This window comes from Vibrio intestinalis (assembly GCF_025195085.2).
GTDB classification, from domain to species: domain Bacteria; phylum Pseudomonadota; class Gammaproteobacteria; order Enterobacterales; family Vibrionaceae; genus Vibrio; species Vibrio intestinalis.
The window spans coordinates 1-57,671 of the sequence record NZ_JANAVY020000020.1 but is presented as its reverse complement, the minus strand read 5'-3'; the positions used below and the strand labels follow the sequence as shown (position 1 = coordinate 57,671).

At 44.1% G+C, this 57,671-nt stretch carries 59 protein-coding genes (1 of these 59 running past the window's edge); 39 read left to right on the top strand and 20 right to left on the bottom strand.

Features of this window, described 5'->3' with window-relative positions; all coding sequences use genetic code 11:
- Positions 1–139, top strand: the end of a protein-coding gene (locus MU515_RS18395) for an ATP-binding protein (protein ID WP_260261854.1). The gene continues 1,553 nt to the left of window position 1, outside the view; 139 of the gene's 1,692 nt are visible here — the last part of the coding sequence; the start codon falls outside the window, past its left edge; the stop codon is at positions 137–139.
- A 4-nt stretch (positions 140–143) separates the two neighbouring features.
- Here MU515_RS18395 and pabB read toward each other — a convergent pair whose 3' ends face one another.
- Complete coding sequence (gene pabB / locus MU515_RS18390) at positions 144–1,517, bottom strand: aminodeoxychorismate synthase component 1 (RefSeq protein WP_260261863.1); 1,374 nt, start codon at positions 1,515–1,517, stop codon at positions 144–146.
- Positions 1,518–1,689: 172 nt separating this feature from the next.
- Between pabB and MU515_RS18385 the strand changes: the two genes are divergently transcribed.
- Positions 1,690–3,210, top strand: a complete 1,521-nt coding sequence (locus MU515_RS18385; protein WP_260261853.1) for a fumarate hydratase — start codon at positions 1,690–1,692, stop codon at positions 3,208–3,210.
- 107 nt (positions 3,211–3,317) lie between these two features.
- The gene (locus MU515_RS18380; protein WP_260261852.1) at positions 3,318–3,503 is read left to right on the top strand and encodes a hypothetical protein; all 186 of its coding nucleotides are present in this window, start codon (positions 3,318–3,320) and stop codon (positions 3,501–3,503) included.
- A 65-nt stretch (positions 3,504–3,568) separates the two neighbouring features.
- On the opposite strand, the gene MU515_RS18375 is transcribed toward MU515_RS18380, so the two are convergent.
- On the bottom strand, positions 3,569–4,534 hold the full coding sequence (locus tag MU515_RS18375; RefSeq protein ID WP_260261851.1) for a sensor domain-containing diguanylate cyclase: 966 nt from the start codon (positions 4,532–4,534) through the stop codon (positions 3,569–3,571).
- The gene (locus MU515_RS18370; RefSeq protein ID WP_260261850.1) at positions 4,531–5,511 is read right to left on the bottom strand and encodes a response regulator; all 981 of its coding nucleotides are present in this window, start codon (positions 5,509–5,511) and stop codon (positions 4,531–4,533) included. The genes MU515_RS18375 and MU515_RS18370 overlap by 4 nt, the downstream gene beginning before the upstream one ends.
- Positions 5,512–5,762: 251 nt before the next feature.
- Here MU515_RS18370 and MU515_RS18365 point away from each other — a divergent pair, with 251 nt between their 5' ends.
- The 15 genes from MU515_RS18365 to MU515_RS18295 all read left to right on the top strand — a co-directional run bounded on the left by MU515_RS18365 (position 5,763) and on the right by MU515_RS18295 (position 21,055).
- Entirely contained in the window at positions 5,763–7,139 is a 1,377-nt protein-coding gene (locus MU515_RS18365) for a YcjX family GTP-binding protein (protein ID WP_260261849.1), read from the top strand.
- Positions 7,136–8,164: a YcjF family protein gene (locus tag MU515_RS18360; protein WP_260261848.1), complete on the top strand. Its 1,029-nt coding sequence runs from the start codon at positions 7,136–7,138 to the stop codon at positions 8,162–8,164. The genes MU515_RS18365 and MU515_RS18360 overlap by 4 nt, the downstream gene beginning before the upstream one ends.
- 101 nt (positions 8,165–8,265) lie before the next feature.
- Positions 8,266–9,810, top strand: a complete 1,545-nt coding sequence (tyrR, locus tag MU515_RS18355) for a transcriptional regulator TyrR (RefSeq protein ID WP_260261847.1) — start codon at positions 8,266–8,268, stop codon at positions 9,808–9,810.
- Positions 9,810–10,391 (top strand): ribosomal protein S5-alanine N-acetyltransferase, encoded by a 582-nt coding sequence (gene rimJ / locus MU515_RS18350; protein ID WP_260261846.1) that lies wholly within the window; start codon positions 9,810–9,812, stop codon positions 10,389–10,391. Before tyrR ends, rimJ begins: the two co-directional genes overlap by 1 nt.
- 2 nt (positions 10,392–10,393) lie before the next feature.
- Positions 10,394–10,981, top strand: coding sequence for an HD domain-containing protein (locus MU515_RS18345; protein ID WP_260261845.1), 588 nt, complete (start codon positions 10,394–10,396; stop codon positions 10,979–10,981).
- A 13-nt stretch (positions 10,982–10,994) separates the two neighbouring features.
- The gene (locus MU515_RS18340; RefSeq protein WP_260261844.1) at positions 10,995–11,468 is read left to right on the top strand and encodes a DUF2947 domain-containing protein; all 474 of its coding nucleotides are present in this window, start codon (positions 10,995–10,997) and stop codon (positions 11,466–11,468) included.
- A gap of 253 nt (positions 11,469–11,721) precedes the next feature.
- Positions 11,722–11,898, top strand: a complete 177-nt coding sequence (locus MU515_RS18335) for a hypothetical protein (RefSeq protein WP_260261843.1) — start codon at positions 11,722–11,724, stop codon at positions 11,896–11,898.
- 200 nt (positions 11,899–12,098) lie between these two features.
- Entirely contained in the window at positions 12,099–12,737 is a 639-nt protein-coding gene (locus tag MU515_RS18330) for a GTP cyclohydrolase II (RefSeq protein WP_279257693.1), read from the top strand.
- Between the two features lie 161 nt (positions 12,738–12,898).
- Positions 12,899–14,161 carry an imelysin family protein gene (locus MU515_RS18325; protein WP_260261841.1) on the top strand — a complete coding sequence of 421 codons (1,263 nt, stop codon included), beginning with the start codon at positions 12,899–12,901 and terminating at the stop codon, positions 14,159–14,161.
- Positions 14,162–14,316: 155 nt separating this feature from the next.
- Positions 14,317–15,744, top strand: coding sequence for a di-heme oxidoreductase family protein (locus tag MU515_RS18320; RefSeq protein ID WP_432816160.1), 1,428 nt, complete (start codon positions 14,317–14,319; stop codon positions 15,742–15,744).
- 9 nt (positions 15,745–15,753) lie between these two features.
- Positions 15,754–16,776, top strand: coding sequence for an imelysin family protein (locus MU515_RS18315; protein ID WP_260261839.1), 1,023 nt, complete (start codon positions 15,754–15,756; stop codon positions 16,774–16,776).
- On the top strand, positions 16,766–17,845 hold the full coding sequence (locus tag MU515_RS18310; protein ID WP_260261838.1) for a DUF1513 domain-containing protein: 1,080 nt from the start codon (positions 16,766–16,768) through the stop codon (positions 17,843–17,845). Before MU515_RS18315 ends, MU515_RS18310 begins: the two co-directional genes overlap by 11 nt.
- Positions 17,846–17,978: 133 nt before the next feature.
- Entirely contained in the window at positions 17,979–19,520 is a 1,542-nt protein-coding gene (locus MU515_RS18305) for a L,D-transpeptidase family protein (RefSeq protein ID WP_260261837.1), read from the top strand.
- A gap of 206 nt (positions 19,521–19,726) precedes the next feature.
- Entirely contained in the window at positions 19,727–20,269 is a 543-nt protein-coding gene (gene mepK, locus MU515_RS18300; protein WP_260261836.1) for a peptidoglycan L,D-endopeptidase MepK, read from the top strand.
- Between the two features lie 129 nt (positions 20,270–20,398).
- Positions 20,399–21,055 (top strand): MBL fold metallo-hydrolase, encoded by a 657-nt coding sequence (locus MU515_RS18295; protein WP_260261833.1) that lies wholly within the window; start codon positions 20,399–20,401, stop codon positions 21,053–21,055.
- 57 nt (positions 21,056–21,112) lie between these two features.
- Here MU515_RS18295 and MU515_RS18290 read toward each other — a convergent pair whose 3' ends face one another.
- Positions 21,113–21,778 (bottom strand): DUF2982 domain-containing protein, encoded by a 666-nt coding sequence (locus MU515_RS18290; RefSeq protein WP_260261832.1) that lies wholly within the window; start codon positions 21,776–21,778, stop codon positions 21,113–21,115.
- 217 nt (positions 21,779–21,995) lie between these two features.
- Between MU515_RS18290 and MU515_RS18285 the strand changes: the two genes are divergently transcribed.
- The 6 genes from MU515_RS18285 (at position 21,996) to MU515_RS18260 (ending at position 27,882) form a co-directional block, all read left to right on the top strand.
- The gene (locus tag MU515_RS18285; protein WP_260261831.1) at positions 21,996–22,367 is read left to right on the top strand and encodes a MarR family transcriptional regulator; all 372 of its coding nucleotides are present in this window, start codon (positions 21,996–21,998) and stop codon (positions 22,365–22,367) included.
- Positions 22,368–22,741: 374 nt separating this feature from the next.
- On the top strand, positions 22,742–23,830 hold the full coding sequence (locus tag MU515_RS18280; protein ID WP_260261830.1) for a TRAP transporter substrate-binding protein: 1,089 nt from the start codon (positions 22,742–22,744) through the stop codon (positions 23,828–23,830).
- A 133-nt stretch (positions 23,831–23,963) separates the two neighbouring features.
- Positions 23,964–24,497 (top strand): TRAP transporter small permease subunit, encoded by a 534-nt coding sequence (locus tag MU515_RS18275; RefSeq protein ID WP_260261829.1) that lies wholly within the window; start codon positions 23,964–23,966, stop codon positions 24,495–24,497.
- A gap of 9 nt (positions 24,498–24,506) precedes the next feature.
- On the top strand, positions 24,507–25,790 hold the full coding sequence (locus MU515_RS18270) for a TRAP transporter large permease (RefSeq protein ID WP_260261828.1): 1,284 nt from the start codon (positions 24,507–24,509) through the stop codon (positions 25,788–25,790).
- Positions 25,791–25,898: 108 nt separating this feature from the next.
- Positions 25,899–27,254, top strand: coding sequence for a cache domain-containing protein (locus MU515_RS18265; protein WP_260261827.1), 1,356 nt, complete (start codon positions 25,899–25,901; stop codon positions 27,252–27,254).
- Positions 27,247–27,882: a response regulator transcription factor gene (locus MU515_RS18260; protein ID WP_260261826.1), complete on the top strand. Its 636-nt coding sequence runs from the start codon at positions 27,247–27,249 to the stop codon at positions 27,880–27,882. The genes MU515_RS18265 and MU515_RS18260 overlap by 8 nt, the downstream gene beginning before the upstream one ends.
- Positions 27,883–28,086: 204 nt before the next feature.
- Here the strand turns inward: MU515_RS18260 and MU515_RS18255 are convergent, their stop codons facing one another.
- From MU515_RS18255 to MU515_RS18235, 5 genes are all read right to left on the bottom strand, one after another.
- On the bottom strand, positions 28,087–28,968 hold the full coding sequence (locus MU515_RS18255) for a DUF7916 family protein (protein ID WP_260261825.1): 882 nt from the start codon (positions 28,966–28,968) through the stop codon (positions 28,087–28,089).
- A 3-nt stretch (positions 28,969–28,971) separates the two neighbouring features.
- Positions 28,972–29,310, bottom strand: coding sequence for a PTS lactose/cellobiose transporter subunit IIA (locus MU515_RS18250; RefSeq protein ID WP_260261824.1), 339 nt, complete (start codon positions 29,308–29,310; stop codon positions 28,972–28,974).
- Entirely contained in the window at positions 29,294–30,637 is a 1,344-nt protein-coding gene (locus MU515_RS18245; protein ID WP_260261823.1) for a PTS sugar transporter subunit IIC, read from the bottom strand. Before MU515_RS18245 ends, MU515_RS18250 begins: the two co-directional genes overlap by 17 nt.
- A gap of 15 nt (positions 30,638–30,652) precedes the next feature.
- Entirely contained in the window at positions 30,653–30,961 is a 309-nt protein-coding gene (locus MU515_RS18240) for a PTS sugar transporter subunit IIB (protein ID WP_260261822.1), read from the bottom strand.
- A gap of 226 nt (positions 30,962–31,187) precedes the next feature.
- Positions 31,188–32,192, bottom strand: coding sequence for a LacI family DNA-binding transcriptional regulator (locus MU515_RS18235; RefSeq protein ID WP_260261821.1), 1,005 nt, complete (start codon positions 32,190–32,192; stop codon positions 31,188–31,190).
- Between the two features lie 209 nt (positions 32,193–32,401).
- Between MU515_RS18235 and MU515_RS18230 the strand changes: the two genes are divergently transcribed.
- The 4 genes from MU515_RS18230 (at position 32,402) to MU515_RS18215 (ending at position 35,283) form a co-directional block, all read left to right on the top strand.
- Positions 32,402–32,746, top strand: a complete 345-nt coding sequence (locus MU515_RS18230; RefSeq protein ID WP_285892496.1) for a DOPA 4,5-dioxygenase family protein — start codon at positions 32,402–32,404, stop codon at positions 32,744–32,746.
- Between the two features lie 99 nt (positions 32,747–32,845).
- Entirely contained in the window at positions 32,846–33,448 is a 603-nt protein-coding gene (locus tag MU515_RS18225; RefSeq protein WP_260261820.1) for a 2OG-Fe(II) oxygenase, read from the top strand.
- A gap of 135 nt (positions 33,449–33,583) precedes the next feature.
- The gene (locus tag MU515_RS18220) at positions 33,584–34,060 is read left to right on the top strand and encodes a Dps family protein (RefSeq protein WP_260261819.1); all 477 of its coding nucleotides are present in this window, start codon (positions 33,584–33,586) and stop codon (positions 34,058–34,060) included.
- Between the two features lie 350 nt (positions 34,061–34,410).
- On the top strand, positions 34,411–35,283 hold the full coding sequence (locus tag MU515_RS18215; protein WP_260261818.1) for a hypothetical protein: 873 nt from the start codon (positions 34,411–34,413) through the stop codon (positions 35,281–35,283).
- A 100-nt stretch (positions 35,284–35,383) separates the two neighbouring features.
- Here the strand turns inward: MU515_RS18215 and MU515_RS18210 are convergent, their stop codons facing one another.
- Positions 35,384–36,220, bottom strand: coding sequence for an alpha/beta fold hydrolase (locus tag MU515_RS18210; protein ID WP_260261817.1), 837 nt, complete (start codon positions 36,218–36,220; stop codon positions 35,384–35,386).
- Positions 36,221–36,297: 77 nt separating this feature from the next.
- Here MU515_RS18210 and MU515_RS18205 point away from each other — a divergent pair, with 77 nt between their 5' ends.
- Complete coding sequence (locus MU515_RS18205; protein WP_260261815.1) at positions 36,298–36,519, top strand: hypothetical protein; 222 nt, start codon at positions 36,298–36,300, stop codon at positions 36,517–36,519.
- A gap of 112 nt (positions 36,520–36,631) precedes the next feature.
- Here the strand turns inward: MU515_RS18205 and MU515_RS18200 are convergent, their stop codons facing one another.
- A complete protein-coding gene (locus MU515_RS18200) occupies positions 36,632–37,816 on the bottom strand; it encodes a DEAD/DEAH box helicase (RefSeq protein WP_260261813.1) in 1,185 nt (394 codons plus the stop codon).
- Between the two features lie 164 nt (positions 37,817–37,980).
- Between MU515_RS18200 and MU515_RS18195 the strand changes: the two genes are divergently transcribed.
- A complete protein-coding gene (locus MU515_RS18195) occupies positions 37,981–38,208 on the top strand; it encodes a hypothetical protein (RefSeq protein ID WP_260261812.1) in 228 nt (75 codons plus the stop codon).
- 423 nt (positions 38,209–38,631) lie between these two features.
- Positions 38,632–40,050, top strand: coding sequence for a basic amino acid/polyamine antiporter (locus MU515_RS18190; protein WP_260261811.1), 1,419 nt, complete (start codon positions 38,632–38,634; stop codon positions 40,048–40,050).
- A 35-nt stretch (positions 40,051–40,085) separates the two neighbouring features.
- Here MU515_RS18190 and rarD read toward each other — a convergent pair whose 3' ends face one another.
- Positions 40,086–40,973 carry an EamA family transporter RarD gene (rarD, locus tag MU515_RS18185; protein WP_260261810.1) on the bottom strand — a complete coding sequence of 296 codons (888 nt, stop codon included), beginning with the start codon at positions 40,971–40,973 and terminating at the stop codon, positions 40,086–40,088.
- 258 nt (positions 40,974–41,231) lie between these two features.
- Here rarD and MU515_RS18180 point away from each other — a divergent pair, with 258 nt between their 5' ends.
- A complete protein-coding gene (locus MU515_RS18180; RefSeq protein ID WP_260261809.1) occupies positions 41,232–41,591 on the top strand; it encodes a PilZ domain-containing protein in 360 nt (119 codons plus the stop codon).
- Between the two features lie 228 nt (positions 41,592–41,819).
- On the opposite strand, the gene rplY is transcribed toward MU515_RS18180, so the two are convergent.
- The gene (rplY, locus tag MU515_RS18175; RefSeq protein ID WP_260261808.1) at positions 41,820–42,098 is read right to left on the bottom strand and encodes a 50S ribosomal protein L25; all 279 of its coding nucleotides are present in this window, start codon (positions 42,096–42,098) and stop codon (positions 41,820–41,822) included.
- Positions 42,099–42,449: 351 nt separating this feature from the next.
- Here rplY and MU515_RS18170 point away from each other — a divergent pair, with 351 nt between their 5' ends.
- The gene (locus MU515_RS18170) at positions 42,450–43,178 is read left to right on the top strand and encodes a glycosyltransferase family 2 protein (protein ID WP_260261807.1); all 729 of its coding nucleotides are present in this window, start codon (positions 42,450–42,452) and stop codon (positions 43,176–43,178) included.
- An 18-nt stretch (positions 43,179–43,196) separates the two neighbouring features.
- Positions 43,197–44,471, top strand: a complete 1,275-nt coding sequence (locus MU515_RS18165; protein WP_260261806.1) for an LssY C-terminal domain-containing protein — start codon at positions 43,197–43,199, stop codon at positions 44,469–44,471.
- On the opposite strand, the gene MU515_RS18160 is transcribed toward MU515_RS18165, so the two are convergent.
- Positions 44,468–45,367: an AraC family transcriptional regulator gene (locus tag MU515_RS18160; RefSeq protein WP_260261805.1), complete on the bottom strand. Its 900-nt coding sequence runs from the start codon at positions 45,365–45,367 to the stop codon at positions 44,468–44,470. The genes MU515_RS18165 and MU515_RS18160 overlap by 4 nt on opposite strands.
- Positions 45,368–45,555: 188 nt before the next feature.
- Between MU515_RS18160 and MU515_RS18155 the strand changes: the two genes are divergently transcribed.
- Entirely contained in the window at positions 45,556–46,764 is a 1,209-nt protein-coding gene (locus MU515_RS18155) for a sugar efflux transporter (protein WP_260261804.1), read from the top strand.
- An 11-nt stretch (positions 46,765–46,775) separates the two neighbouring features.
- On the opposite strand, the gene MU515_RS18150 is transcribed toward MU515_RS18155, so the two are convergent.
- The 6 genes from MU515_RS18150 to radD all read right to left on the bottom strand — a co-directional run bounded on the left by MU515_RS18150 (position 46,776) and on the right by radD (position 52,939).
- Entirely contained in the window at positions 46,776–47,723 is a 948-nt protein-coding gene (locus MU515_RS18150) for a GGDEF domain-containing protein (RefSeq protein WP_260261803.1), read from the bottom strand.
- A 232-nt stretch (positions 47,724–47,955) separates the two neighbouring features.
- Positions 47,956–49,296: an ATP-binding protein gene (locus MU515_RS18145; RefSeq protein WP_260261802.1), complete on the bottom strand. Its 1,341-nt coding sequence runs from the start codon at positions 49,294–49,296 to the stop codon at positions 47,956–47,958.
- Positions 49,286–49,945, bottom strand: a complete 660-nt coding sequence (locus MU515_RS18140; protein WP_260261801.1) for a response regulator transcription factor — start codon at positions 49,943–49,945, stop codon at positions 49,286–49,288. Before MU515_RS18140 ends, MU515_RS18145 begins: the two co-directional genes overlap by 11 nt.
- A gap of 2 nt (positions 49,946–49,947) precedes the next feature.
- A complete protein-coding gene (locus tag MU515_RS18135) occupies positions 49,948–50,352 on the bottom strand; it encodes a PepSY domain-containing protein (protein WP_260261800.1) in 405 nt (134 codons plus the stop codon).
- Positions 50,353–50,429: 77 nt separating this feature from the next.
- The gene (locus MU515_RS18130; protein ID WP_260261799.1) at positions 50,430–51,080 is read right to left on the bottom strand and encodes a tetratricopeptide repeat protein; all 651 of its coding nucleotides are present in this window, start codon (positions 51,078–51,080) and stop codon (positions 50,430–50,432) included.
- A 119-nt stretch (positions 51,081–51,199) separates the two neighbouring features.
- Entirely contained in the window at positions 51,200–52,939 is a 1,740-nt protein-coding gene (gene radD, locus MU515_RS18125; protein ID WP_260261798.1) for a DNA repair helicase RadD, read from the bottom strand.
- Positions 52,940–53,012: 73 nt separating this feature from the next.
- On the opposite strand from radD, the gene rsuA reads away from it, so the two are divergent.
- From rsuA to MU515_RS18105, 4 genes are all read left to right on the top strand, one after another.
- A complete protein-coding gene (gene rsuA, locus MU515_RS18120; RefSeq protein ID WP_260261797.1) occupies positions 53,013–53,708 on the top strand; it encodes a 16S rRNA pseudouridine(516) synthase RsuA in 696 nt (231 codons plus the stop codon).
- A gap of 187 nt (positions 53,709–53,895) precedes the next feature.
- Positions 53,896–55,101, top strand: coding sequence for a Bcr/CflA family multidrug efflux MFS transporter (locus MU515_RS18115; protein WP_260261796.1), 1,206 nt, complete (start codon positions 53,896–53,898; stop codon positions 55,099–55,101).
- On the top strand, positions 55,101–55,760 hold the full coding sequence (locus MU515_RS18110; RefSeq protein ID WP_260261861.1) for a DUF2913 family protein: 660 nt from the start codon (positions 55,101–55,103) through the stop codon (positions 55,758–55,760). The genes MU515_RS18115 and MU515_RS18110 overlap by 1 nt, the downstream gene beginning before the upstream one ends.
- A gap of 651 nt (positions 55,761–56,411) precedes the next feature.
- Positions 56,412–57,503: a porin gene (locus tag MU515_RS18105; protein ID WP_260261795.1), complete on the top strand. Its 1,092-nt coding sequence runs from the start codon at positions 56,412–56,414 to the stop codon at positions 57,501–57,503.
- Positions 57,504–57,671 lie beyond the last annotated feature (168 nt).

Genomic DNA, 57,671 nt, shown 5'->3' with positions numbered 1-57,671 from the left:
CCAAAGACCGATTATTGCCCTGACGGCGGGGACAACCTTAGAAGAGCGAGAGCGCTGCATAGAAAGCGGTATGGACGATATTTTAACTAAGCCCTATACCGCTGTAGATCTGAAATCTATGATTCAAAAGTGGATGTAAGTATCTACGCTTTGTCTGCCAGTACAGGCAAAATGCGACATAGCTTATCGAGTGTTTCTTGGTATTCGGCATCACATTGACTATCGGCCACTAAACCACCGCCTGCCCATACGTGCAATTGCCCTTGCTCTGCAACCAGAGTGCGAATGGTAATGCTGGTATCCATTCGGCCATGTCGGCTGATATAACCAATGCTACCGCAGTAGGCGTTGCGGCGATGAGGCTCAAGCTCTTCGATAATCTCCATTGCTCTTACCTTTGGCGCGCCAGTAATTGAACCGCCGGGAAAGCTCGCTCGTAGCAGATCGACAGGGCGATATTGCTCGTCCAAAGTGGCTGTAATGGTGCTGACAAGGTGGTGCACCGCAGGGAAACTCTCTATATCAAACAGTTTAGGCACTTTGACTGAACCCGGCTTGGCAACGCGGCCGACATCGTTACGCAGTAAATCGACAATCATCAGGTTCTCTGCTTGATCTTTTTCTGCGTTCGCAAGCTCATTTGCCGATGCTAAATCTGCATCTTTATCTTCAAATCGAGGACGTGTCCCTTTGATTGGCTTGGTCTCTATTTCACCTTGGTTGACTTGTAAGAAGCGCTCAGGTGAGACACTCAAAATTGCCCCTTGTGGCGTGCGGATGAAGGCGGAAAAAGGCGCTTGGTTGAAACGCTCTAACTTATTGTAGGCGGCCCATTCACTGCCTTGATATTCTGCGGTAAAACGCTGAGCTAAGTTGATTTGATAGCAATCACCAGACAACAAGTATTGTTGCACTTGGTTAAATTTAGCTTGGTACTCAGCCTTACTCATGTTTGATGCCCAATCACACGCCAGTGAAAACGCTTGTCGGCTTGGGCTCGGTTGGTTAGTCAACCATTGCCATTGGTTTTCGACATCATTGCCCACGACAAATGCTTGTTGTAGTTTGTGGTCAACCACCACAGCCCACGAATAAATGCCCACCATCATATCGGCGCTTAACAGGTCATGTTTGGCAACGCTAGGCATGTGCTCGACCCGTCTACCGAGATCGTAAGCAAAGTAACCAAGTGCACCGCCAATGAACGGCAGTTCACCTTGGTAATCGATGCCAGTCAGATACTTCTGTTGTATACGCTCAATCAGAGTAAAAGGGTCATCACTGGACTGGTAATTCTCTTGTTCACTACGAACGGTAGTTTTGTCGCCTTGAGTAATTAAAGTCGCAATGGGTTTTGCTACTAAGATGTCGAAGCGGCTATCCACGTGTTGCTCTGATGCAGAGCGTAACAACATGGCCCAATCTTGCTGCTCAATCGGGGTAAAAAGCTCAAGGGCGAGGTGGTTTGTGTAGTTAATCTGCTTGATTTGCAAGCATTTTGGCTGACTGTTGTTCATTTGTTTAATTTGTGACAAAGAGATCGTTCGCTTCATGGCGTGTTGAGGAAAGCAAGAGTATCATATCCGTATCAAACCCCGCTACACCGAGATTTGGCTGATAATTGTAGTAACAGATTATCAAAAGCAAACGATTACCGCGGGACACACGGAAGCAAAAAAGAGGCAAGTAATGACAGTAATTCGCAAGCAAGATGTGATCAGCAGTGTTGCTGACGCACTTCAATACATTTCTTACTATCACCCGCTTGATTTCGTTCAAGCGCTTGAGAAAGCCCATCAACGTGAAGCTAGCCAAGCAGCGAAAGACGCTATTGCGCAGATTCTGATTAACTCTCGTATGTCCGCTGAAGGGCACCGACCAATCTGCCAAGATACCGGAATAGTGACCTGTTTCGTTAATGTCGGCATGGCCGTGCAATGGGATGACACTGACATGACCATTCAGCAAATGATCGATGAAGGTGTGCGTCAAGCCTATACCAACCCTGATAACCCGTTACGCGCTTCAGTGCTCATGGACCCAGCAGGTAAACGTGCAAACACCAAAGATAATACGCCAGCGGTAGTGCACATCAACATGGTGCCGGGCGATAAAGTTGAGATTCAAATCGCGGCAAAAGGCGGCGGTAGTGAAAACAAAACCAAGATGGTGATGTTAAACCCTTCTGATGATATTGCTGAATGGGTCGAGAAAACCGTACCTCTGATGGGTGCAGGTTGGTGTCCACCGGGCATGCTAGGTATCGGTATTGGTGGTACGGCTGAAAAAGCAGCGGTGCTGGCAAAAGAATCTTTGATGGAACACATCGATATCCATGAGTTAATCGAGCGTGGTCCACAAAATGCGGAAGAAGAGCTGCGTTTAGACATCTTCAATCGCGTAAACAAGTTGGGTATTGGTGCGCAAGGCCTTGGCGGCTTGACTACCGTTGTCGATGTTAAAATTAAATCAGCGCCAACTCATGCGGCGTCTAAGCCAGTGTGTATGATTCCAAACTGTGCGGCGACTCGTCACGTGCACTTCACCCTTGATGGCAGCGGCCCTGCTGAGCTGACACCACCTAAATTGGAAGATTGGCCAGATATTACTTGGGAAGCGGGCGAAAGCACTCGTCGCGTAAATCTTGATACGGTGACAGCAGAAGAAGCGCAAGAGTGGAAGACAGGTGAAACGCTACTGCTATCAGGCAAGATCTTAACTGGTCGTGATGCAGCGCATAAACGTATTCAAGGCATGCTTGAGTCAGGTGAAGGTTTACCAGAAGGTGTCGATCTTAAAGGTAAGTTTATTTACTACGTTGGCCCTGTCGATGCGGTAGGCGATGAAGTTGTTGGCCCAGCAGGCCCTACAACCTCTACGCGTATGGATAAGTTCACCGATATGATGCTAGAGCAAACAGGCATCATGGGCATGATTGGTAAAGCTGAGCGTGGCCCTGCAACGGTTGAATCGATCAAAAACCATAAAGCGGTTTACTTGATGGCAGTAGGCGGCGCTGCATACCTAGTGGCGAAAGCGATCAAGAAAGCGCGTGTGGTTGCGTTTGAAGATTTAGGTATGGAAGCAATCTACGAATTTGACGTAGAAGATATGCCAGTGACGGTTGCGGTTGACTCTCGTGGTGCAAACGCACACCAAATTGGTCCTGATACTTGGAAAGTAAAGATTCAAGAGATGGAAACCGAGTAACCTGTGACAAGGTATTGAAATATTTACCTCGCGATTGACAAAAGTGCAGCAAAAGCTGCACTTTTTATCTATATACTGATTAGAAAGGTTTTCATTGGGAGGGCGTAATGCCTAAGTTCATTCAAATTCTCCAAATTCTTATCGCTGCAGTGGTTGGCTTTTTTGTCGGCTACGATTTGATTCTGCACGGTATCAGCATTTTCAATCAAAAATATGTCGTTATCAGTTGTTCACTGTTGTTACTTCTAGAGATTGCGCTGTTCGTTATCTACAAGCTAATTGAAGATGATTAAGCGGTTTTCTATCGCTGAATAAACCTCAAAGCCCACAACGAATTGTGGGCTTCTTGTTTTCAGCGCTACTTGATGAGTGTGGCGTCAAAAACCGTCGAGCGATTACGGCCGGTTTGTTTAGAGAGGTACAAGGCTTTATCTGCATGCTCTAACCAAGTTAAATGACTGTTTTGATAAGTCGATATTTCGCATATCCCAAGGCTGACCGTGTATTTTACTGCGCACCCTTCATATTCAACGACTGATTTCTCAATCCGTTTACGCAGCCTCTCCGCAAAATAGAGCGCTTGGTTGGCACAAGTGCCGGGTAAAATAACCGTGTATTCCTCACCGCCATAACGGCCACTGATGTCTGAGGCTCTAGAGGCCTTTTTAAGCTCTTTCGCCGCTTGACGTATTACTTCATCGCCAACGGTATGACCGTAGTTATCGTTAATCTTTTTAAAGTGGTCGATGTCAAAAATTACCACAGAAGAGACGATACCGGAGACTTGGCATTTCTCGAACTCATGCAATAAACAGCTTTCCCAGTAGCGACGGTTAAACAGCTTAGTTAGGCCGTCAGTGCGGCTTAAGTCCGACAGCTTTTGGTTGGAATTCAGTAAGTGTAGTTTGTTGCGAGCGATGTCGGTAACATCATTGAGAATGATACTAACGTGGGTGACTTCGCCGTTCACCGAGGTCAAAGGTGTAAAATTAATGTTTTGATGCATTAACTCCATACCGTTAGAGAGCGGGCTGAAGTATTTAAACTTAAACAGGTATGGTCTGTCTTCCCAGCAGGAGAAACTGCGGCTTTTCAGTGCGAATACGCTGTCTATTTTACGGCGTAGCCATTTTTCAGGTAAGTCGGAGACGCGTTCAAACAGCGGTTGTCCGATTATTTTGTCTGCGCGAATTCCACTATAAGACTGCATGAAGGAGTTCCACGCGCACACGTTGAACTCACGATCAATTACAATGAGTCCTGCGTCTAACTCGCTTAAGATTTGCATTGCCCAGTGTAGATCGCCGATTTCGTTGGTATTCATATTAGCGTCTCCAAAATAGAGGCAATGGCCTTGAGTGATTCACTGTCCATCAGGAATATGGCATCGCAGGCAATATTCAAATCTTTACTATGGAAGACGAATTCGATGGTGAAGATGTCTTGCTCATAATTGGCTAAGAACTGGTTACTGCTCAGCGAGCCTTGCAGTAACTCTTTTTCTAAAACGATCGGCGGACGAAGTGAAAGGGCAATGTCTAATTGACGACTAAATGAGACCAAAAAGGAGGAAACAACAAGGTTTGATAGGTCTAAAATAATCTCGTTGATAGAGCTTTGTTGATCGTCGACGATTTTGCTGGGTAAATCAGCTAAGCCTTCACCATGAATACACACAAGAGCTTCACCGCTAATGCCATTGCCGACAAAGCGTTGGCTAATTGCCCGATAATCTGAATTGCTGACGATGTCTTGCATGGTCATCCGTAATTCAGACTGATGCAGCGAGGCCACGTTAGGTAAGGGCATTTCGATAAACCGACCAAGTTGTTCAGAGATTAATGCAGCGCTTGTTCCTAGCGCGACATTGCTCATTTCTTGGATATAACCAATAACATCGAGCGATTTTTCGATTTGAGCTTGAGGCCGAGGCATTTGAGCGGAAGGTACGAGGTAATCGTCTAAGATAACCGCCAACTCCATCGGAGCGAAGGGCTTATCTAAAAAGGCTTTCGCGCCTAGGCTCATACAGCGCTGTTTTGCTTCGCTCTGAATGTCGGCGGACACCACAATGATATTGGTGGGGTGGCTGCTCACAGGCAGGGCGGCCAACGTTTCGAATCCATCTAACACGGGCATGGTAAGGTCGAGAAACATTAGGTCGACAGGGTGTGCTTTAAGTAGGTCTAATGCTTCTTGGCCATTTTCTGCTTGATAAATGGTGAGATTTGAAGATAAATCAATATGTTTAATGATTGATTTTCTTGCGATCTTGGAGTCATCACAGACAACGATATTCATTGAATTAACATACTTATAGTCGTTGGTACACAAGCATGCTCGCAATTCCCTGTTGCTCTAGTTAAACGCTGCCCATTAGGTCTTAAGACGCAGGCTTTCTTAATCATCGGAATTTTACGGCATAATGGAAATATGAATGAAGGTGCGGCTAGCTATTCATTTTCGATTAAGGTTACTGAGGATATTATTCATACCAAAGGGCTAAGATGCTTAAATTAGACCGTAATCACTTTAATAATACGAGATATTGAATGAACAGAATTAAACAAGAAGTGAATGATTTCATCCATCGTAGTATGGACTCTCATGTGCGCATTGCGGTGACGGGGCTTTCTCGTGCCGGTAAAACCGCTTTCATTACTTCGCTGGTTAATCAGTTACTTCATACATCAACACACAGTCAGCTACCGCTGCTTGCTGCTGCACGTGATAAGCGCATTATCGGTGCTAAGCGAGAGCCTCAAACAAACATGATGGTACCGCGTTTTGCTTATGACGAAGCGATGGCGCAATTGCATGGCGAAACACCCGCATGGCCACAGCCCACTCGTGATGTTAGTGAAATTCGCTTGGCAGTTAAGTACAAACCGACCAAGAAAACCAAAAAGCTACTGGGCAGCCATTCCACTTTGCACCTCGATATCATCGATTATCCGGGCGAGTGGTTATTGGACTTGCCACTGCTTGATATGGATTTTTCGCAGTGGTGTGAGAGTCAATTTTCAGCCTTAAAAGGGCAACGCGCAGAGTTGGCTAAAGCTTGGCTAGAGCAGCTTGATACACTTGACCTCTCAGCCGAAGCGGACGAAAAACAGCTGCAAACATTGTCTGAGACATACACTGAGTATTTGCATGCGTGTAAGGATGCCGGTTTGCATTGGGTTCAACCGGGCAGATTTGTTTTACCGGGCGAGCTTGCGGGTGCACCGGTGCTGCAGTTTTTTCCATGCCGATTTGATAGTGAGAAAAAACCTCAATCAAACAGCAATTTAGCCTTGTTGAAAGCGCGCTATCAAGAGTATCAGCAGAAAGTGGTGAAAGCGTTTTATAAACATCACTTCTCAACCTTTGATCGACAGATTGTATTAGTAGATTGTTTACAGCCATTAAACGCAGGTCATGACTCGTTTCATGATATGCGAGCGGCGCTAGAGCAGATCATGCATAGCTTCCGCTACGGCCGTTCGGGAATATTAAGCCGTTTGTTTTCGCCCAAGATCGATAAGATTTTGTTTGCTGCCACAAAGGCCGATCATGTCACGCCCGATCAGCACACTAATTTGGTCTCGTTGCTTCAACAAATGGTGCATCCAGCGTGGCAAACCGCGTCTTTTGAGCATATTGATATGAGTTGTATGAGCATGGCATCAATTCAAGCGACTAAACCGGGCTATATCGCGCATGATGGTCAGTCGCAGCCTGCGCTACAGGGTACAACGTTAGATGAGCAAGCGATGACGGTCTTCCCTGGTGAGGTACCAAAAAAGTTACCTCAAGCGGTATATTGGCAACAGAATGGATTTGAATTTACCGCGTTTAGACCACTGCAAAGTGAACGTGATGATCCTTTGCCACATATTCGAATCGATAAAGCGCTCGAGTACTTAATTGGAGACAAACTTAAATGAGTCAGTACAAACAAAAACAGGTCTTCACCCAAGAGTTAGAAAACGAAGAAATGGCTCAACCAGAGCTAACGGCGCAAAAGCAGTTCGAGCAGCAAGACAAGTTTGTTCCGGCGGCAATTGAAGTGGAGCAAGAGCAGCCAGCTGAGCAACAGTTAGAACAGATTATTCGCCCAAGCAAAGGCCGTAAATGGCTAGGTGCAGGGCTACTGACTAGCTTTGCCGGTTTGGTTGCATGGCAAGCGATAGATACAGTGATTACTGCTATTCAGAGTGCTGATTGGCTTGCGCTGGGTTGGGCTGGCTTTGTCTCATTGCTTGCTGGTCTTGGGCTAAGTGCGATGGGTAAAGAGCTATGGAAACTAAAAACGTTACGCCATCACTTTAGTGTTCAAGAGCAGAGCGAAGCTTTATTGATGAGTGACAGCGTTGGTCAGGGTAAAGCGTTTTGTCAGTCGCTCGCCAAGCAGGGCGGCATTAAAGCTGAGTTACCAAGTTACGACCGATGGCTAAACTCGGTCAATGACTCTCACAGCGATGCTGAAGTGCTAGATATGTATGATGCGATGGTGGTTGTTGAACAAGACAAACTTGCTACTAAAATTGTCTCACAACATGCGACTGAATCAGCGGCCTTAGTGGCGATTAGCCCACTAGCAGTGGCTGACATGTTGTTGGTGGCTTGGCGCAATTTCAAAATGATCGATAACTTAGCGCAGGTATATGGCATTGAGCTTGGCTATTGGTCACGTTTAAAACTGTTCAAATCGACCTTGATTAATATGGCCGCTGCTGGAGCAAGCGAACTGGCAATTGATGCGGGTATGGATCTGATGTCGATGGACTTAGCGGGTAAAGTTTCTGCGAGAGCAGGGCAAGGCTTAGGCGTGGGTATTCTAACTGCGCGTTTAGGCTTGAAAGCAATGTCTTTGCTAAGGCCTATGCCTTGGCACAACGACCGCAAGGTCAGACTGTCTGCCATTCGTAAACAAATTGTAGCGAAAGTCGCGGCAATAAGCGTCAAATAGCACGAATGTGAAGCAAGTAATATCGCTTTGCTTGACGGGGATCTAGGCTTAGGGGAAACTACTGTCAACTTTTTCTGACACCTTAATCTTGGAGCATTTCAGTGCGTTTAGAAGTTTTTTGCGAAGATCGACTCGGCCTAACCCGCGAGTTGCTCGATATACTTGCTTCAAAAAGTATTGATTTACGCGGTATTGAAATCGATGTCTCGGGAATCATTTATCTTAACTGCCCAGATATTGATTTCGATACCTTCAGCGAGCTAATGGCCGAAATTCGCCGCATCGCTGGTGTAAAAGACGTGCGTAAAATCCAGTTTATGCCAATGGAAAGGCATAACACTGAACTGCTTTCTTTACTGAACAACCTTCCTGAACCTGTATTGGCGATTGACCTTAAAGGCAACGTCGATATGGCGAACCACGCTGCGCTGAGCCTTTTCAATCGAGAAGAGCAAGACGTGATCTCTTACCAAGTGAGTCAACTGATTCCGAGCTTTAACTTCAGCCAGTGGGCTGAAGGGAATATTACTCGTCAGCGTGAAAATATCGTTATCAATGGCTTAGATTACGTGATGGAAATTATGCCAGTTTACATCACGACTGAATCGAACGAGTCGATTCTAGCCAGTACGGTAATGATTATCCGTTCTACCCAAGAAAAGAGCTTGGCGACTGACTCTCTGCCCGTACACAACAATTTAGGTTTTGAGCACTTTGTTGGCGTGTCTAACCGCCACAAAGCGTTGATTAGCCAAGCGAAAAAGCTGTCAGATTTGGAACAGCCGCTGCTGATTCAAGGTGAGACAGGCACAGGTAAAGAGATGTTGGCCCGTGCGTGTCATAGCCGCTCAAACCGAGCGAGTGCACCTTTCCTCGTGTTGAGCTGTGCTTCTATGCCAGATGACGTCGCAGAGACAGAACTCTTTGGTCATGCTCCAGGCTCATTTAATCACCAAGAAGGCCATAAAGGCATTTTCGAACAAGCTAATGGTGGTACTGTTTTCTTAGATGAAATTGGCGAAATGAGCGCCCATCTACAGATTAAGCTGCTGCGTCTTTTGCAAGATGGTACGTTCCGCCGCGTTGGTGAAGAACACGAAGTTAAAGTGGATGTTCGTGTGATCGCCTCTACGCGTCACAATTTGGCCGATCTTGCTGAGTCAGGTATCTTCCGTGAAGACCTGTTCTATCGTTTGAATGTGCTTACTCTGAATATTCCATCGCTGCGTGACCGTGCGAATGATATTGCGCCGCTACTGGATTTGTTTGTTAGTAAATACATTAGTCAGCTTGGTATTGCTAAGCCTCGCCTCAACGAGGAACTCATTGACCAACTCTCTTCTTACAACTGGCCGGGCAATATGCGTCAGCTGGAAAACATGGTATTGAGAGCTTTAACCGAGCTTGAAAGCGATATTCTAACCATTGACCTGTTCCACTTACCTCAAGTTGAAACGGCGATGGGTAGTGGCGTTAGCTTAAATCTTGATGGTTCACTCGATGAGATCATGAAAGAGTATGAGTCTCAAGTTTTGGAGCGTCTTTATCAAAACTTCCCATCGAGCCGTAAACTGGCTAAGCGTTTGAATGTCTCGCATACTTCAGTAGCCAATAAGCTACGTGAATACGGGATTCGTAAAGTTTGATGTCTAAAGTCAGTACCCCTCAGCAAATGTACGAAGTGGATGGGGATATTATTGTTCGCACCGCTGAGCCAACGGATGCATCGCTGATATGTGCGTACTTCATTGAAAACCGCCGTCACCTGCAACCTTGGGAGCCAAAGCGCGAGCCGGAGTTTTTTAGTCAAGCAGGGTGGACGAAGCGACTGATAAAACTAAGCGAACTGCATAAAATGGGTTTGGGGTTCTATCTTTTGATTATTGATAGAGAATCGGGCGACATGCTTGGCACCATCTCTTTCAGTAACCTTGCTCGTTTTCCGTTTCATGCATGTAATGTTGGGTATTCACTTGCCAAAACAGCCCAAGGGCGAGGTGTTATGACCCGCTCGTTGACTCTGGCGACTCAATACATGTTTAAACAACAAAACATGCATAGAATTATGGCCAGTTACATGCCCCACAATCAAGCTAGTGAAGCGGTTCTAAAGCGTTTGGGTTTCGTTGAAGAAGGCTTTGCGAAAGATTACTTACTTATTAATGGGCAGTGGCAAGACCATAAGTTGACGTCACTGGTCAATCCCAACTGGCAACCTACGAGTTAAACATGGAACGATTAGAAAAACAGCTCAACTTGCTAATGGAATTAGACAAGCTGAAATCGGTTTTGCGCAGAACGCGTGTAAAAAGTGCTGAAAAACGCCTAGAGAACAGCGCAGAGCACAGTTGGCATGTGGCGCTAATGGCTATTCTTATGGAAGAGCATGCTAATGAGCCGGTTGATATTGCGCGCGTAGTTAAGATGCTATTGCTGCATGATATCGTTGAAATTGATGCAGGTGATACGTTTGTGTATGACCAAGTAGCTTCAAAGCAGCAAGAAGAAAAAGAACTCGCGGCCGCGCAGCGTTTATTTGGTTTGTTGCCTGAGTCTCAAGGCGATGAGCTGATGGCGATTTGGTTGGAGTTTGAAACCGCTCAAACCGCGGACGCAAGATTTGCTAAAGCGTTGGATAGAATTATTCCAATGCTACTTAACTATCATAATGACGGTCAAAGCTGGCGCGAGCACCAAGTGACAAAGCAACAAGCGTTGACCGTTAACCAAAAAATAGAACTTGGCTCTACCGTATTATGGGACAAAGCCAAACAAATGATACAAGATGCCAGCGATAAGGGCTGGTTGAAGTCGTAATCGAGGAACTTTGATGTCGTACTTACCTTTGGAACAATACCAAAGAAAATGGATTTTCACTCATCAGTCGATGCCTGTACCAGAGCAAGATCTTGCAGCGATCAAGCCAATGGATCAAGCGAGGGCGGCTCAGCTATGGAAAGAAAATATCAGTGCTCAAAGCCCTGATGCTGATCGTTTAAGCAGCAGTGATTGGCCTAGTAATGACAGCAACTGGCTACAAAGTGTTGATTGGATGGCTGCTTGGGAAGATGACGAGCAAGGTTTACCAGAAGAAGTGTTACAACACTTGGATTGGCAAGATGACGTAACTGTCTATTTTTGCTATGAAAAATACAACGTTATTGAAACCAAGTGGCTAATATTCAAAAAGCATTGGAAAAACTTCTTATTCTACGATGATGGCCCAATTCTAATTGGCCGTCGCCGTAACGAAGCGCTTTGGTTCGATTCCGAAGGACAAGTGAAGTTGGGCAAACGCGATTAAGTGAGTCTCAACTAAGTGATAAAATTGAGCGGCGAGTGGATGAAAATGATCCACTCGCCGTTTTTTTATCCAAAAGATCCAAAACTGGATCTTAATTGTTTTTGTAAATCAATGATATTTTGTGTGATTTTTGTCCCATAACTTAAACTAAAATATGCACGATCTGTCTCATTTGTTATCATATTTTCTTAGATGCTGCATACGGTATGTAAGCGAATTATACGTTTTAATGGATTGTTAGTAGGAAAGTGCTGTGGAATCGTTGTTAGTACAATTAAAGAAAGATTTTTATACGCATATCAGTTCGTTACAGGCGTATACTTTGCCGCAAACTAAACCAACATTGACGGTTTTGACCGATGAAGAGTTGCAAGAGCTTGAGCATGTTTGGGTTGAACTTTCAGTATGGCAACGTCAACAAGCCCACTAATCGCGCTGTAACTTTCTAGAAAATTTTTTGCCGCCCCAGTCTATGAGAATAGGCTGGGGCGGCGTCGTTTTTAAGCAAATATATGAGTTTAGATGCCAATAGACAGAATTTAACTTTAATTGTTATATTATAACAAATGTGATCTAACCATTGAATTCTGTAGTAATAGTCCTCATAGTTAGTCACGAAAGGCGTTTTAGATGAATGCGATAACAAGAAACGAGATTCAAGTGAGTATAAATATGGCGGAAGTACGAGCCAGAGTAGATTTTAAAGTCGGCATCAATAGCAGCATCGACGCGGAAATTCTTTCTTTTAAAGGCCTCAACACAGATAAAGAGCACGTCGCGGTGATCTTCAAACAAGCAGATCAAACCGATGCAGTACCTTTGGTTCGCATGCACTCGGAGTGTTTGACTGGTGACGTTTTCCATTCATCACGTTGTGATTGTGGAGAGCAGTTAGATGAAACCATCAATAAGATGGGTGATGCGGGTGGCATCATTCTCTACTTACGCCAAGAAGGCCGTGGTATTGGTCTATACAACAAAATCGATGCGTACCGTTTACAAAGCCAAGGCATGAACACATACGAAGCCAACAACCATTTAGGCTTCGGTGATGATCTACGTGATTTTACTGAGGCAGCGCAAATGCTGCTTGCTTTGGGGGTCACTAAGATCAGGCTTGTTACAAACAATCCCAAGAAAGTAAGAGAACTGAAAGAACACGGCATTGAGATTACCGAAGTTGTTAATACCCTTGCTCACGTTAAAGAGGGTAACGAAAGTTATCTGCAGGCCAAGAAATCCCACGGCAAGCATCACTTAAAAGTCTAACCGTAGCCTTCTAGCACGATAAAAACCTCATTTTTATGAGGTTTTTTTGTATTCTTCTTGAAAATAAATTGTAAATAAGTATTATCGCTTTCAGAAGGTGCAAATGATAATAATTAGCACTCAAAAAAGAAAGTGACGTATAGCTCAACAAGGACTTTTCAATGAAGGTAAAATCAGTCTTAGCGCGTTCAATCGCGACTTCTCTTGTACTAGCAAGTAGCACAGTATTTGCAGCAGATGTAACGAAGGAGCAGGTAGTAGAACACTATGCTGACCTTGCGCACGCCGTATTCGCTGATGCATTAACTACTGCTAAAACCCTTGATCAATCGATCGAATCTTTCCTAGCAGCACCATCAGCAGCCAACCTTGAACAAGTAAAGCAAGCATGGCTTGATTCACGTGTACCGTACCAACAGTCTGAAGTTTTCCGTTTTGGTAACGTGATCGTTGATGATTGGGAAGGCCAACTTAACGCATGGCCGTTAGATGAAGGTCTTATCGACTACGTAGCAACAGATTACCAATATGAACTAGGTAACGAGGGCGCAACAGCAAACATCGTGGCAAACAAAGAGCTGATGATTGGTTCTACTAAGCTAGATGTTGCGAAAATTACCCCAGAACTGATTGCTGATCTTAATGAAGTTGGTGGCTCTGAAGCAAACGTAGCCTCTGGTTACCACGCGATTGAGTTCCTACTTTGGGGCCAAGACTTAAACGGCACAAATGCAGGTGCCGGTGAGCGTGCTTACACTGACTTCGTGGTAGGTGCTGAGTGTACTAACGGTAACTGTGACCGCCGTGGCGAATACCTGCGTGCAGCAGCGGATCTTCTTATCCAAGACTTAGAGTGGATGGAAAAGCAGTGGTCAGCATCTGAAAAAGGTAACTACCGTCAAGAGTTAGTAAATGGCTCTGCGGAAAATGGCCTACGTAAGATGCTATTTGGCATGGGCTCTCTTTCTCTAGGTGAGCTAGCTGGTGAGCGTATGAAAGTGGCGCTAGAAGCAAACTCAACAGAAGATGAGCACGATTGTTTCTCTGATAACACGCATAACTCTCACTACTACAACGAGCAAGGTATCTACAACATCTACACGGGTACGTACAACAAGGTAGATGGTACTAAGCTTGAAGGCCCAAGCATCTATGATTTAGTTGCGAACAAAGACCAAAAAGCCGCAGACGAGATCCAAAAGCAGTTTGACAACACTCGTGCACAGGTTGGTCAGCTTGTTACCGCAGCGGAGAAAAACAACCAGTACTTTGACCAGCTAATCGCAGCGGGCAATGAACAAGGTAATGCGCTAGTGAACAAGACTATCGTTTCGCTGGTTGCTCAGACTGCTTCTATCGAGCGCGCCGCTGGTGTTATCGGCATTGATAGCCTGAACCCAGACACTGCGGACCACGAATTTTAATTCGATTTCACGTAGTGCTCTAACTGTATCTCGAATCAATAGAGATGGTTAGGTATAGAAAGGGCTCTTATGAGCCCTTTTTTGTTTAAGTTATCCATCGCCCACACATAATCAACAATTACTCATCGGGTGATGATGTTTAAGAGATCACTGGAATGAAGTTGTACATGAATTTCTCTTTCGCCTTAAAAAGGCGCTCATCAATATTACTGACAGCATTACTGACATCTGGGGTATGCTCACTGCCTGTTGTTGCCAATGACGTAAAATCAGGCGGCAATACGTCGGTCAAGAAAGAGGGGGCGAACGCGTTCTCTTTGTCTGCTAGAAACCTACCAATGAGCAAGCAGCTCGACTTTAGTGTTGGCAATAGCTTTTTCCGCAATCCTTGGGTACAAGCTCCGGCGTCAACTGATGCTAGAGATGGCCTAGGCCCTTTATTCAATACCAATGGCTGTCAAAATTGTCATATTAAAGATGGTCGAGGCCATCCTCCGCAAGAAGGCGATTTACACGCCGTTTCCATGCTGGTGCGTTTGAGTGTGCCAGCCATGACGCCTGAGCAAAAGAAAGCATACATAAAAGATGGTGTAATCCCTGAGCCAACGTATGGCGACCAACTACAAGATTTCGCCCTGCAAGATAAAAAGCCGGAAGGCAAAATCAATATTACTTATCGTGATGTACCTGTGACTTTCTCTGATGGCAGCGTAGTGACTTTGCGTAAACCGAATTTAACCATTACTCAGCTTGGCTATGGTGAGATGCACCCAGATACCATGATGTCTGCTCGTGTCGCGCCACCGATGATTGGTCTAGGTTTGTTGGAAAGTATTCCTGAAGAGACACTGCTTGGCTGGGCAGATGAGAATGATGCCGATGGCGACGGTATTTCAGGCAAAGTAAACAAAGTGTGGGATATCGAGAAAAAAGGTTTCTCGATTGGTCGCTTTGGTTGGAAAGCAGGCCAACCGACCTTAATGCAGCAAAATGCCGCGGCATTTAATGGTGATGTAGGCTTAACAAGCAATCTATTCCCTGTTGAGAACTGTACGGATAAACAAAGCATCTGTCAGGATATGCCTCATGGTGGTAAGCCAGAAGTAAGCGATAATATCTTAGATTTTGTAGAGTTTTACTCTCAGCACTTAGCCGTACCCATTCGACGTAATACCAAGCAGCCTCAAGTAATTGCTGGTCAACAACTGTTTAAAAATATCGGCTGTGATAGCTGCCATAAAACCGATGTAAAAACTGGGCATCGTGAAGGCTTACCTGCTATTTCTAACCAGCTTATTCACCCATATACCGATTTGCTGCTACATGATATGGGCGAGGGATTAGCGGATAACCGACCAGAGTATTTGGCTACTGGGCGAGAGTGGAAGACACCGCCGTTATGGGGGCTTGGTTATACTCAAGAAGTCAACGGCCATACCTTCTTCTTGCATGACGGCCGAGCTCGTAACGTAATGGAAGCCGTGCTTTGGCATGGCGGCGAAGCGGAACCTGCCAAGCAGAAAGTACTTAAGCTCAATAAGCAAGAACGTGAAGCTTTGGTGGCTTTCCTAAATTCGTTATAAGGATGAGAGATGAAACTACAATCACTATCTATATTGGCACTGGCCGTGCTTTCTGGTTGCCAAACCACATCTCAAACCGTTGTTGCTGACGACACCTCTCATGTCAGTCGATCTGTTTACTTGGTTGAGTTTAACGCCGCACAAAAGTTTGATGTGCAAGCCAGTCAACTTGAGCAAAGCATGACGGATTTTTGCGAAGGCAATAGCGATGTTCAAACAGTGCAGAGGCATTGGCATTCAACGATGGAGTCGTGGATGGCGTTGCAAGGCCAAGAGCGTGGCCCACAAGCGGCACTTGCACAAAGTTGGAATGTACAATTTTGGCCGGACAAAAAGAATACCACTGGTCGCAAGATGTCTGCATTGATAAAGCAAGATAAGCAGTGGCAAGCTCAAGAGATTGCTAAGCAGAGTGTCACGGTGCAAGGTTTGGGCTCAATTGAGTGGCTGCTTTATGACAAACAATCGGATATCGCAAGCAACCAATCGACTTGCCATACCGCTGTTGCAATCAGTGAGAACTTAGCCAACAACGCACACACCATTGCGAGTAGTTGGCAAGTGAATCCTTGGCTCGAACTGGACCAAAAAGGGTGGGATTCGGAATACATTGCGCTGTTATCGAATCAGCTTGATTACAGCATGAAAAAACTCAGTCGGCCATTAGCGAAGGTGGGTAAACCACGTCCTTACTTTGCAGAGTCTTGGCGTTCAAAAACGTCGATGTCGAACCTCAAAGCGAACATCGCTGCGATGCAGGCTCTGTACCTTGCCAATGGAGAAGGGTTAGATAATCTTCTGCGTACACGAGGCAAGCAACAGTTAGCCGACAGTATTGTTCATCAATTTGAATACACCCTAGAAACTTGGCCAACCGAAGCGAGTCTGTTTGATTTACTTCAGACCAAACAGGGCTATCAAACGGTTTTAGCGCAGTACAACAAACTTGAACAGCTCAATTACCTTATTCATGAAGAAGTGGCGATAGAGCTTGGCGTAGTAATAGGATTTAACGCAACAGATGGTGACTAATCAAACAAGAAGAACGCTGCTTAAAGCAGCGTTATTTGGTTCTGCAACGCCATTTTTACCTTTTGGTTGTGCATCGACAACAGATCAAGCGAGTGAAGCGCTGATTGGCTGTGCGATTAGAGGCCGAGATGCATTTTCTGTGGTGGTCGCTGACCAATATGGTAAGCCGATTAGACAACTACCATTGCCCGATCGTGGGCATGGCATAGCGACAAGTACCAAACACAGACATGCAGTCGCCTTTGCTCGTCGTCCGGGCGAGTTCTTTATGGTGTTTGATTATCACACCGGAGAAATCGTCTCTTTACATAAAGCCCAAGACAAGCGCCACTATTATGGTCATGGTGTCTACTCACTCGATCAGTCATTGCTGTTTGCTACTGAAGGGGAACGAGGTACGAGCAGAGGTATCATCGGTGTTTATGATGTGCAAAAAGGCTACAAGAAGATTGCTGAGTTCACAGGTTTTGGCCTTGGGCCGCATGAGGTGATCATCATGCCTGATAGCACTTTGGCTATTGGTGTTGGTGGTGTGCATACCAATGGTCGTGAGCCGCTAAACTTGAGCGAGATGAAGCCAAGCTTAAGTTACGTTAATCATAATGGTGAGTTGGTTGATCAAGTTTCTCTGCCAGATCACCATTTAAGTATTCGTCATTTGGCGCATGACGGCAGCAAAACAGTGCTTTGTGGCCAGCAGTATCGCGGTGAGCCAGATGAATACCCAGCGCTATTGGCGATGCATACGGCAGGTGGTGAAATGCAATCACTGGAAGCCGAACCTGAGCAGTGGGCAAGGTTTAATCACTATATCGCGAGTATTGCCGCTACATCAGATTGGATACTCGCGACCTCTCCTCGCGGTAGTTGCTATGGTATTTGGTCAAAACAAACTCGCAGGCTGGTGGAATTAGCGCCATTGCCTGACGCATCGGGCGTAGTTGTGCAAGATCAAGCGTTTAGAATTAGCTCAGGGGCAGGTAACGTTGTCACTCAGCCAAAACCACAGTTTAAAACCGAGATTAAGTCAGGTATTCAGTGGGACAATCATTGGTCTTCCATTGGATAATTACATATCTATCAGCTACTTAAGTTTTTCATTAAAGTAAGTGATTGATATTTCATTCTCAATAACAAGTCACACTATTGCTATAAAAATCTGCCATACTCTAGAGAGAGTTTGATGGAAAGTGAAAGTTGAGATGTTACGGAATAACGCAGTACTTTTAGTGCTCATCCTAATGCCCATGCCGTCATGGGCATTGTCGTATTTTGAGCAGATTGGTTGGGTCAATGACCAAAGCCAAGTCCCTTCATTAATGCAATATACCGAAGTGGTTGAAAGCATTTATCAAAACAATGGCGAACATTTAGTTTGGTTCGACCTACAGCAAAGTAGCCAACTAGAGTTTCAGCTTGAAGTGATTCAAGCGGCTAACTTCAGCCCATTGTTCTCCCGTAAGTTGAACCATTTAAGGTATCTGCGCAAAAGCAACCGTTGGTATGAATATGATCTATTAGCGACCGATACCATGTTGGCGTATATGGTTTACGCTGAGCAAGCAAAACACAAAGGCATGGAATGGTTCTTTGAAGCGCAGCTCACGCAACCGTTGCCAGAGGCCAGTGAAGAAACTATCCAAGCTTTACGAGCATCGGTTGAAAGCCAGCAGTTAGGTGCTTTGATTGATGCTTACACGCCAGACGGTGATGGCTACCATGCGCTAATTCAAGCTTATCTGCACTTGGTGAAACTGCACGGAGAACCATTGCCAGTTTACCATCAGCATGAACGCGTGCTCCGCACAGGGGATTTGCTGCCGAATAGAGAGGCGCTACTTACCCGCCTCGCGGTACTCGATATCAATCTAGACAATGTTGACCGTACTGTTGGCTACTACGACGAGACCTTAGAGCCGGCGATTAAGTCATTTCAACGTATGCATGGTTTGAACCCAGACGGTGTGATTGGCCCGAAAACGGTCAAGTGGATAAATCGCTCTATCAAGCAACGTTACACAACGTTAGCGCTGAATGCTGAGCGCGCACGAATGTGGCCAGAGCAACGTGACACCATCATCTTAGTTAATGTGCCAAGGTTTGAAATGACCTATTGGCATGATGGTGAAACTGTTTTCGAATCGAGAGTCGTGGTTGGGCGTGAAGCTCGCAAAACGCCAGTGATGAATACTAATTTAGATTCAATTGTGCTTAATCCTACGTGGAATATCCCATGGAAAATCATGGTGGAGGATATTATTCCAAAAATTAAGCAAGACTCTGCCTATTTGCAACAAAAGAACATCGACATTATCCCTAAGTGGGGGTCGGATGAAGTGATTGATCCGGCTGAAATTGATTGGCAACACCTAAACCCTGAAGCCTTCCCTTATCGAATGCGTCAAATGTCTGGTAACTACAATGCACTTGGCTTGTACAAGTTCAATACGCCGAATCGACGTGCCATCTATTTGCATGACACTCCAAGCAAGTCTCTATTTAACAAAGAGAGCCGAGCCTTTAGCTCTGGCTGTATTCGTGTGAAACACGCCGACAAATTTGCCACCTTGTTAATGGAGAATCAGGGCTTAGATACTGAGCGTATTGCCAAAGCCGAAGGGGAGCCGAATAAAGCCATTCCTTTACGCCGCCGCATCCCTGTGCATATTATCTATCAGACCGCATGGTCAGAAGGTGGTGTTGTTCAATATCGTGACGATGTGTACAGTTTCGACCGCTTATAGCGGCAAGGAAGTGGCAAACATGATCTTGACCAAAATTTTGCATAAAGAATATTTAAGGAAAATTATCAATTAGTTCAATAATTAACCGCTAATGACAAAATTTAGACGCATAGTTAGCACGGTTTATGCATTTGCACTTATCACAAGAGTTATAGTAGTGTCCTCGACGACACAGTGTAGAAACAGATTTGTGAAGGTGTTTTATAGTGCAAGTTACGCGTAGAAATTTTGTTAAGTTGGCAGGAAGTGGTTTAGTTGTCGCAAGTTGTGCTCCAAGCGTGGCATTGGCATCTTATCCTGATCTTTCTCGTTCGCTGGCGTTAAATAATATTCATACTGGTGAAGCGTTAGAGACGCGTTACTACGATGGTCAAGATTACCTAAGAAGCGAACTGTTTCGTCTCGACCATTTGTGTCGCGATTTTAGACGTGAGGAAACGCACCCAATGGATAAGCATCTTTTTGATCAAATCTCTCTTATTCAATCTGAGCTTGGCGTTAATTCTGAAGTGCAAATCATCTCTGGTTACCGCTCTCCGGCAACTAACGAGGCGCTGCGTGCAAAATCAAACGGTGTGGCGAAGAAGAGCTATCACATGTTAGGTCGAGCCATTGATTTCCGTTTAGAAGGTGTATCTCTAAAACGTGTTCGCAATATTGCCCGTGAAATTAGCGCGGGTGGCGTTGGTTACTATCCTCGCAGTAACTTTATCCATATTGATACAGGACCGGTTCGCTACTGGTCTTAATTCTCTCCTTCAAACATTTGATTAACGACGCGGCCAATGCCGCGTCGTTTTTTATGGCCATTCTTGAGCTTGCATCTCTATCGTGTCATAGTTCTGCCAGATTCGACTTTTATATGGAAAGGTTTCGTTATGTCTCTTAAGTACCAAGTGGTGCCAGTCACTTCGTTTTCTCAAAATTGCTCAATTGTATGGTGTGATGAAACCATGAAGGGCATTGTGATTGACCCAGGCGGCGATGAAAAGCAACTTGCGATGTTGATTCAAGAGCTCGGTGTTGAGGTGGAAAGCCTTGTTCTAACTCATGGCCACTTAGACCATGTTGGCGGAACAGAGCCTCTAGCTGCCGCACTTGGAAATAAGCCAATTATCGGCCCGCATAAAGAAGATAACTTTTGGCTGCAAGGGCTAGAAGGTCAAAGCCAAATGTTTGGTTTTCCTCTAACGACTCCGTTTGAGCCGACACAGTGGCTAAATGAAGGGGATAAAGTCACCTTTGGTAATGTCACTATGGATGTTTACCACACACCGGGTCACACACCAGGTCACGTTGTGCTTTACTGTGAAGAAGCCAAACTTGCGTTTGTTGGTGATGTTCTGTTTAACGGCAGCATTGGTCGTACTGACTTCCCTAAAGGTGATTTCAATACACTGATTGATTCAATTAAAACTAAGCTTTGGCCGTTGGGTAATGATGTTCGCTTTGTTCCTGGACATGGCCCTGAGTCGACATTCGGTCGAGAGCGCGCTTCTAATCCGTTTGTGGCTGATGAAATGCCACTTTACTAAATATTTAAAGGCCGCACTCGCGGCCTTTTACTTTTCAGTGTTATCCATAAATCTTATTTATCTGGTTTGATTGGCGGCTAAGTATCGACGGGTCAGGCCGACAAATTCATCTGCTGGTCTATCTAAATCGCTGGTCGAAATAAACACGTCGTAGTCAAAGTAATTGCGTTGGTAGTTCATTCGATTGGCAAGCATGGCTTGTAGTCCAGTGTAAACCTTGCCGTTCTCATCGGTGTAAGGGTGTGAATCAAGCACCACATCTTCAAATTTAGCGACGTTATTTTTCTGTTGAGTGCCGAGGTAGAGCAAGGCTCTTTGGCCGAGTAAAATCTCAGTCGCAACTCGAGGGCAAATGCCATCTAAATAAGGCGAGTAGTCTTTCAGCTTGATACCGATCCATGGCAGTGATTGATACCAACCTTGCTGCTGGTATTGGCAAACGCCAATTTTACTTATGTTGCTCCACTGAACTACCCAACCGCCTTTTGAGAAGTGTTGTTGAAAATGACTAGAAGTGAGGGTGTAACGCACGGTACTTTTAAGTATCAAACAGTAGGCGAAAAACGAAAGCACCAATAACAGAAACAATCCAACTAAAAGTTGGCGAATGTCGTTCGCGAAATAAGCGGTAAGTGCCGAGCACACGGCAATGAAAAATAGCGCCCAGCGATAATGCCTTGCGTGAGAGAATAAGCGATGGTTGATGAGGTGCAGTGTGGGCATAATTTCAGCCTAATCAAATAAACCTATGGTTATATATTCAGTATAGGTAAAAACGATCATAAGCATTATTGATTAAATTCTAGACTTACACGACATGTTCGAGTGTTTTTGTCTCAGAATCACGTTGTTACCCTATAAAAGGGGGTAATTTTTTGGTATAAATCGCGCTTCAAATTTTCACCACTGCTCCGTATGCAGTGAAATGGAGAAACACTCGATGAGACTTGCTCATAAGCGCAAAGTGCAGCTGAAACTGCAAAAGCACATTAAAGCGACAGTTGCGAACATCCAAGCAACTAAAAAAGCTAAGCCTGTAGTTGAGAAAAAGGTCGCTGTAGCACCAGCTGCGGAGAAAGTTGTTGTAGCTAAGAAAGCTGACGTAGCGCTTACGCCTAAACAGCAACAAGTACTAGACATTGTTGTAAGCAATGCAGAGGGTATCAACCCTAAAGGTATCGGCCTAGCCGCTGGTCAAGAAGAAGCAAAAGCAGCTTCTTGGGCGACTGGCGCACTTAAAAAGCTACTAGAAGAAAACCTAGTGGCGAAAGAGCAGCTATCTGGTAACAAAGTTATCTATAAAGCTCTTTAATTCGTTAGCCATACGATTGCAAAAAAGCCTCGACAGTGTCGAGGCTTTTTTGTTTCTGTCGGTATGAATTTACAAAGTTTAAATCTTGATGTCACATTTATTAAAATAACTGCAAACTTTGTTTGGTCTTTCTACGTACGTGGTTTTCCGCTTAAATTCACTTTTTATTATTATTTAATTTTTAATCTATTCAATTAGATAAATTAAGGCAAGGTTAATGTAGTACGTATAACTACGTAGCGATATCTATCCCCTCCAATTTTGTCTGTTAATTTTCTCCGTGTTCACGCCGATTTTTTATTGCTCTTTGATGATTCATGCTGTCAATGAAACAGGATGTCTCTACAAAGAACCTTATAAGAAAGGACGTGAACATGAGTCTTATAAAACAAACCATTAAACGTGTAATGAAAGGAACTGCAGTCGCAGCGACGCTTGCTATGTTTGCTGTTACAGCAAACGCAGCGGATAAGGTCTATCGACTAAAACTAGCTGAAACTTGGGGGCCTAACTTCCCAATTTTCGGTGATGCGACTAAGAACATGGCCAAGATGGCCGAAGAAATGTCTAATGGTCGCCTGCAAATTCGTATCGATTCAGCCAATAAACATAAAGCGCCTCTTGGTGTGTTCGATATGGTGAAATCGGGTCAATACGATATGGGGCACTCAGCTTCTTATTACTGGAAGGGCAAGGTGCCAAACACGCTTTATTTCACTTCAATGCCGTTCGGCATGCTGCCGACTGAGCAATACGCTTGGTTCTACTATGGCGGTGGTATGGAGCTGATGGAGCAAGTGTATGAACCACATAATTTGCTCTCTTTCCCTGGTGGTAACACTGATACTCAAATGGGTGGTTGGTTTCAAAAAGAAATCAATTCAGTGGATGACTTAAAAGGTCTGAAAATGCGTATTCCGGGTTTTGCCGGTGAAATATTGGCAGAGCTAGGGGCAAAACCAACTAACATCGCACCGGGTGAGCTGTATACCTCATTAGAACGCAGAACCATCGACGCACTAGAGTGGGTTGGTCCTTCACTGGATTTGCGTATGGGCTTTCATAAAATTGCCCCTTACTACTACACAGGTTGGCATGAGCCGGGCACTGAGCTTCAATTCTTAGTCAACAAGCGCACTTGGGATCGTCTACCAGAAGATCTGCAAGCCATCTTGCAAGTCGCGATGAAGACTGCCGCTTACGATATGTACACTCAGTCTAAGCATGAAAGTGGTAAAAACTGGGCGTCTATCCAATCTGAATACCCAAATGTTCAGGTAAAAGATTTCCCTGCAGAAGTGATGATGGCGCTACGTGAAGCGAATGATCGCTTGCTTAAACAGCATGCAGAGAAAGACGAGTTAGCGAAAGAGATTCAAGAGTCTCAAGCGGATTACCTAGAGCAAGTTCGCCCTTGGTCTAATATTTCGCACCGCGCTTACTTAAACAGCCAAGCCCAATAAGTTAGCTGCAAGCAGTGACAATGTAACAACAAGCCCAAGAAATGTAAGCCAACGCAAGATTGGTTCTACAACGATGAAGCTCCGCCTTGATTCTCAAGAGCGGAGCCATTTTCAAAATTCCATGGAGTTAGGGATGAGAAGTCTTATTTACATAGAGCGGATCTTCAATCGCTTTGGCGATTTCCTCGGCTGGTTATCCAGTGTCTTATTTATTCTTTTGCTAGCCAATGTCGTCTACGACGTGGTGATGCGTTATGTGTTTAACGATGTTTCTATTGCGTTTCAAGAAATGGAGTGGCACCTCTTTTCAGCGGTATTTCTACTCGGTGTGCCATACGCAATTAAAGCGGGAGGCCATGTTCGCGTTGACCTTTTTTACGAGCGCCTATCCAACAAAGCTCAAGCCATTATCGATTTGTTAGGCACACTGATATTCCTATTTCCGTTTTGCTTGCTGGTGGCATGGTACGGAATCGACTTTGCGAAAGAGAGCTACTCGTTGGGTGAAACATCAGGTGACCCAGGCGGCTTGCCTTATCGCTGGATCATAAAAGCAATGATCCCTTTATCGTTCTTTTTTATGGCGGTCAGTGGCATTGGTTTAATGCTTCATTCGCTAAATAAGATCGTTAACCCTCATCTACTGCAAAATCACGCAAGCAAATAGGAGCTGACAATGATTGGTATTGTAATGTTTTTCGTTGCCCTGTTTGCTTTGCTGCTGGGTTTTCCGGTTGCGTTTACCTTTGGTGGTATCGCGCTAATCTTCGGTGTTTGGGCAGAAGGTATGGATATGTTTGCCTTCATGCCGTATCGGATTCAGTCCATCATGGAAAACACCGTGTTAATGGCTGTTCCGCTGTTCGTATTTATGGGCTTAGTGTTACAAAAAACACGCTTAGCCGAACAGTTATTGGAGTCCATGGGTAAGCTATTTGGTGGTGTTCGCGGTGGTATTGCTATCTCAACCGTTTTGGTTGGTGCATTGCTTGCCGCTTCGACAGGCGTAGTAGGCGCATCAGTGGTTGCGATGGGGCTTATTTCGCTGCCTGTCATGCTCAAATATAACTACGATAAAGGACTCGCGTGCGGAACCATCTGTGCCTCGGGCACGCTAGGGCAAATCATTCCTCCTTCTATTGTTCTGATTTTGCTTGGTGATGTATTAGGTGTACCTGTCGGTGATTTATTCCAAGCGGCAGTTTGGCCGGGGTTAGTTTTAGTTGGCGCCTATGTCATTTATATCCTTATCTATGCCAAGCTAAACCCTGAAGCGGCTCAGCCGATTGAGCGCGATGAATCGGTAAGCCGTAAGCAAGAAGTGATTGCAGCCCTAAAAGCAGTTATCCCGCCTTTGGCGCTGATTGTGGTGGTATTGGGTTCTATCTTCGCAGGTGTGGCAACACCTACCGAGTCGGCTGCGTTAGGTGGCGCAGGCGCTATCGTATTGGCTGTACTGTACAAACAGTTTAGTTGGATCATGGTTTACGAGGCAGCAAAAGAGACGGTGAAAGTTACCGCTATGGTGTTCGCAATTTTACTTGGTGCGACGGCATTCTCGATGGCCTTTACATACACAGGTGGCGATTACTTAGTTGAAGAGTGGATGTTGCAACTGCCAGGTGAGAAGTGGGGCTTCTTGATCATCACTATGTTGGTGATTTTGATTCTCGGTTTCTTCATTGATTTCGTAGAGATTTGTTTCATCATCGTACCTATCATTGCACCGGTTGCTGAATTGATGGGCATTAACATGACCTGGTTTGCTATCTTGATTGCGATGAACTTACAGACTTCCTTCTTAACACCGCCGTTTGGTTTCAGCTTGTTCTATTTAAAAGGTGTAGCGCCGGCTGGCGTCACGACCCGCGATATTTATCGAGGGGTAATGCCATTTATAGCGATTCAAATTGCGGTGCTCGCGTCATTACTGGTCTTCCCAGAATTCTATGGAATGTGATCACGAAGAGTGTTGTTAATGACATGTAAATGATAGAGTTAAATGGCTTGCACTACGCAAGCCATTTTTTGTTGTTACTCGCTTTAAAATCCATTGAGAGGAGACGGAATGCCTCTTAAAGCCAAATTGATATTATTGAGTCTGTTGCCACTTTTGCTCGTTACCGCGAGTACGAGCTGGATTGCTGTGTATCAAGCTAAAACGCTGGGCGACAAAGAGATAGAGATATTCCGTTCTGGACTAATTCAATCAAAAGAGTCGGCACTCAAGGACAGTGTAGATTTGGCATTCGATGCAATTTCACATGTTTACAATGATCCTAGTTTGGATGAGAGAACGGCCAAAGAAGCAGTAAAAGCCATCATTAGTAAACTCAGGTATGGTAGTGATGGCTATTTCTTTGTCTATCAACACGATGGGACTAATTTGGTCCACCCAATCATGCCCGAGTTGCAAGGGCGTAATCTACTGCATATTCAAGATCAAAACGGCGATTTCTTAATTGTCGAACTGCTTAAGCAAGCGCGATCTGGTGGCGGTTTTCATCAGTATCTTTGGCAAAAACCGTCGACAGGTGAAACAGTACCTAAACTTAGTTACGCCGCGTGGTTAGATAAGTGGGACTGGATGATTGGCACAGGCCTCTATATTGAGGATGTCACTAAAGAGGTGGCGAATTTACAATCGGCTATCAACAATAATATTGAAACGACCTTTTTTTCGTTGATTGTCATTGTAGTGATTACCGTTGCGGTGATAGTGGTGATTACACTCGCGGTCAATATGCATGAGCATCGTCTTGCTGACAAAAGCTTGAAAGAGTTAGCGCACAAAACCGTTATGTTTCAAGAAGATGAGAAGAAGCATCTTGCGCGCGAGCTTCATGATGGCATTAATCAATTGCTTGTATCGAGTAAGTGTCATTTGGAGTTGCTTGGCCATAAGCTCGAAGACCAAGCGCAGCGCCAGTATTTGAGTCAGTCACAGCAATCGCTGATGATGGCCATCAATGAAGTTCGTCATATCTCGCACAACTTACGTCCGAGTGCCTTGGATGACATTGGTTTAGAAGCGGCGATGAATACCTTGCTGCAAGATTTTCAGTCTCACTCTGGTCTAACGGTCGATGCCTCTTTTGATACTCAAAAAGGCAAGCTGAAATCAGAAATTGCCACCACGCTTTATCGCGTAGCGCAAGAGTCATTAACTAATATAGAAAAGCACTCTCAAGCGACTAATGTGACGGTGATATTGCAGCAACTGGGCAATATGCTGCAGCTAATTATTCGCGATGATGGTGTAGGTTTTGACGTGGGTTCTACACTTAGAAAGACGGGGATAGGTTTACGTAATATGCGTGAGCGGGTGGAATTTATCGGTGGTGATTTCGAATTAGATAGTGAGCCGGGCTTTGGTACTGAAATCACCGTGTTGCTCCATTTAGAAGGGATCGCCTATGGATGAACCAATCAAAGTTGTGATTGTTGATGATCATCAAGTGGTACTAGAGGGATTTAAAGCTCGCTTGAGTTTGGAAGACGATATTAACGTGATTGGCACTGCCAGTAATGGGGTAGAAGCCGTTGAGGTGATCAAATCGCTTAATCCTGATGTGGTGTTGATGGATGTCAGTATGCCCGTAATGAATGGCATTGATGCGACCAAAGTGGTTAAGCAGGAACGACCTGATGTTAAAGTGCTGATGTTAACCATGCACGACAACCGTGAATACATTATGAAAGTGATGCAATCTGGCGCTGTGGGCTACATGCTTAAAGAAATATCGGCAGATAAGATGGTGCAAGCGATAAAAACGGTTGACCAAGGTTCGACCTATTTTTGTGAATCGGTCACGCAAACCCTGTTTTCCCAACAAGTGATTCCCGCGGCGCAAAAGCCGAATCCGTTAAGCCGTAGAGAGGAAGCCGTGCTTAAGCTGGTGGCGCAAGGCCATAGCAGTAAAAAGGTCGCGGCCTTATTGGATATCAGTTACCGCACAGTGGAAACTCACCGACAAAACATCAAACACAAATTAGAACTGCATAGCACAGCAGAGCTTGCTAAGTACGCGCTAGAGCAGGGGATGATTTAGGCAAAAAATACCCCACCGAAGTGGGGCTAAGCTAAATAGCTCTATTAAGGAGGACACCGGAGACATCGACAAGATGTTTATAAGCGATTCACCATCTATTTTCGGGAATGATGAATGGCTTATAACCGGAATGAAGCCAGCACCCAAAAGGGCTTAGGGTGCTGGTTTAGGCTCAGATCTTATGATTCATTGTCATCTGATGGGCTAACGGCGGTTAGCCATACGTTTAAACTGATGGCGTCGGCCGCGTAACGTCATGCCAAGACGCATGATGTTTTCGGGTGGAGCAATGCCGCTATAGCCACCATCTCCGATATGTACTACATCAGCGGCAGCAGCTTTGGCCGCAATCGCCACTTGTTCGATATAGCTTTCGGTAGCACCTTCTTGCGAAGTGCCGATGGCGAGCATACCGAGCATGTTAGTTTGGTGAACGGCGTCCATCATCTGTTTTGCCAGTTCTGGCCCTACGCCCGGAGTAGTGTAAGGGGCAGGGAACATCATGATATCGGCGCCTGCCTCTGCGAACGCAGGTACGATGTTGAGGTTGTAGTCATTACCAACACCCCCCGCGTGCATCTTACCTGCCACAATGAGCATCTCAGGCGCAATCGCGCGAACTAGCGTAATTGCTTCTAAGATGGTTTCTTGTGAAACGCAGTTGCCCGGGTTACCGGTTAACATGACGTAATCAAGGCCAATTTCGACGGCTTGTTTAACACTACGTTCTGTCACCGTTCGACCTTCCACAAGGTGGGTGACTCCCTCTGGTACAGGTTCAAGGTTGCAGCCGACTAATCGACCTGTCAGCTGTTTAACTTGATCGATAGTGATAAATGCCTCTGGATCATCCGTTAGCACCTTTATCTTAGGTTCAAATACATCAAGACAGTTGAGGGTGATCATATCTGCGCCAAAGGCAGCGGCGATCTCGGCACCAGACACCATATCAATCGGTGGAGTAAGACCAATCACATTTTCGACCATCATGGTTCGCCCTTCAGAGAGGCGAATTGCATCAACTAATTGTTGACGGCCTGCGAGTCGGAAATCTTCGGCGGTGTAATCAAAAATACGCTTTTTCACGGCTTATTTTCCTTTTAACTCTTTATGAATCGCAATCACTTCTTCTGTCACTTCACGGCATAGCATGGTGGTCATGATATGGTCTTGAATATGGGTCAGAATTAGCGTCATTTTCACTTTACCTGAACCTTCGTCAGAACCAATCAACTCGGTCTGGGATTTATGGACGTCCTTAAGTGCTTGGTCGCCTTCATCCATCTGTTGTTTGGCAGATTTGAAATCACCCGCACGAGCACTGCGCATCGCGCCAATAAAGGCAGAACGTGCAGCGCCTACGTGACATAGAAGTGTCATTAGAAACTCTTCAGTGATTTCAAGTTCAGGGTTAGTTACGGCATTCATTTAATTCTTCCTCGTTAGTGTGAGTTGGGTTAGCCGCTTCAGCCATGGCTTTTTCTTCTGCCAGTAGCTGTTTCTCATGTACTTTTAGGAATGGGTAGAAAACTACCATGCTTACTGTTAGACATATCAATACAACCAGTGCTGCGGTAATCGAGTTGGTTGCCATCACGGCACCTATAGGAGCTGGCATTGTCCAAGGTGGTAGGGCGATGATGCGAGAAACCATTTCAGTTTTGAAAGCCATCCAAACGATTGAAGTATTGATGAATGGAGCGACAATCCAAGGAATAAAGTAAACCGGGTTCATCACGATTGGGGTACCAAAGATTACTGGCTCATTGATGTTGAACGCGCCCGGAATCACAGACATTTTACCGATGGTCTTAAGCTGAGCAGCTTTAGATCGCATCATCAGTAGAACTAAGCCAAACGTACCGCCTGCGCCACCAACAAAGACGAAGAAGTCGACCAATGGGTTGACGAAAATCTTCGGTAGAGGTTCTCCCGCGGCTAGTGCTTCTTGGTTTAGGCCAAGGTTAACTAACAGCATCGGCGCGATAATACCGCCAACCACAGAGCCACCGTGAATACCACTAAACCAAAGCAATTGGATAAGCAATACTGCAAGAAGTGCTGCAATGTAAGAGTCTGAAGCAACAACCAATGGTTTAAACAACTCCATGATCGCAGAAGGGATTTGTAGATCGTGCCCAGCTAGCACACCGTTGATACTAACAACGATGATCGAGATAAATACAATAGGGATCAGCAAATCGAAAGACGCGGAGATTTTTGGTGGTACAGCATCTGGCATTTTGATGCGAATGTTGTATTTGATAAGTAGGCGCTGCATTTCAGGGACAAGTAGACCACAAAGAATTGCAGTAAAAGCACCTGAACCACCCAGATACGCAGCCGGTAGAACACCGCCAACATCTGCGACGCTGACCATAGGCGCAGCGGCTAGGATAAAGGCGAACATTGCCAGCATACCCGTGTTCATTGGGCGTAACTTGTAGGCTTCAGCCATGCTGAATGCGATACCAAATGTCGCATAGACGGCAAAGATCCCCATGCTCACTTGGAAAGGCGCAAGGATATTGTCACTACCCAATAGATTGATCAGATTGTGCCAGCCTTCGAAGAAGAAGCCACTGTCCGAAGGTGGGAAAGCGAGTACCAAAAGTAGTGAGCCAACAATCAAAAATGGCATTGCAGAAACGAAGCCATCTTTTACCGCTGTTATGTGTTTTTGTGCCGATATTTTGCCAGCCACAGGAGCGACGACATTTTCGACAAAGTGCATTGTTTTATCAAATACAGACATTGTGATTCTCCATTTCTAACGTGATTTGTATAGGTCTATGGCTTGACCTAATACCGCTTCACCATTCAGCATTCCGTAGTTCATCATGTCGATAAGGCCGCATTGCTTACCTATCGCCACTGCTTCTTTCTTAAATTCTTCAAATCTAAACTTCACTTGTGGTGCGACTAGGCAAACGTCACATGCCTTGATGCAATCCTCAAACTCGCTGACTGAGTGGGCGGATATTTCACATTGAATGTTCTTGGTTTTTGCTGCTTGTTCCATTTTTGTAACCAGCATGCTGGTAGACATTCCGGCTGCACAACAAAGAAATATCTTCATCTTGCTGCTCCTTTAATTAGCGTTTGTGATTAAACATTAATCACTATAAGGAGTTCGGAAACCGGTTGCTGAAACCGGTTACATCAATGCGTCTAATATCACGAAAAACAGCGTTTCAGCGGAAAATAGTGTTTATTGGATCAAATTTTATAGATTGACGGGGATGTGGAGGGGATATAGAAAGTTGGTAAATGATGGCTCTGTTATTAACAAAGCCATTTAATTGCTATTTCCAGAGCGAACGAGCAGAGGAGCGTTCGATCAACTGACCACAAATAACTTCAGATTCGGGCTGAGGTTCACCACCAAGAATTTGCTGGGCAACCACCATAGCTTTGTCTGCCACTTTGCGAATGGGCACATCGACCGTGGTTAGCGGAGGGTCAATAAAGGGTGAGCAGGCATCGTTATCTATGCTGACGATGGAAACGTGCTCGGGCACGAGTATGCCATGCTCCTTCAATGCTTTAATGCAGCCAACCGCAATATCATCTGCGGCCGCGACAATAGCACTGCCAAAGTGATTGGTCTCGAGCCATTTCTTAGTGGCTTGGTAACCTTCCTCGAAACCGAAATTAGATTCACAGATTTGGCTAACTAAGCCTTGCTGTTCATTTTGTTCGACGTATTCCAAGAAACCCGCTAAGCGCATTCGTGATGTCGGAGTAGTGGGTTTGGGGCCAATGTAGGTAAGGTTCTTGTGTCCGAGTTCAACCAAGTGTTTCGCTGCAATTTGTATCGCGTGTTTTTGGTCAAATGAGATAGAGTATCCTGCGGATTCTGGTAGCAAACGACCAACATTTAGTAGTGGTACATCGATGGATTTACTTAATGCAACCACTTGCTCGCATGACAGCATACGACTGTACAAAATAATAATGTCGCAGCGTTTTTCAACCAAAGAGTGAACCGCTTTAAGCTCATCTTCGGCATTGTTGTGACCATCGGCAAAAAATAACTGTTTGCCTAGTTTGTCTGCGCTCACCGAAGCTTGCTTCAAAAGACTACCGAAATATCCACCAGTAAAATCTGAGATAACTAAGCCAATACTGTTTGCACTTTTGTTGGCGAGAGCTTGAGCTACGATACTCGGGCGATAGTTGAGTTCTTTCATTACCGCTTCTACTTTTTCGCGGGTGCTAGCACGCACTTGGCCCGTACCGTTTATTACCCTCGACACGGTCGCTTTGGAGACTCCCGCGACGCGGCATACGTCGTTAATGGTTGCCATTTGAACCTCTAAAATGACTTTTTTATTATTTGAGAATTAATAGCATGAATTGACGAAGCATGAATAGGAATAAGCCTCCGCAAGACCTACGATAGTGATGAACAGGGAAGCAGGTCACACAAATCAAACTCAATCATTAAATGTAATTAATGTAAGTAGAGCCGCGATGGTGAAGGTCAGGTGTTACAATGCGCTAAAGCCAAATAATAATGATTACCATGATGATGTCTTCAAATACCCACTACCATGCTCACTTCTATTTTGACCAAGCCACTTGCCAATATGCCGAGACAATTCATGTCAGAGCGAATCAAGAGTTAGGGCTAAAAGTTGGTCGATTTCATCGTAAACCCGTTGGCCCGCATACGCTGTGGAGCTTTGAAATTGATTTCAATGGCGCTCAGTTTGAAAGTGTCACCGCTTGGCTAGAACAGGTGAGAGCAGGGCACTCGGTGTTAGTGCATCCGGTAACTGATGATGAGCTTCGCGATCACACGGATTCTGTTCACTGGTTAGGTGAGCCAGTTAGCCTCGATTTATCTATTTTTAAATAGCTGCTCTACGCGATTTGTCGTTACGATAAATTATCCAAATTGCACTTGGTTAGAGGACGTTTTATATAGAGCGCCCTTTAACTGCACGAGTGCAAACTAATGAACCAACTCATCGATGCTTTAGCAACCCAAGGCTACTATATTTGGGATGATTTCCTTACACCGACAGAGGTTGCAGCGTTGAGGGATTGTATTCCAGAGGATTGGAAAAACGCGCGTATTGGCCGTAATGATGAGACCTCGCGTGAAGAAACGATTCGTAGCGATAAAATTCAATGGTTATCCTCTTCGATGGGCAATCCAGTCGGGCAGTTTCTCGATAAAATGGAGCAAATTCGTCTAGAAGCGAATCGCCATTTTTATCTAGGTTTGTTTGAATACGAAGCGCATTTTGCCAAGTATGAAAAAGGCGATTTTTACCAAAAGCATTTGGATTGCTTCAAGGGTAATGAAAACCGTCGTTTGACCACGGTGTTTTACATGAATGAGCAGTGGGATGAATCAGACGCTGGTGAACTGGTTGTTTACGATCTCGATGATAATCATATCGCGACGATCCCACCTAAATCGGGACGCTTGTTCGTGTTTTTATCAGAACAATTCCCTCATGAAGTGTTACCAACCAACGCTGAGCGCTTTAGCATTGCAGGCTGGTTTCGTATCAATGGTGTCAAAGATAACCAACTTGATATTGCGCGTTAATTTTAAATAGGTATTAACGATTGAATGTATAGATTTAATCGTTTTTACCGATTTGTTGAGGTGGGCTATTCTACTGCTAACGAAACGAATCACGAGTGTTTACCACTCGCATAGAACCACTAGCGGAGAATCGCCATGACAAATCAAATTAACTTAATTGGTCTTGATAGTGAGCAGGCTTCTGATCTTGCACAGCAGCTTAACCATTTGTTGGCACATTACCAAGTGCTGTATATGAATACTCGTGGTTACCACTGGAACATCAAAGGTCAGCAGTTCTTTGAGCTGCACGTTAAGTTCGAAGAAATCTATACCGATTTACAAACTAAAATCGATGAACTGGCAGAGCGTATTCTAACCCTTGGTCATACACCGACGCATAGCTTTAGCCGCTACCTTGCGGTGAGTGAGTTACAAGAACATGAAAATGCGACCACGGGCTTAGATTGTGTGAAAGGCTTAGTGGATGGATTTAGCTTACTACTGGTCAAACAACGCGAAATCCTCGATAACGCGGGTGAGGCGAATGACGAAGGTACAGCCGCGTTAATGGGTGATTATATCCGCGAGCAAGAAAAGTTGATGTGGATGCTGAACGCATATCTTCAATAGTCATGAAAGGGAGCATTGCTCCCTTTTTGTTTGGCTAGAACTGCTTAGGTCACCGCGCAGCAAGGCTCTGTAATTGTCTCTTTGACTCTAAACACTGGAGGAGGAAGGGAGTCATATTGGTTAAGCCAGTACTTTTGATTTATAGAAGCTGCAAGGGCTGTAGGCGGTTTTAGCCAATCATATTTATACAAAGATACGTTTAATCAGTTGTTTATGGTTATTTTATCACCTAGATTGTTAGTGCTAAATCTGTTAACTTAATGCGACTTAATATGTAATATTCTTTTACATTTCGTCGTCAGCTTAACGCGCGCCGTTACTGTGAATACCAATCAAGTTAGATAATCTACATGCCGAACAGCAACGTTGAAGTGTCAGATCAAGATATCGAAAAGCTCGATAATCTACTTAAGAATATAGATTCAGAAATGGCTGTTTCGATGTCTTATGCGCGTCGTGCACAGGGAATAACTTTTGATCAACTTGAGAAGCGTGTGACTGGCATTAACGCATCAACACTAAAGCGTTATATGCAGCAGAGTTATCCATCTATGCGACCGATTCATGTTGTCGCGGCGATGTCTTGGGTGATGATGGTTCCTATGACTAGCTTTTACTACGGTTTGAAGCTTAAAGAGCATTACCGTGGGATGGATGATAAAGCCATTGAAGCGCTGCTGTGTATTGGTCGTTTACCCAGTGATCAGTTTGACGTCTTTTTACAGCTGGTTTGTAATCTAATGGATGCTGAATCTAGAGCAGAGTTTGAGCAATACCGCCTCAACGTCGAGTCGCAAGTTGGTTCGTTAGATCACTACAACGAGCTGCTACCGCCGCCAGTGCTAGATGTTAACGCTTTTGCGATTGATTATTACCGTTCAATCTCGATAACCGCGAAACGATTTCGTGAAGAGAACAACATATCAATAGAGACATTATCGCGGGTGTTAGGCATCTCTACTTACCAATATTCTATTCTTGAAGATATTAATAAAATTAGAGACTTTCCGGTAGCGATAGGCTTTAGGGTAAAACTAGGTTTTCATCTTGATTCTCACGCAGATTTTTCAAGTGAAATGCGTCAATTCCCTCAATTTCATCGTCTGCGTCAAATGCAGCATGTACGTGATTCTTTGATTGTTGAATCATTGAGAAAATTAGATTATTCTCGTAAAAATAGTGCGATCCAAATACTGACAACACTATCAAAGATTTACATATAATTCGTGACTTCACCCATCTCAGTGAAAATAATCAACCCAAAATACGCAGATGTTTGAGTTGATTATAAATTCTCAAAAGTTAAAAATAATACTCAGTTATTTAGGTTAAACTTGTTAGCGTTTTCTTTAGTTCAATTAAAGAGGATGCTTGAGCGATCATTATGGCTGCCACTTTTTCAGGGTGCTGTAAATGCGCTAAGTGATCGGCATTTTTTAATACTACAAAATGACTGTTTTTTAATTTATTAGCGAACTCTAAAGCGATATCAGTTGTTACATATGGGTCATATTCCCCAACACAGACCGTACTTGGGATTGAAATATTTTCTATGTTGGTTGGCGTATGAACTAATAGTCGCACTGAGTTTTCAAAAAATACATCAATTCGCTCTTGTTCGAGCTTAGCGACACCTCTCTCAGTGGCCTTGATTATGGCGTTGTTTCTGGGAATGTCAGGATGGTTAACAGTTAACGATTTAGTAAAGGTTTGCGCGAAATCACTCGGGCTTTCCATGGCAGCAGCAATCATTTTTTTGGTTGCAAGTCGGCCTGAAGTTGGAATGCCGGGTACTCCACCAAAAATGGAAAGAGTCAGTACGTTTTTCCATAAATCGCACAGTTCTACTGCGATGGCGGTGGCGTAAGAAAAGCCGATGACATGCGCACTGGTTATCCCTAAATAATTGATTAAATCAAGTAGCATCGAAGTTTGATCGCGAATACTGATTGTTGAATCTAGAGGTTGGGTTAAACCTGTTCCCGGGACTTCAATCGTGATGCAATTAAGCTTGTTGGCAAATGACTTGGAGAATGAATCGACACTTTCGATTTCTTGCAATGCACCGAGTAAAAAGATCACATGTTGGTCAGAATCATCGCAAGGGTAGAAAGAGTAACGGTACTGATTTCCATTTAAAACAGCAGTATTAATTTGCATAGTGTGCTCCTTATGTAAAAAGAAAACACAATATAAAAGAACGACTAATTAGAATTAATGTTCAGGCTAGGTATAAAATGAGAAATGAGAGACTAGAGCAGTATCTGTCAGATGCAGATCAGGTTGTTAAAGATTTCATGGCTGAGCTTTTAGAAACGTTAGGCAAACAAATTAACGATCACAAAGAGCCAGTTATCGATTTGCAGTATTTTGGCGCAAATTTAGAGATAAAATTGCGAGGCTTTGAAGGTGTCTATGGAGACACTAAAAATAAGCAAGAGCATAACGACGCCGCGTAATATTAGAGTCTAATCTAATTTAATGACAATATTAATGATATTGTTATAAATCCTTTTTGGAAAATAATGCGAAAATCGAAACATTAAAAAGCCAGCTCAACGCTGGCTTTTTTTATTGTCTTTTATGCTTTGGCACGTAGTTCAAAATAGAGATAGGGACTGGCTTGTTTGGGACAAAGCCTTCTACTTCGCGGCGTTCAATCAAATGCCCTAAGCGGCTTTCAATCATACAAAGGTTCTTGAAGTTATCTTTTGATACTAAAGAGATCGCTTCACCTTTTGCGTCCGCGCGGCCTGTGCGTCCAATTCGGTGAACGTATTCATCAGCAGGGAAGGGTAGATCGTAGTTAACAACACGTGACAGTTCATCAATGTCGATACCACGAGCAGCAACACCCGTAGCCACTAAGTATTGAATTTTTCCTGATTTGAAATCTGCTAGTAACTGCTCTCTGATTGCTTGACTGCGACCGCTATGGAACGCTTCCGCTTTAATGTCACGCTTTTCTAGCTGAGAAACAAGTTTCGCGGCGCCATGCTTAGTCTCAATAAAGATGAGGGCTTGGTCCCACTGATTTTCTTTAATCAAATGGCTCAGTAGTGCAGATTTTTTGTCTTTATCGACGGTAATCAACCACTGTTCAATGTTTGATTTAGAGGCTGCATTGGCCGCAATAGAAATTTCGAAAGCGTTATGCACTGCTGTTTTAGCAAGGTCTCGCACTTTGTTTGATAGCGTTGCAGAGAAGAGTAAGTTTTGCACATCTTCTGGTAAGCGCGCGATGATCTTATTGATGTCTTCAATAAAGCCCATATCAAGCATACGGTCAGCTTCGTCTAGCACTAGCACTTCAACTTCTTCAAAGTAGACAGCGCGTTGGCCATACAAGTCGATAAGGCGACCTGGTGTTGCCACTAACACATCGACACCCTCAATTAAGCGTTGCTTTTGAGGCTTCTCATCTACACCACCAAATATAGCCGCTGAGGTTAGGTTTAAGTGCTTACCGTAGTCGGCAACTTTAGATTCAACTTGTATAGCAAGCTCACGCGTTGGCACTACGACAAGAGCACGAATACGCTTTTTACGTTGGGTTTCCCCTTGGTTTAGCTTCTCTAGGATCGGCAAGACAAAGCTTGCTGTTTTACCAGTACCAGTTTGTGCTGCGGCGATAAGATCGCGGCCCTCAAGCGCTACAGGGATTGCTTTGGTTTGAATCGTGGTGGGTTTTTGATAGCCCAACTCTTCGAGTGCACGTGTAATAGGTGAGCTTAAACCGAGTTTAGAAAATGTCATGAGAGACTCATTGGTACTGAATAAAGGCTGGCATTCTACCACGAAGCGATACGCTTGCCACTAAACTGTGATGTGGGTGGGCTGGTTAAATATCCAGTATTTTGTTGACTATGGATGCGATAGTTATATACTGGTTATATAAACAGGTATAAAGGAGGTGTCTTATGTTGTGGGAAACCATCGAGCGCGTAAATCGTTTACGCCAACAAGCGCTAGCGAATCCTGAATATTTGAAATCCGCTCAAGCGCATCAAAAAGCACTAGAAATGCAAGACAATCACCAAAGCTATGCAGCGAAATCTCGTCGAGCTAAGGAAAAAGGCGAGAAGAAGCTGGCGGACATTTATCAACAAGTAGAGTTTGCAGTGAATCCTTCAGGGCGCGAACACTAGCTTTTATCATGACTATAACGTTAAATTTTATTAGATGGGGTGCAGTGCACCCCATCGTTGTTTTGAGGCTATTTTAGCCACCTGAACTCTTTTTTGCTTATTGTTACTTTTGCTTATATATTCACTGTCGCCTTCCGAGGTATGTCACTTTTCGCGCTCATGCGATGTATCGTGTCTTTTTGACTGACTGAATATCCATTTGTGGTTAATAAATCTGCATTTAGCTTGTTTGGCTAGTTATTTTTATCCTCATAACTTTATTTTGCAGTCGAAAATATTAGAATGTTCGATGGGGATTGATCGAACACAATGAAATAGTTGTTATTGTCACTTTGTTCGAGACTTCGATCACAACCAGTCTGCGCATATTGACAAATTGCACGTAAAATCCCCCCAGGTTGAACGATAGGTAACCACATAATAATGAACAATAAACTTGGGTTAGGCTCCCTAACCGCAATTGTAATAGGCTCGATGATAGGTGCAGGTGTATTTAGCCTGCCACAAAATATGGCAGCTATTGCAAGCCCAGCGGCTGTAATGATTGGTTGGGCAATCACTGGTGTAGGGATGATCTTCCTTGCTCTTTCTTTTCAAAGACTTGCTTTTCATCGCCCAAATGTCGATAGCGGCGTATTCGGTTACGCCAAAGAAGGTTTCGGTGACTTTGTTGGCTTCTGCTCTGCGTGGGGTTACTGGCTAAGTGCCATGTTAGCCAACGTTTCGTACTTAGTGATTGTGTTTAGTACCCTTGGGTTACTGTTTGACACGCCAGACAGCATCATCTTTGGCCAAGGTAATACATGGGTTTCGGTTCTGGGCGCTTCTTGCTTACTTTGGATGGTACATTGCTTGGTGCTACGTGGGGTAGAAACCGCCGCGCTTATCAACCTTGTTACTACCTTTGCTAAGCTCGTTCCTTTACTGCTCTTTATTATCGCCGCTCTGTTTGCCTTCAATCTAGATACCTTTACCCTCGATTTTACTGGTGTGCACTTTGGTGATGGCCATTCTCTATTAGCTCAGGTTAAAAGCACCATGCTGGTGACCGTTTGGGTGTTCATCGGTATTGAAGGTGCCGTCGTGGTATCAAGCCGTGCTCGTGATAGACGAGACATTGGCCGCGCGACTATCCTAGGTTTGTTAACGGCGCTGTCGATTTATGTCTTTGTGACTTTGTTGTCGATGGGCGTGATTAAGCCAACTGAACTCGCACAGTATCAAAATCCTTCAATGGCGAAAGTGTTAACCGCAATTATTGGCCCTTGGGGACAATACATTGTGAGTGTTGGTCTGTTGATTTCGGTTTGTGGTGCATTTTTAAGTTGGACGGTATTGGCTTCAGAAGCTCCTTACCTGTGTGCAAAAGAAAAGATGTTCCCTAAGTCTTACGGTAAAACGAACAAAGCGGGCAGCCCAGTTAAACCACTGACATTAACCAATATCTGGATTCAGTTTTCGCTGATTGCGGTGATGTTTGCTGGCAGTACTTACGATACATTGCTAGTGATTGCGTCTGAGATGATCTTGGTGCCGTATTTCTTAGTTGGTGCGTTTGTACTTAAGATCGCGATCAGTGAAAAGAATCGCGGTAGCCTGCTATTTATTGGTGTTGGTGCAACGGTTTATGGTTTGTGGCTGTTGTATGCATCAGGGCTAAACTATCTGCTTCTTTCAGCTATTTTGTATGTGCCGGGAATGTACTTCTACATACAAGCCAAGCGAGAGCAAGGTATTCACCCATTTAAGGGCAAAGAGAAGCTAGGGGCATGTGCATTAAGCTTGATGGCACTCCTCGCAGTAGGAATGGTCTGGCAAGGCTCTCTCACTCTCGCGCTATAAATGAAAAAGCCTCTACCCATGGTAGAGGCTTTTTTTTAACTTCTGGCCGTTGCTCGTTTGCGTAGGCCTTCGATTATCGTAAACATCAAGCCTGCCCAAATTAGGCTAAAGCTCACTAACTTCACCTCATCGAACAGCTCACCAAACAAAAATACCGCTAATAAAAATTGAATACTCGGCTCGATATATTGCATAAGAGCGATACTCGACATGCTGGTGAGTCTTATCGCAATGGAATAAAACACTAAAGGCAGCAGAGTCACAGGCGCTGCGCCAACGTAGAGCAAGAAAGTAGACCAGTCAGTCTCGATGGCAAGATTGCCATGCGCCACATGTTTATAAACCAAATAGCTAAGCGCGAAAGGTGTGAGTAACACTGCTTCCATTAACAGACAACGCGCCCAGTCATAGTTAGTCTTCTTCTTAAACCAACCATACAGGGTAAAAAAGATCGCCATCGTTAGCGCAACAATCGGCAGTTCTCCATATTGAATGACTTGATAGGCTAGGCCAAGGCTTGCCAGTGATAAGGCGATACGTTTGCCGTTTGAAAGCTGCTCTTTAAGAAAGATAACTCCAAGTGCTGCCATTGTGAGTGGGCTGATGAAAAAACCTAAGCTCGCATCGATGACGCGATCATTGGTCATTGCCCAAGTGAAAGCCGTCCATGAGATGCACATAAACAAGCTAGCAAAAAAGGTTTGAGCCAAAGAACGCTTATCTGCAAACAGTGTGGAAAACTGAATTTTCTCGCCTTTAATCAGCCAAATGATCAACGCAGCGAAAGGAACAGAGGCAATTAAGCGCATCGCCAACAGTTCATCCATAGCGGCGTTAGGTAGAAATTGATAATAAAGTGGCAGCAGACCCCAAAGGGTGAAAGAGAGCGCAGCCATCGCGTTACCATAGCGAGATTCAGTCATGTTAATTAGGCAACCAGAAAAGAAATAGGCGGCAATTCTATGCTTAATTCTTATAAAGTAAAGTGATGACTTCATCGCTTTGTTAATGATGAGGTAACTTTATAAAACAAAGGTTTATATGGCGTTGAAAACAACGCTATTTCAAATAATTACTGTTATTGTGAAGCTAAAGTTTTGTTTTTTATGGCCGATAGTTATAATTAATCAAATGGTGCGAGTTAGATCGTATTGCAGACTGTAGTAAACGAGGAATGAGTCATGAACGACTTGGAACAAAAACGTAAGTATTACCGACTGAGGTATCCTCGTCGTGCAATGCCGATTGTTCGCTTTCACGACGAATTGTTTCACGTTAGCGAAGTGTCAGAGAAGGGGATTCGTATTGTTATGAATAACCTAACCACCTTGTACAAGGGGCTTTCTTTGTCTGGTACTTTGAGTTTAAACCCAGATTGTAAAATTCCGGTGGAAGGGTCTATTTTGCGCTTCGACAAAAATGAAGTGATTCTCTACTTGAACAAGGGGCCTTCATTCAAGCACATGGTGCAAGAGCAGCGACATATTCGCAATAAGTACCCAGCGTACTTTGCAAGGCTGAGAGCCAATGCTGCGGCATAGTTAACTTATATCGGGTTAAAATAGAGTTTAGAGACGTCGCTTACCGCGGCGTTTTTTATTGCTGAATGAAAATGGGTAAAACGGTGGGCGTTTTATAAGCCTCTAAAACGGTGAAACCCCAGAGGTGGTAAGTCTCTGGGGTTTCGAATTTTTTAGATGTCTCGGATGGTAAGGCCGATAATCTTTATGCAAAAGGTTGGATTAAATCCGATTAATTCCTAAAAGGAATTAGATGCGGATGAAGTCCATGTGCTCAACTTTTGGCTTGTAAGCGTGACGTTGTACGTCTTGTGGCTTAACTTTAACTTCAGCACCATCGATAACTAGAACGATACCTTCGTAGAACTCAGGCTTGTCCATTTGGTTAATAAGTTCATCGTGGTTAAGAACGATTGATACTGGAGCTGCCTCACCACCGTAAACGATAGCAGGGAATTTACCAGCGTGACGTAGGCGGCGGCTCGCACCTTTACCTAGTTCAGTACGTACTACTGCTTCAAATTTCATAATATTACTCTCGTAAAATTTAATCTAAATTTCACAACATAATGCGACCTTATGTCGTGGTAAACCGCTGAAGAACAATTGGTAGTTACTCTCACAGCGAGCGCGGATACTATCACTCTCTACCTGTTTGGGCAATAGTTTTACAGCCCAAAGGCCGATAATAGATAGGGCTTGCTTAAATTACCCGCATTTTAATCCAAATCTGGCTATCTATGTAGAAAATCGTTCTTCAGCTCAAGGTTATAAATGAACTGAATCTGAATGATTACCTCACCCATGGTTAAGTATCAGCACGTTAATCTTATTACCAAGTTAAACAAGTTTCGGCAATTAAGCCTTGAGGAGTCAATCATGGGACCAGTTAGCGTAGTAGTGATCACTTTAAATGAAGAAAAACGAATCGGTCGCTTAATGGAAGATCTAAGTAAGCAAACCCATCGAGATTTTGAAGTTATTCTTGTTGATTCAAACAGCGAAGATAAGACCTGTGAAGTAGCGCAGGCGTATGAATCATCTTTGCCTGAATTAACGGTTCATAAAATGGAAGTGCGTGGCGTTAGTCTAGGGCGTAATACAGGCGCTAGTTTGGCCAAGTATGAGCGCATCTTGTTTCTAGATGCAGATGTGCGTTTGGATAGTACCTTCTTGGCGCAAGGCATCAGTCAACTAGAAGAGAAACAACTAGAAGTCGCGGGTGTGTACATGGGGGCGAAAGATCTGCCTTTGGTACATAAATTCGGTTACGGGTTATTTAACCTTGGCCTATTTGTAACTCAGTTTACTTTTCCAACCGCAGTAGGTGCTTGTATTTTCTCCACTCGCCGAGCCCACGAACAACTAGGCGGTTTTGACCAGCGTATTACCTTATGTGAAGACTGTGACTACGTAAAACGTGCTAGTAAAACTTGGCGTTTTCGCTTCTTGAACTTAACCTTCGGCTTTGACCCTCGTCGTTTAGATCAAGACGGTGTATTTAAAATGGGCGCGACCTATTTGAAAGCCAATGTGCGCCGCTTCTTCTGTGGTGAGATGCGCAATAACGAGATGGAATACAAGTTCGGCCATTACAAAGAACAGTAGTGAAGGCAGGTTAGCGTCATGTTTGAAGGGATGAGTCTATTTATTGGGGCACTGTTGGATGCACTGATCGGCCCCAATTTATTTGTACCCGGCGAGCCGTTTTTGATAGCCGCTGGGTATCAATTACATCAAGGTATCTGGACTGGCGTTTTCGCAGTGCTGCTTGGTGGCCTTATTGGTGACCAAGCAAGCTATTGGATAGGACGTTACGTGGGGACTCCCGCGCAGAAAAAGTTGATCGCTTGGCAACCTAAAACACGCCGTCCTATCGCGCGTTGTCGTCACCTAATGTACAAAAAAGGCAATTATGTGCTGGCGTTTGCCCGTCTGCTAGGGCCGATAGCGTGGGTTGTGCCATTCGTTGCTGGTACGAATAAGGTTGAGTGGTCGAGATTCAGTCTATTTGGCATGATTGGCCTTCTACTTGGGGTCGGCCAGTTTGTGATGTGGGGCTACTTGCTCTCTTATGGTGTTGATAAGTTTCCATTTATACAACAAGCGCAAACTATTGTGGTTGAGCATCAATATAGCTTAATGGCGATTGGCGCGAGCTTACTGTTCCTCTATGTGGGTCGTAAACTAAAATGGCGTTTGTTGTTTACTAAGTTCACTTTAGTATTTTTCTCGCTGACTCTATTTGCTAACTACAGTCATTTTTTCTGGTTATCTGATGACTTTCAAAATCAGCCGAATAACTCGCAAATTGAATCTGCATTCGTTAGCCCTTTAGAGCTGGATTACCGAGCATATCCGGGTAAGTCTAAAGTGTTTGATGCTCAGGCGATCAATGTGTTGTTTTATGGCGAGAATCCACGCCAATTGATGCTTCAGCTTGGTTGGGTTGAAAACAAAACGTTTTCTCGAAATGACATTGAGTGGCGTGATTACCTCAAGTTACTGCAACAAAATACACCGCCAGTATCGGATCTTTTTTGGAATCAACAGCCACAGCAAATGGCTTTCCAACTGCCAGGCGATTTACTAAAACGTAGCCATATTCGTTGGTGGAAAGGGGGTGTTGATCCTCAATCGAAGCAGACGGTTTGGGTTGGGGCACTGAGCTATGACAATGGCCTACAAGTGACGCCATATTCGGGCATTGTTACCATTTTGCATAGTATTGACCCAGACGTTGACCAAGAGCGCGACAGATTGGCCAAGCAGATAGTACAGTATGCGCCAAATCAGCGGGTAGATTTCCAACATCTGGTTAGCCCAATTACATTGGATGAAGAGCACGACTATTATACTGATGGTAAAGTATTGGTGGTAAAGCCGATGCCAAGTATTTAATTGTGATTACGAACATACATATCGCGGAAAACGGAAGGTGTGACTCCCTTTACCAACTTAAATTGACGGTTGAAGTTAGAGAGGTTGTTAAAGCCACTTTGTTCTGCGATAAGAGAGATCGCCAGCGGGGTATTAACTAGTTGCTCGCAGGCCTTTCCTACTCGAAATCGTTTTAAATGTTCTGAAAAGCTCTCCAAAAAGTGCCGTTCAAAAAGTCGATATGCAGAGCTTTCGCTAATGTGTAACGCTGCGCAGAGATCTTTAATTTTAATCGGTTGGGCATAGTTTTTTTCGATGAATCGACGTGCAAGTTCAACGCGTTTTCTCGACTCTTCATCCTGATGGATATCATGCAATCCGTAAGGTGTCGCAGATAGCTTCTGGGCACCAGTATCATCGACTAAAATCATCAAAGCTTGAAGTACTTTCATTAGTCTTTGATGAGTAGGCAGGTCTTCAATGTCATTGAGCAATTGGTGGGTTTGTTCGGCAGCCTTTTTACTAAATAGCAGTCCATATGAGGCTCGAGCTAGTATAGTTTTTACCGCTTTCAACTCCGGCATGACACTAATTAATGCTTCAATCCACTCTAGTCTAAACCAGAGTATTAAAGTGTAGTATCCTTCGTTTGCATCCTGCCTAACTTGACCATTCAACATATGGGGTAGGCCTGGGCCATATAACATCATACTGTTGTGAGTAATTGCATCTACACTGTCTCCTGCGAAGTAATTGCCGCAAAATACATCATCAGGATCTCGATACAATACCAATTCAAATTCAGAGTGATAGTGCCAAGGGCAGGCAAATTGGTCTTTTTTCTGCTTACATTGGTATTCTTTAATTATCCAATTAAAGTCGTCGTTGTTAAGTACGTTCTCTATCTGCAGTTTCATTTACTACGCCCTGTGTTGTCTAATGCATATCCTATTTTTTTGTGCATAAACTGTCAAAACGCAAATCAATATTGAATGAAAAGTATCATTTGTCGGTGGCAAGTCATTAATAAATTCCATAGAGCTTTGATTACACTGAGCGCCTATTAAGGCTGAACTTATCGATTAAAGCAAAGTGGGAGAAAAGTATGTTCAGAGATTTCATTAAGGAAAGAACCGCAGTTATTTTTTTAGTGATGGCGTTTGTTTCCGGCATTTGCGGGTCGTTTTTCTACCCTCTATCTAGTTTATTTATTATCGAAGGTTTAGGCGCTAGCCCTGCAATGCTAAGCGCTTATATGGTGCTGACAATCTGCACATCTGTTGTCGTTTCTCAGTTTATGGCGGCGCAATCGGATAAAGGTTGGAACCGGAAAACAATACTCGTAGTTTCATTGTTATGTTATCTAGTCACTGTATTGGCATTTAGCGTTATAGATAATTACTACTTGGCCGTTGGATTTTCGATTGTATTTGGCAGTGTTAGTGGTGCGATTTTTGGTCAATTGTTCGCACTAGGTAGAGAATATGCCGATGAACATATTGAAGACTCGACAAGTTTTTTATCGACTATGCGCGCTGGGATAGCAATTGCATGGGTTGTAGGGCCTCCTATTGCTTTTAGTTTGAAGGGGACGTTTGGTTTTAGTGCTTCATTTTTAGTCGCAGCGGGCGCAACCATATTCACGATAGTGCTTACCTTAATCTATATCCCGAGTAGTGTGATAAAAAAGGAACAATCTGAGCCGACAGAACAAAGCAAGTTTACTTTTAACAAGTCTATTATCTTGTTTTCAATCGCTAGTGTTTTGATGTTTACGGCCAACAACCTTTATATCACCAGTATGCCTTTATATTTCACTCAGGAGTTACTTGTTGATGCAAGTTGGGTCGGATTTATGTTTGGTCTAGCCGCGTTTTGTGAGATTCCAATTATGATGAAAGCGGGGCGACTAGCGACTCAATTTGGCACTATGAAGCTCTTAGCGTTTTCTTTGGTATGTGGTTGTTTGTTCTTTATCGGTATGTTGAACGTAACCCAGATGTGGGCTCTGCTAGCGTTACAAGTGATAAATGGCATTTTTATTGGGTTAACTGCTACGTTAGGCATGGTTGCGATGCAGGACATGATGAAAGAACATTTAGGTACGGCCTCAACTCTGTTTTCCAATTTACTACAGGTTAGTATGCTTGCCGCGAGTTTGTCGGTTGGTATTGTTGGTGAGTTATACAATTACTACGTTGCATTTTATATTTGTCTAGTTTCTGCGGCTTTAGCGTTATTGCTCATGTTTTATTTTGTTGTTCAAGAAAATACTCAAATTAAGTCACAATTGATGCAGCAAGTTAGCCATTAGCACTTCTTTAGCTAAGCAGGGAAGGTAATTGCTCGATTTCTTCCCTGCTTTTTTGCTTGGTATAAAGCGCTGTCTGCACATTTGATTAAATTTTGAGGAGTGGTTGATGCTGTTGGGTATATTGTACAGCAGCCACTGCTTATAGTGACAAACTGATTGTCTAGCGCAGGGTGAGGGATTTGACACGCCATAACTGCAGTGCCGATAGCTTTTGCTAACTGCTGCGCTTGGTGCTTATCACCATACACAATAGCTGCAAACTCTTCTCCACCATATCGACAGGCAATATCTCCATTTTGATCACATTGCTGTTTGATCGTGTTAGCTATTTTCCGCAAGCATTCATCTCCGGCACAATGGCCTAGCTCATCGTTGTAAGCTTTGAAATGGTCTACATCTAACATCACCAAAGATAACGGCTTATGCTCTCGCTTAGCTACGTTAATCAACAATCTCAGTTTAGAGTCAAACTCGCGGCGATTGTATAGGTTCGTTAAGCCATCTAGCTTTGCCATATTGTACATTTGCTCACTCAATGTCTCTGGTTCTATGATGCCAAATAGCAGCGAGGCATTGCCTAAGTCATCGGTCTCTAACACTTTTGCTCTGCTGGTAAAGTAGAGGGTTTTTCGAGACTTAGGATCAAAGTAGGGAAAGCTGTTCATGTATTCATCTATCCGGCCACTTTTTAGTTGCTGGTAATCTTCAAAGATTTGCTTGGCTTTGTCAGAGCATTTGATTGCGACATTTGAGTTGTAATCGCCAGCGATAGGGCAGACTTGTTCTACTGAGTGAGCTATGGCTTTGGAGTTAAGCGTGAAGGTGTCACGCATGGTTTGATTACAATAGAAAACGTTGGGGCTGTCATCGAGGTCGATGATCCACCACGAAAGTTTAGAGAAATTCAATAACTGTTCAGAAGCCTTATAAAGCTCTTCTACTCGTTGGTTTGGAAACATAATTCGATTTACTTTACTGCTCGCTTCGAAATACAGCTAGCCAATACGCCTACTGTAATGATGTGTTTTATATATATAAATGTAGATTATAAAATGAAGATTAGTGAGCTAAGCAAGGTATTCGGTATGCAAGAAATTTCATTCTTATAATTAAGACAGTTCTCACTTTGTTTTTCAGTGAGTATTAAAACAAAAAAGCCGACGAACGTCGGCTTAGTATTTGTTTGCTTTATTAATGGCTTAGCTTCATTGTAAGTACGGTTTTAAGCCCACCCATAGAGCTTCTGCTCAGAGCTATTTCACCTCGATAACTGTGCACCATTTCACTCACAATGTTTAAACCTAAGCCCGTGCCGGGAGTCGTTTCATCTAAGCGAACGCCGCGTTTTACCACTTGCGTTAGCTTCTCTTCAGGAATTCCAGGACCATCATCTTCAATGATGATGTTTACGTTTTCTTGATCGAGTGTTTGTGCGTGAACTCGGATAATACTTTGCGCCCATAGGTAACCATTTTCCAGCAGGTTACCCACCATTTCATCGAGGTCGGTTGGGTCAATCGAGACCTCAAGTTCAGAGTCGACTTCATTAATTAGCGTGATACCACGATCGGCATAGACTTTGTCAAACGCCATTGAGATAGCATCAATACGCTGTGAAGGGTTCGCCCTTACTGAGAGAATGTTTTTTGAACCCGCCATACGCGCTCGGCCTAAGTGGTAATCAATTTGGTTTTGGATTTGATCTAATGGCGGCTGAAGGTGTTGTTTAGTGTCATCATCAAGCGTCGCGACTTCATTTTTCAGCACAGATAATGGTGTTTTAAGTGCGTGCGATAAATTACCTGCGTGGTGGCGCGCGCGATCGAGCAATTCTTGGTAGTGGAAAACCAAGGCGTTCAAATCGGATACTACAGGGGCAATTTCACTTGGGTAATCGTCTTCAAGCTGGGTTTTGTCGCCGCTACGTAATTGATTAAGTTCTTTGTGCATTTTGGTTAGTGGGCTGAGTGACCAAAATACTTGAATAACAATGATCGCCATTACACCTACGTAGAGCAGCGCGAGGATGATCCATAACTGGCCCATCAATTTGTGCAGCGTATCTTCTATCGGCTGTTCATCGATACCGATGGTGATATGAATTGGCCCATCGTAATCTGGAAAGTAGAGTGTGGAATCTACATAGATCAGCAGTTCATCTCGCGCGCCAAATGCTTCGGTGTTTTTGTCTTTAAAGGTGATTTGGCGATCCCACAAAGAGCGGGAGCGAATCTGGCTTTGATCGGTAGAAGCTGACCAATATAGCCCGCTGTAAGGATGAGAAAAGCGAGGGTCAGACAGTTGAGTAGACAAAGTGAGCTCGCCAGCTTCATCCACTTCGAGGTTGCCTGTGATTTCATCTAGATAGATGTTGAGCTGAGCCTTAGCGTCATCCACCATGTAGCTATAAACTTGGCTCGGCACCGTTACCCCTGCGGCAATGATCATAGCAGTAAGCCAAACAGTAGCCGCCAAAACAAGGCGGCTTTTAAGGCTTAGGCGTTTAAAAAGTATCCCAGCTTTATTCGGCATTCAGTTGGTATCCAAGACCGCGCACCGTTTTAATGACGTTAGGTGCGATTTTCTTACGGATTCGACCAATAAAGACTTCAATGGTGTTGGAGTCACGATCGAAGTCTTGTTTGTAAATATGTTCTACCAACTCAGTACGGGAAATAACTTTATCGGCATTGTGCATAAAGTAGGCGACCACTTTATACTCAAGCGCGGTTAACATGACCGCTTCGCCTTGCCACATGACTTTAGAAGTTCGGGTATCAAGGCTTAGATTGCCCACTTGCATAACCGGTGATGCGTTGCCAGATGCACGGCGTAACTGCGCACGAATGCGCGCTGTCAGCTCAACCATTTCAAATGGTTTAGTCAGGTAATCATCAGCACCGGCGTTGAGGCCTTCGACGCGTTGCGTTAGCGTATCGCGCGCACTGAGAATAATCACTGGCGTGTTAATGTTTTCATCTCGGATGCCTTTGAGCACGGTAAGGCCATCAAGCTTAGGTAAACCAAGGTCAAGAACGATGGCGTCCCATTGTTCAGAAGTGGCGCGATAGAGTGCATCGATGCCGTCTTGAGCAAGCTCTGGCACCCAGCCTGTTTGCTCAAGGGTTTCAAGAATTTGTTCGCCTAAACGTGGTTCATCTTCAACTACAAGTATCTTCATTATTATTTATCTTCTGTGTTTTTTAGGGCTTTTTTGAAATTGCGGCCTTTAATCAGCGTCATTTCAAGGGTTTGAGCATTGTATTCCACTTTAATGATGTTGTTGTTGTAGTTTATTTTTAGCTCATAAACCCAAATGTCATCATCTTCTTCTAGCTCAACTTTAATGATACGGCCATGTAGATCGCGCTCAACGGCTGCATACATCTCGGAAAAAGGACGGATATAGCCTCTTTTTACCGCGCGATAGACTTCATCTTGGTCTTCTTCAAACTCAATCTTTGTGCCGGGTTTTTCTACGTCACGAACAAGTGCATGGCCATCTTCATGGTTATGAGCCCAGCTTGGGAAAGACACAGCCACACATCCTGTAAGAGCTATAGTCAGAATCAATTGTTTATTAAACATAGCGTTACCTTTCCACAAAATCATAGGATCATTATAGAGTGTTGAACATGAATACAAAGTGAATCATGGCGCAAATGCTAGCTCATCGTTGCTAATAGCTCGACGGCTTGCGCACGCAACTCTTTACTTTCATCTACTAACTTAGCGTCTTCGTTTTCTGCAATAATTTGATCAAAGTGAATCACAGCTTGCTCTAGGTTTTCACGGCTTTCATCGTCAAGTACGCCGACATACTCTTCACCGATTAAAAAATAGACTTCGGCTAGGTCAAACTTGTGTTTAGCCGTTGGCTCGAGCTCTATGATTCGTTTGGTTATTTCAATGCACTCGCCATTCATGCCTTGAGTCGAAGTCAGAGACATGTAGAGGTTCATACATGGAATATTGTTTGGATCGATTGTTAGCGCATGCTCCATCAGTTCTGCGGCGCCTTGGTCATCAATGTCGAGATGTAAATAGAGCGACGCTTTTTCTGCGTAAGCGGCGACGAACTTAGGATCGAGCTCAATGGCTTTCTCAAAATCTGCAATCGCTTGGTCGGAATCGCCATATTCAAGATGAACCAGTTTGTCTTTGTTGTAGGTGTAGTCACAACCAAGAATAAGGCCACGTTGATAGTAGGCTTGGGCGCAATCGGAATGCGCAGCAATGTAGTTGTTGAGTATCTCTAGTCGAGTTGATTCAGGTTGAGAACGAAGCGAGTCTAAAAATTGGTTGAATGATTCCATGTTTAACGCCATTGAGTTGTTTGTATTGTTATTGAGACGCTATTAAACAGGGTGAAAATAGCCTTGTCTAGAATAAAATCAAAGATATAGGCTCAATTTAATGAGCCCTAAATCCAGCATTATTGGCTTAGTTCATCAGCAAAGATTTTGTCGCGTATTTTCCAGAATCGGCCCGATTTGCGCGCAATAACAAACTGAGGAGGACGGAACCTGTGTTGGTTGGCGGCCACTTTAGAAGGGGAGGCTTCTTCAAATGGGCGATGTCGGTCGGCCAGGTGTGGCCTGACAAACTGGTCTTGAAAACGTTTCTTCTGTGCCTTAGTAGTTAATGACCAAAACTCGTGCACTTGTGCTTGGTTTTCCCCGCGGTAAGTGACGCGCAATTGATTCTTGGCTTTGTCATCTTTAAAGGTGGTTAAGTCCATTTCTAAGCATTCAAATACCAACGCATCTTTTAAGTTGAGCGCTTCTTTGAGCTTTTTATCTGGGTCAACTAAGGTTGCATCACACTCATGACAAATGCGCGCGGCGATGTCGTTATCTGCGCCGCATTCACCACAATATTTGGCTCGGAAGCGATAGCCACAATGCTCGCGCTCTCCGGTTTCATCATCTTCAAAGTAACCTTGGCAACGGCGGCCAAAGTGCTCGATTAAAAAGCCATTACTATCGAGCTTTCCCCAGAAGTTGTTGTTAAAGCCACAAGCAGGGCAAGGGATCGTGATGATTTCACTGTCTGAGTCTGGTTTGGGATTGCCCACTTCTGGTTGATAGAGATCGTAACTGTTGCCTGCGTAATCAAGTACTAAACATTCGGCTTTGCCTTGCGAGAGGCGTAAACCGCGACCAACGATTTGCTGATAAAGGCTCACTGATTCGGTGGGGCGAAGAATGGCAATTAAGTCTACATGAGGGGCATCAAACCCCGTTGTTAGCACTGAAACGTTAACCAGATATTTGATTTTACGGTCTTTAAAACGTTGGATGATGTCATCTCGCTCGGGCGTTGGCGTATCTCCAATCACGATAGCCACTTGTTCAGCGGGCAGCAATGAATGGATTTCTTGCGCGTGACGCACGGTTGCAGCGAAGATCATAATGCCTTGTTTATCTTGCGCCATTTGAATGATCTGCTGAATGATTTGCGGTGTTGCTCGCTTGGCTTGATCAATCACCATATCCATCTCAGATTCTTTATATCGACCTGTGGATGCTGGTTTTAGTTGAGAGAAGTCGTAGCTGAGAACGGGGGCATCCATCATGCGCGCTGGAGTTAAGAAGTTTTCATCTAGCAGGTAGCGAATCGGCAATTCGAAGATGCAGTCTCTAAAGAATCGCGGCTCTTCACTGCGAACTTGGCCGCGAGTGTGGTATTGGTAAATCCAACCAACACCTAAGCGATATGGGGTCGCGGTTAAGCCAAGCACCTTTAAGCCGGGGTTTAACTCGCGTAGGTGTGAGATTACTTTTTGATAGCTGCTGTTTTTATCTTCTGGAACGCGGTGACACTCATCAATCACTAGTAGAGAGAACTGGTCTTTAAATGAGTCGAGGTTGCGCACCACCGACTGAACTGAAGCAAACACCACTTGTTGGTCTGTCTCTTTTCGGCCAAGACCAGCAGAGAAAATTGAGCCAGTAAGGCCATAGCCTTCGTATTTGACGTGGTTTTGTTCAACTAGCTCTTTAACGTGGGCTAAAACTAATACACGGCCTTTGGCTAAGCGGGCTAGCTCGGCAATCACAAGGCTTTTTCCTGCGCCGGTTGGCAGCACGATAACCGCGGGAGTCGAGTGTTTACGAAAGTAATGGATAACCGCTTTGACGGAATCCGCTTGATAGGGGCGCAGGGTGTACATAAATTCTGTGAAATAGCTCAACTATTTAGACTAAGCCGATTATAATACCTCAGCTAAGAGAGATGAGGTATTCATGCGTTTAGATAAATTTTTATGTGATGTACTTGGTGTCACCCGTAGAGAGGCGACTCAGATCCTAAGATCAAAGACGGTAACGGTTGATGATGAAATGGTAAAGAGCGGTTCAATTAAGCTGACGGAAGAGAGCGTTGTCGAATGGCAAGGCCGTGAACTTCAGCTGCACGGGCCACGTTACATCATGCTTTATAAGCCAGAGGGCTTTGTTTGTTCACATGAAGATGGCACTAATCCAACGGTATTTACTCTGTTAGATGAAGTGAAGATGGACAAGCTACATTTTGCAGGCCGTTTGGATGTGGATACCACAGGCTTGGTTTTGATGACGGATGATGGCCAATGGTCTCATCGAATTACGTCACCAAAGCATAAGTGTGAGAAAACTTACCGAGTTTGGTTGGCCGATCCGGTTCAGCCTGATTATGAAGAGAAGTTTACGCAAGGCATTCAACTTAAGAGTGAAGAAGGCCTAACTTTACCAGCGCGTCTTGAAGTACGTGCGGAAAAAGAGGTGCTATTGACCATTCATGAGGGTAAGTACCACCAAGTAAAACGCATGTTTGCAGCACTTGGTAATAAAGTTGAGTTCCTTCACCGTGAGCGTATCGGTGAGATTGAAATGGATGAGTCTTTAGAGTTAGGTGAATATCGTTACCTAACTCAAGAAGAAGTCGATTCTATCTGGAAATAACTTCGTTTAGAGAAATAATCACGCCGCTGGGAAATTGTTTAGTTCTTACTGGGAACTAGTGTTTTATGCATGAATCAGCGATTATATTCGATTAAAACAATAATAAAGCTGGAAGAGCTTTAGTCTCGAAATCTGTTTGGTTGCAGCAAGGAGCGCTGCATCGCATTCGCAACCGAGTAGGAGACGTATGTCGAACACTTCAACATCGCAACAAAATACACCGCAGATCAGTTTCCTTTTATTTCTCGTTTTAGGTGCAATTGGCGCGCTTACACCACTTGCCATCGACATGTATTTGCCTGCAATGCCGACCATTGCACGCGATCTTGGCGTTGGGGCGGGTGATGTTCAGTTTACGTTAACCGCGTACACTGCCGGTTTTGCATTGGGTCAGCTGATTCATGGTCCATTAGCTGACAGTTTTGGCCGCCGACCTGTGCTTATTTTAGGCGTACTATTTTTTGGTCTCGCGGCGGTTGTTAGCGCGACGACTCACGGTATTGATGCCTTAACATGGGTGCGTACTGCGCAAGGTTTTGCAGGAGCTGCTGCTGCTGTCATCATTCAAGCTGTTGTGCGTGATATGTTTGATCGCGAGGATTTCGCTCGCGCGATGTCTTTCGTTACCTTGGTGATCACGATAGCGCCATTAGTTGCGCCAATGATTGGTGGTTACTTGGCGATATGGTTTGGCTGGCGTTCAATCTTCTGGGTTTTAGCGATCTTCGCCGCGGTGGTGATTGCACTCGTCCTTTGGAAAATTCCTGAGACACTTAAAGTAGAAAACCGACAGCCACTGCGTCTAGCGACAACGCTGCGTAATTACATTCGTTTATGCCGTAACCCAGTGGCGATTGGTCTAATTCTCTCAGGTGCGTTTTCTTTTTCTGGTATGTTTGCCTTTTTAACCGCGGGGTCGTTTGTTTACATCGATATCTATGGTGTACGACCTGATCACTTCGGTTACCTGTTCGGCCTTAACATTATTGCTATGATTATCATGACCAGCATTAATGGCCGCATGGTGAAAAAAGTCGGATCTCATGCCATGTTGCAATTTGGCCTGTGGGTGCAGCTATTTGCTGGTCTCGGCTTATTTGCTGCATGGGCGATGGATCTCGGACTTTGGGGCATTGTGCCATTTGTGGTTTTATTTATTGGTACGCTATCGACCATAGGTAGTAACGCGATGGGGCTGCTACTTAGTGGCTATCCAACCATGGCAGGTACGGCTTCTTCATTAGCGGGTACATTGCGTTTTGGCATTGGTTCTATCGTTGGTGCGATCGTTGCAGCTCTGCCTAATGGTGTTGCATGGCCAATGATTATTGTAATGACGGCATGTTCTTTATTGTCTGCCGCATTTTATTGGATATTTGGAAGAAAGGCTTAATGTCTGAATACACAGTAGAAATTCAAAAGTTAGTCAACAGTGCTCTAGCAGAGCTTGATGAGTTACACAAAACGGGTAAGGCGGTAAATGCGCCTGTTGCGAATAACCATTTTCTGGTTCGCTGGGTAACTAAAGTATTGAAAAATCAGAGTGCTCATCGCAGTGTGGTTGCAGACCTAACTCGTTGGCAAAAAGCGGGTCGTTCGAAAGGTAACGATGCTAACTTGATGTTTACTTTCCAACGTATTGCTAAGTTTTATGGCGAATTTTTCCCTGAAGGTGAAGCTGACCGTGTGATTAAAGACAGCGACATCGAAGCGTTTCTTGATCAAATGGAACAGCAGGATTGGGAAGTTTCAACGTCAGAACCTATTGTAGGCGCGGGCAAGGTACAAATTTACACTGAAGGCCAAAACTCCTTGGCATTGTGCGCAGACCAATGTGACAACTGTTTTGACGGTGAAGCGCTAGTAAAACCAATGAGCTGGTTTGTTCGTGGTCATCACGCTCAGTTTATTGAGATGGCAACCAAAGCGGGCTTTATGCTGCACAAGGTAACTGACTATAAATCTAACGTGAAATACCACGGCGAGTATGTCATCTACCCAGCCAATAAAGGCAGCCACCTTGCGGAGATTCCACTGAGTTACACAGTATAATCACTTAAATGCTAGGTCGTCATTGTGAGCGATGACGGCTTAATTATTATCTAATTCGATTAGTTAAATTTTAATTATCTGCTTTGCTATTTCTATTAAATTAACAAATAAATCTCTCTCCTTATTCGCTTCCAATTTTATTTATCTTGATATCTAATTATTTATTAATTGTTGAAGTGCTAATTCGATCTACAACAAAATCTCCTCGAAATTCCATATGGGGAAAGTATCTGTGTCCTTGTTGATTGATCACGTCTTTTTATTTTATAAATTTACATTTCGCCATCATTTTTCTGAATAACGTTTGCGCAAGCGATTGGCTGACTTTGCTAATCATAGGTAAGTATTTGTAAAAGTGAGTGTTGTCCCACTTACGTGATTAACGCGTAGAGCAATAACTCTAGTTAACACTATTTGTTGGTATTAAAAAATCATCCATAAAATGAATGATTGAGGTGTGATTCATTTCTCGTTTGCTACGCCGTTATATTTAAAAAAATAGTGAAAGGTGGAAAATTTTCGGATTGTTGTTATCAAGTCTATTTAAAAGTACAAATTGAATAAGTGATTTAATATGAAATATTGAAGATGCTTGTTTTATTTTTACTATTAAATGACTTTCCGAAAATTAGAACATTTAGGGAAATTCAAATGTTAAAAAAAAGCTCAGTTGCTATAGCGATTTCTTCGTTATTTTTAGCAGCTAACGCAAGCGCCGTAACGATCTATGAAAATGACTCTGGAGACTTCGTTAAATTATATGGAGAAGTCGGTGTTGGAGGCCACATCGGTGCAGAGTACGAATATGGTGAATTCTATAAAGATCAAGAGTTTATTGATGATTCATTTGCCACTATGGGTGTAAAAGGTAAGCAAAGCAAAATGCATTACCGTTTAGAGTTGGATTACGAGCGTGAAAACTGGGCTTACGGTAGTGGCGATCTGGTTCTAGCTATCGACAAAATGTTTATTGGTTACGATGTTTACCAAACGCAAAATATGAAGCATTACTTAGAGTTTGGTCTAACGGATACTGCATTTGATGACTATGACAAATGGGGTGATTTCACTTTCGATACGACAGTTGAAACTGGAGAAGCGGGTGACCAAGATTCTACGGTTAAGTACGAAGGGCTTTTTTACCAAGTATTCAAAGTCGGCGCATCATTCACCTACGGTGCTGAGTCTTCGTCAGGCTCTGCATTGGGTGATGTGAGCAACGGTTATATTGGTTACTTTGGCGATCGTTTCTCAGTGGTGTTTGGTATTGAAGGTCGTGTTGGCTCGGACGGTGAATCAAAGTACGGTAAGCAAGAGCTGTACGGTGGCGGAGCTCGATTTGCAATCACGGACGATTGGCACCTAGGTGTGAACTTCTACCAAGAAGAAGAATACCTTGGCTCATGTACCAACACCTTAACTGACAGCTTTAGCGGTGAGTCTAAGTGTGTTGGCGTTTATAACGATTATCAGAAAGAAGAAAACAGCGGTTTTCTAACGTCAGTGAAATACATCATTAACCCGCAATGGGAAATGACTGGCTCTTACAACTACGAGAAATTCGAGAAATGGGAACTCGCGGGTCAAGAACGCAACGCTGAACCGACTGATTGGGATAATGAGCGCAAATGGGGAACGGTTGGTATTAGCTACAAACCAACGCGATCAAGTGTCATTGCGCTTGAAATGAACATGGGTGAAGCAGCACAAGACGCTTACGCTTACGCTCGAGTCTACTTCTAATCAGTCAGGAATAAAGAACAATGAACAATAAAATGACCCTATTAGCGGGTAAGGGCGCGAACGTACTTTGTTAAGCTGATGTAAAGAGAACTTTTGCTCTATAATCTTTGTCCCACGTAGCCTTATTCATCTTCCTTGGTACAGACACGCTCCCTTCTGACTTCCTGA

Bases quoted from the DNA above. Each gene is read 5' to 3' on its own strand.
- MU515_RS18265 (WP_260261827.1), top strand. From the start codon at position 25,899: ATGCCTCTTAAAGCCAAATTGATATTATTGAGTCTGTTGCCACTTTTG.
- MU515_RS18145 (WP_260261802.1), bottom strand. From the start codon at position 49,296: ATGCCGAATAAAGCTGGGATACTTTTTAAACGCCTAAGCCTTAAAAGC.
- MU515_RS18360 (WP_260261848.1), top strand. From the start codon at position 7,136: ATGAGTCAGTACAAACAAAAACAGGTCTTCACCCAAGAGTTAGAAAAC.
- MU515_RS18165 (WP_260261806.1), top strand. From the start codon at position 43,197: ATGTTTGAAGGGATGAGTCTATTTATTGGGGCACTGTTGGATGCACTG.
- MU515_RS18230 (WP_285892496.1), top strand. From the start codon at position 32,402: ATGATTACCATGATGATGTCTTCAAATACCCACTACCATGCTCACTTC.
- MU515_RS18170 (WP_260261807.1), top strand. From the start codon at position 42,450: ATGGGACCAGTTAGCGTAGTAGTGATCACTTTAAATGAAGAAAAACGA.
- MU515_RS18110 (WP_260261861.1), top strand. From the start codon at position 55,101: ATGTCTGAATACACAGTAGAAATTCAAAAGTTAGTCAACAGTGCTCTA.
- MU515_RS18285 (WP_260261831.1), top strand. From the start codon at position 21,996: ATGAGACTTGCTCATAAGCGCAAAGTGCAGCTGAAACTGCAAAAGCAC.
- MU515_RS18345 (WP_260261845.1), top strand. From the start codon at position 10,394: ATGGAACGATTAGAAAAACAGCTCAACTTGCTAATGGAATTAGACAAG.
- MU515_RS18250 (WP_260261824.1), bottom strand. From the start codon at position 29,310: ATGAATGCCGTAACTAACCCTGAACTTGAAATCACTGAAGAGTTTCTA.
- MU515_RS18370 (WP_260261850.1), bottom strand. From the start codon at position 5,511: ATGAATATCGTTGTCTGTGATGACTCCAAGATCGCAAGAAAATCAATC.
- MU515_RS18115 (WP_260261796.1), top strand. From the start codon at position 53,896: ATGTCGAACACTTCAACATCGCAACAAAATACACCGCAGATCAGTTTC.
- MU515_RS18135 (WP_260261800.1), bottom strand. From the start codon at position 50,352: ATGTTTAATAAACAATTGATTCTGACTATAGCTCTTACAGGATGTGTG.
- MU515_RS18270 (WP_260261828.1), top strand. From the start codon at position 24,507: ATGATTGGTATTGTAATGTTTTTCGTTGCCCTGTTTGCTTTGCTGCTG.
- MU515_RS18245 (WP_260261823.1), bottom strand. From the start codon at position 30,637: ATGTCTGTATTTGATAAAACAATGCACTTTGTCGAAAATGTCGTCGCT.
- MU515_RS18220 (WP_260261819.1), top strand. From the start codon at position 33,584: ATGACAAATCAAATTAACTTAATTGGTCTTGATAGTGAGCAGGCTTCT.
- MU515_RS18205 (WP_260261815.1), top strand. From the start codon at position 36,298: ATGAGAAATGAGAGACTAGAGCAGTATCTGTCAGATGCAGATCAGGTT.
- rarD (WP_260261810.1), bottom strand. From the start codon at position 40,973: ATGACTGAATCTCGCTATGGTAACGCGATGGCTGCGCTCTCTTTCACC.
- rsuA (WP_260261797.1), top strand. From the start codon at position 53,013: ATGCGTTTAGATAAATTTTTATGTGATGTACTTGGTGTCACCCGTAGA.
- MU515_RS18140 (WP_260261801.1), bottom strand. From the start codon at position 49,945: ATGAAGATACTTGTAGTTGAAGATGAACCACGTTTAGGCGAACAAATT.
- MU515_RS18130 (WP_260261799.1), bottom strand. From the start codon at position 51,080: ATGGAATCATTCAACCAATTTTTAGACTCGCTTCGTTCTCAACCTGAA.
- MU515_RS18280 (WP_260261830.1), top strand. From the start codon at position 22,742: ATGAGTCTTATAAAACAAACCATTAAACGTGTAATGAAAGGAACTGCA.
- MU515_RS18200 (WP_260261813.1), bottom strand. From the start codon at position 37,816: ATGACATTTTCTAAACTCGGTTTAAGCTCACCTATTACACGTGCACTC.
- MU515_RS18365 (WP_260261849.1), top strand. From the start codon at position 5,763: ATGAACAGAATTAAACAAGAAGTGAATGATTTCATCCATCGTAGTATG.
- MU515_RS18310 (WP_260261838.1), top strand. From the start codon at position 16,766: ATGGTGACTAATCAAACAAGAAGAACGCTGCTTAAAGCAGCGTTATTT.
- MU515_RS18315 (WP_260261839.1), top strand. From the start codon at position 15,754: ATGAAACTACAATCACTATCTATATTGGCACTGGCCGTGCTTTCTGGT.
- pabB (WP_260261863.1), bottom strand. From the start codon at position 1,517: ATGAACAACAGTCAGCCAAAATGCTTGCAAATCAAGCAGATTAACTAC.
- MU515_RS18340 (WP_260261844.1), top strand. From the start codon at position 10,995: ATGTCGTACTTACCTTTGGAACAATACCAAAGAAAATGGATTTTCACT.
- MU515_RS18290 (WP_260261832.1), bottom strand. From the start codon at position 21,778: ATGCCCACACTGCACCTCATCAACCATCGCTTATTCTCTCACGCAAGG.
- MU515_RS18150 (WP_260261803.1), bottom strand. From the start codon at position 47,723: ATGTTTCCAAACCAACGAGTAGAAGAGCTTTATAAGGCTTCTGAACAG.
- MU515_RS18240 (WP_260261822.1), bottom strand. From the start codon at position 30,961: ATGAAGATATTTCTTTGTTGTGCAGCCGGAATGTCTACCAGCATGCTG.
- MU515_RS18380 (WP_260261852.1), top strand. From the start codon at position 3,318: ATGCCTAAGTTCATTCAAATTCTCCAAATTCTTATCGCTGCAGTGGTT.
- MU515_RS18320 (WP_432816160.1), top strand. From the start codon at position 14,317: ATGAAGTTGTACATGAATTTCTCTTTCGCCTTAAAAAGGCGCTCATCA.
- radD (WP_260261798.1), bottom strand. From the start codon at position 52,939: ATGTACACCCTGCGCCCCTATCAAGCGGATTCCGTCAAAGCGGTTATC.
- MU515_RS18385 (WP_260261853.1), top strand. From the start codon at position 1,690: ATGACAGTAATTCGCAAGCAAGATGTGATCAGCAGTGTTGCTGACGCA.
- MU515_RS18210 (WP_260261817.1), bottom strand. From the start codon at position 36,220: ATGCAAATTAATACTGCTGTTTTAAATGGAAATCAGTACCGTTACTCT.
- MU515_RS18180 (WP_260261809.1), top strand. From the start codon at position 41,232: ATGAACGACTTGGAACAAAAACGTAAGTATTACCGACTGAGGTATCCT.
- rplY (WP_260261808.1), bottom strand. From the start codon at position 42,098: ATGAAATTTGAAGCAGTAGTACGTACTGAACTAGGTAAAGGTGCGAGC.
- MU515_RS18195 (WP_260261812.1), top strand. From the start codon at position 37,981: ATGTTGTGGGAAACCATCGAGCGCGTAAATCGTTTACGCCAACAAGCG.
- MU515_RS18260 (WP_260261826.1), top strand. From the start codon at position 27,247: ATGGATGAACCAATCAAAGTTGTGATTGTTGATGATCATCAAGTGGTA.
- MU515_RS18160 (WP_260261805.1), bottom strand. From the start codon at position 45,367: ATGAAACTGCAGATAGAGAACGTACTTAACAACGACGACTTTAATTGG.
- MU515_RS18375 (WP_260261851.1), bottom strand. From the start codon at position 4,534: ATGAATACCAACGAAATCGGCGATCTACACTGGGCAATGCAAATCTTA.
- MU515_RS18295 (WP_260261833.1), top strand. From the start codon at position 20,399: ATGTCTCTTAAGTACCAAGTGGTGCCAGTCACTTCGTTTTCTCAAAAT.
- MU515_RS18155 (WP_260261804.1), top strand. From the start codon at position 45,556: ATGTTCAGAGATTTCATTAAGGAAAGAACCGCAGTTATTTTTTTAGTG.
- MU515_RS18215 (WP_260261818.1), top strand. From the start codon at position 34,411: ATGCCGAACAGCAACGTTGAAGTGTCAGATCAAGATATCGAAAAGCTC.
- MU515_RS18105 (WP_260261795.1), top strand. From the start codon at position 56,412: ATGTTAAAAAAAAGCTCAGTTGCTATAGCGATTTCTTCGTTATTTTTA.
- MU515_RS18275 (WP_260261829.1), top strand. From the start codon at position 23,964: ATGAGAAGTCTTATTTACATAGAGCGGATCTTCAATCGCTTTGGCGAT.
- MU515_RS18225 (WP_260261820.1), top strand. From the start codon at position 32,846: ATGAACCAACTCATCGATGCTTTAGCAACCCAAGGCTACTATATTTGG.
- MU515_RS18190 (WP_260261811.1), top strand. From the start codon at position 38,632: ATGAACAATAAACTTGGGTTAGGCTCCCTAACCGCAATTGTAATAGGC.
- rimJ (WP_260261846.1), top strand. From the start codon at position 9,810: ATGTCTAAAGTCAGTACCCCTCAGCAAATGTACGAAGTGGATGGGGAT.
- MU515_RS18305 (WP_260261837.1), top strand. From the start codon at position 17,979: ATGTTACGGAATAACGCAGTACTTTTAGTGCTCATCCTAATGCCCATG.
- MU515_RS18235 (WP_260261821.1), bottom strand. From the start codon at position 32,192: ATGGCAACCATTAACGACGTATGCCGCGTCGCGGGAGTCTCCAAAGCG.
- MU515_RS18325 (WP_260261841.1), top strand. From the start codon at position 12,899: ATGAAGGTAAAATCAGTCTTAGCGCGTTCAATCGCGACTTCTCTTGTA.
- MU515_RS18330 (WP_279257693.1), top strand. From the start codon at position 12,099: ATGAATGCGATAACAAGAAACGAGATTCAAGTGAGTATAAATATGGCG.